Here is a 55,708-nt window from a genome sequence, read left to right as displayed (position 1 = left end):
GTCCCAGGACAAGATGGCCCGCCAGCGCCTCCAGGAGGCCGCGGAGCGCGCCAAGATCGAGCTGTCCTCGGCCTCCGAGACCTCCATCAACCTGCCCTACATCACCGCGTCGGCCGCCGGTCCGCTGCACCTCGACGAGAAGCTGACCCGCGCCGAGTTCCAGCGCATGACCCAGGACCTCCTGGACCGCTGCCGCGCACCGTTCAACAACGTGCTCAAGGACGCCAACACCACCGTCGACAAGATCGACCAGGTGCTGCTGGTCGGTGGCTCCACCCGGATGCCCGCCGTCGCCGAGCTGGTGCGTGAGCTGACCGGGGGCAAGGAGCCCAACAAGGGTGTCAACCCCGACGAGGTCGTGGCGCTGGGTGCCTCCCTCCAGGCCGGTGTCCTGAAGGGCGAGGTCAAGGACGTGCTGCTGCTCGACGTCACCCCGCTCAGCCTCGGCATCGAGACCAAGGGTGGCGTGATGACCAAGATCATCGAGCGCAACACCACCATCCCGACGAAGCGTTCCGAGGTGTTCACCACCGCCGAGGACAACCAGCCCGCCGTGATGATCCAGGTCTACCAGGGTGAGCGTGAGTTCGCCCGCGACAACAAGTCGCTCGGCAACTTCGAGCTGACCGGCCTGCTGCCCGCCCCGCGTTCGGTCCCGCAGATCGAGGTCACCTTCGACATCGACGCCAACGGCATCGTCCACGTCCACGCGAAGGACCTGGCGACCGGCAAGGAGCAGTCGATGACCGTCACCGGTGGCTCCGCGCTGGCCAAGGAGGACATCGACCGGATGGTCCGCGACGCCGAGGCCCACGCGGAGGAGGATCGCAAGCGCCGCGAGAGCGTCGAGCGCCGCAACGAGGGCGATGCCCTGGTCTTCCGCACGGAGAAGCTCCTGAACGAGAACTCCGAGTCCATCGACGAGGCCACCAGGACTCCCGTCGTGGAGGCCGTCGACAAGCTGAAGGAGGCCCTGAAGGGCGAGGACGACGACGCCATCAAGGCCGCCATCGACGACCTCAACACCAAGGCCGCCGCGATGGGTCAGGCGATGTACGCCGCAGCCCAGGCGAAGGCCCAGGAGGCGCAGGCCGCTGAGTCCGGCGGTGAGGGCGACGCCGGGGCCGAGGACGACGTCGTGGACGCCGAGATCGTCGAGGACGAGGACAACAAGTGAACGACGAACACACCCCTGACGAGGAGGTGGTGGCCGAGGCCGAGGCGGTTGTCGACGCAGCCGCTTCGGCCCTCGCCGAGGGCGAGCCCACCGAACCCACCGAATCCGACAAGGACTGGGAGGCGCTGGCCGCTGAGCGCACCGCTGACCTGCAGCGTCTCCAGGCCGAGTACGTCAACTACAAGAAGCGCGTCGACCGGGACCGGGCCCTGGCCCGGAGGGCCGGGATCGAGGCCGTGGTCGCCGACCTGATGCCGGTGCTCGACTCGATCACCCTGGCCAAGTCCCACGAGGACCTGGCGGGCGGCTTCAAGGCGGTGGCCGACGAACTGGAGAAGGTCGCGGCCAAGCATGGGCTCGTGGCCTTCGGGGCCGTCGGTGAGCCCTTCGACCCGAACCTCCACGAGGCCCTCATGCAGGTGCCGATGGAGGGGGTCACCGTCACCACGATCTCGCAGGTCATGCAGCAGGGCTACCAGCTGGGTGACCGCGTGATCCGCCCGGCGCGCGTCGCCGTCGCCAATCCGCAAGCCTGAGTTGTCGCATTCGAGGGGCCGACAACCGCGAGACGTCGGCCCCTCGGATGAAGACACGAAGAAAGGGCATGAGTGAGCACCAAGGACTGGATCGAGAAGGACTACTACAAGGTTCTCGGCGTGGACAAGAAGGCCACCGCCGACGAGATCAAGAAGGCCTTCCGCAAGATCGCGCGGGACAACCATCCCGACCAGAACCCGGGCGACAAGAAGGCCGAGGCCAGGTTCAAGGAGGCCTCGGAGGCCAACAGCGTGCTGTCGGATCCCGACAAGCGCAAGGAGTACGACGAGGCGCGCAGCCTCTTCGGGGCCGGTGCCAGGTTCGGGCGTCCCGGGCAGTCCGGTGGCGGTTTCGAGGACCTGTTCCGCAACGCGGGTGGCGACCAGGGCGGACTGGGTGACCTGTTCGGGAACCTGTTCAGCGGCGGTCAGCGTCGCTCCTCCACGCGTGGCCCGCGACGCGGTTCCGACATCGAGGGTGGGGTCAACCTGACCTTCGAGCAGGCCGTCGAGGGCACCACCGTCGCGATGCGCACCGTCTCCGACCAGGCCTGCACCGCGTGCCGGGGGACGGGGGCCAAGGCCGGAACCCTGCCGAAGGTGTGCGTCACCTGTGAGGGCACCGGCATGACCTCCTCGGCTGCCGGTGGGGTGTTCGCGATGAGCGAGCCCTGCCCGGACTGCCGGGGCCGAGGGCTCATCGTCGAGGACCCGTGCCCGGTCTGCGACGGGTCGGGGCGCGGGAAGTCGAGCAAGACGGTCAACGTCCGCATCCCCGCCGGGGTCACCGACGGGCAGCGGATCCGCATCAAGGGCAAGGGCGCACCCGGCCAGAACGGCGGGGCCGCCGGGGACCTGTACGTGGACGTCCACGTGGCTCCCCACAAGCTGTTCGGACAGCAGGGCACCAACCTCACGTTGAACGTCCCGGTCACCTTCGCCGAGGCCTCGCTGGGCGCGGAGATCAAGATCCCCACCCTGGCGGGTCCCAGCGTCAAGCTGAAGATCCCCGCCAACACCCCGAACGGCCGCACGCTCAGGGTGCGCGGCAAGGGGGTGCGCCGCAAGGACGGCACGATGGGTGATCTGCTGGTGACGGTGCAGGTGCAGGTACCGGAGCAGCTGAGCGACGCGGCGAAGGAAGCCCTCAAGGAGTACGCGGAGAAGTCCGGTCAGGAGGACCCGCGCGCCGCCCTGTTCGGAGCCTGAGATGTCGAATCTTCCCCAGAACTTCGACCCCACGGCACCGGTGTTCCCGGTGTCCGTGGCGGCACATCTCGCGGACATGCACCCGCAGACGCTGCGCGGCTACGACCGGCTGGGGCTGGTCGTGCCGCAGCGCACCCGCGGTCGGGGTCGTCGTTACTCACTGCGGGACATCGCGAAGCTCCGCCACATCCAGCACCTCAGCCAGAACGAGGGGATCAACCTGGAGGGCATCCGCCGCATCCTTGACCTGGAAGCCGAGATCGAGGGGCTGAACGCCCAGATCGAGCGGCTGGGTGAGGCGGTGCGTCGCCTCCAGGCGCAGGGCGACACCCGGCTGTTCACCGCCGACTCCAGCGGCGCGGTGCAGCGTGGCCGTGCCAGACGGAGCACGCTGCTGGCCCTGCCCTACCGCTGATCGGGAGCAGGCAGCTCCCACAGGGCCGAGGCCGGGAGTCCGATCAGGCGGTCGGAGATCTGGAATCCCTGTTGGAACATGCCGAGCACCACGCCGCAGCGGAATCGACTCCCCAGTCTGTCGCGCAGGAAGCGCAGTCCCTTGAAGTGCTCCGGTCGGTGGGAGCTGGATGTCTTGACCTCGATGCCGACCGCGGACCCGTCGGCGAGCTCGGCGACGAGGTCGACCTCGATCCCGGTGCGATCCCGGTAGTGGAACAGCTGGAACTGCTCTGTGCTCCAGGACTGCTGTTTCAGCAGCTCGGTGGCGAGAAAGGCCTTGAAGTGGCCTCCCAGGACATCGGCGGTGATCGGCTCGAGCTGCCCGGGAGCCAGCTGGGCCTCATCGATGGCCAAGGTGCCCTCACCGCCTTGGCGGAGGAAGGCCTCTGGGTCTTCCAGGGCAGCGGCCAGCTGCGCGGGAACGTCGAGGGTCACCTGGATGCCGGGGCGTACTTGCAGCAACTGCTGGGCAAGGGTGCTCCTGCCCACCTGTCTGGCCCCCTCGATGACCACGACGGGAAAGGTGTCCAAGTATTCGAGTCCCACCCCCAAGAGGTGGCGTTCAACCAGCTCCGTCACCACTGCAGGATGACTGAGCTCGTAGGTTCGCAACGAGATTTTCGTAGGTTCGCAGTGTCTCTGAGTGAGGTGAGTGGTCGTGAGACGTCGGAAAACCGACGCCTCACGACCACTCTGACGAGGAGGAGCTCAGTCGACGGGCTTGTGGACCCAGACGGCGGCATCGGTGGGCAGCTCACCGTCGAGCTCCGTACTGGCCAGCAGCACCTCACCCTCCGGGAGCGGCACCGGGTCACCGCCGATGTTGACCATCACGCGGATCTCACCGTTGTCGAAGCAGACGACGTGCTCCGGCGCGTCCTCCCAGGTGAGCCGACCCAGCCCCAGCCCGTACTGACGACGCAGCCGCAGCGCGTCGCGGTACATCGTCCAGGTCGACCCCGGCACCCCGACCTGCTGGTCGGCGGCCAGGGCGCGGTAGCTCTCCGGCTGTGGCAGCCAGGTGCGCTCCGACGGCCCGAAGCCCAGCCCCGGGGCGTCGGCCACCCACGGCATCGGGATGCGGCAGCCGTCACGACCCACCTTCTGGTGCTTCGTGCCCTCCCAGATCGGGTCCTGACGCACCCCGTCGGGAACCGTGGTGTGCTCCGGCAACCCCAGCTCCTCACCCTGGTACAGGTAGGCCGAGCCGGGCAGCGCCAGCATCATCAACGTCGCCGCCTTGGCGCGCCTGAGCCCCAGTTCGTTGTCAGGCTGCGGGTCGCGCTCCGAGATGCCCTCGGTGTTCGAGGTCTCGGCCCGACCCAGCCGGGAGGCGTGCCGCACCACGTCGTGATTGCTCATCACCCACGTGGTGGGTGCCCCGACGGCCTCGTTCGCGGCCATCGTCGTGGTGATCACCCTCCGGTAGCTGGAGGCATCCCACGCCGAGGACAGGAAGTCAAAGTTGAAGGCCTGGTGCATCTCGTCGGGACGCACGTAGCGGGCCAGTCGCTCCGGCTTCGGCACCCACGCCTCCGCGACCATCGCACGGTCCCCGTCGTAGCTGTCGAGCACCTTCCGCCAGCGCCGGTAGATGTCGTGGACGCCCTCCTGGTCCCACATCGGGCCCATGTCGCCCTCCATGAACTGGGACTGTTCCACCTCGTCCGGCAGTCCCGCCTCCTTGACCAACGAGTGGGCCACGTCGACGCGGAAGCCGTCGACGCCGAGGTCCAGCCAGTGCCGCAGGATGTCGTCGAATCCCTCGCGCACCAGCTCGGAGTCCCAGTCGAGATCCGGCTGGTGCACGTCGAACATGTGCAGGTACCACTGCTCCCAGGTGCCGTCGGGCCGCTGCAGCCTGGACCATCCAGGACCGCCGAACAACGATTTCCAGTTGTTGGGCGGCAGTTCGCCATCCTCCCCCTTGCCGTCGCGGATCAGGTAGCGTCCCCGCTCCGGTGCGCCCGGCTCGGCGGCGACGGCGGCCTGGAACCACTCGTGGGCATCCGATGTGTGGTTCGGCACCAGGTCGATGAGCACGCGGATGCCCAGCGCGTGGGCCTCGTCGATGAGCCGCTTGGCATCGGCGGTCTGACCGAACAGCGGATCCACCTCGCGGTAGTCGGCGACGTCGTAGCCGGCATCCGCCATGGGGGAGAGGTAGAACGGGCTCAGCCACACCGCATCCACCCCCAACTCCTTGAGGTACGGCAGTTTCGAGATCGCCCCGGGCAGGTCGCCGTAGCCGTCGCCGTTGCTGTCGGCGAAGGAGCGGGGGTAGATCTGGTAGATGACGGCGTCGCGCCACCACTGGGTCTGGGTCATGCCTGGGGTCCTGTCGATTGTCGGATGATGAGGTCGGGGTGGAACAGTAGCTCAGTCCCGTCGAGGGGTTCACCGTCGATGGCCCGCAGCAGTCCCGAGACCGCAGCGTCGCACATCGCCTGGACGGGTTGTCGCACCGTGGTCAGTGCAGGGTCGGTGAAGGCCATCAGCGAGGAGTCGTCGAAGCCGATGACCGAGAGATCGCCGGGCACGGTGAGCCCCTGGGAGCGGGCCTCGCGGATCACACCGAGCGCCATGATGTCGGAGCCGCACACGATGGCGGTGTGACCACTGTCGATGAGTCGACGGGCCGCCAGCTGTCCACCCTCGGCGGTGAAGATGGTGCGAGCCACCGAGTCCTCGGGGAAGCCGAGAGCCAGGAATGCTGCGATCTTGCGCTGCGACGGCACGAAGCGCCTCGGGCCGATGGCCAGGCCGATGCGTTCGTGTCCCAGGGTCTGCAGATGGGCCACCTGGGACCTGATGGCCTCCTCGTCGGAGCAGTTGATGAACCGGGTGCACCGGATGGGGGCGTGACCGTTGATGACCACCATCGGTGCCCCGGTGGCGAGGAACCGTTCATGGGGCTCGGTGCTGGCCTCGGTGTCGGCCGCACCGGAGACCGAGAGCACGCCGTCGACCTCCAGGTCACGGAGTGTGTCGAGGGCGGTCGCCTCACTGGTGCCGGCCGAACCGGCATGGGCGACGACGCATCGTCGGCCGTGCTGGAGCAGCAGGGCGCCGAGCTGCTCGGCGAAGAGCGCGAAGGCCGGATTGGTCAGGTCCGGGACGAAGATCCCGATCAGTCCGGAACGCTGCGGGGTGCGGGTGGGCACGTAGTCCAGCTCGGCGACCGCCCTGAGCACCGCCTCGCGGGTGTCGGCGCTGATGCCCGACTTCCCGCTGAGCACCCTGGAGACCGTCGCGACGGACACGCCGGCGTGGCTGGCCAGGTCCGACATCCGTGGTCGTCCGCTCATCGCCACCTCCGTTGGTCCGGTGTTCCTGAGAAAGTGATGTTATCAAAGAGTTGCAAAATTTTTTCTGCAAGTTGCTGCAAGGGTTGATACAATTTTTTCGCAACCGAAGACGTCGGCGTCGTCGCCGATCCGAACAGGAGTAGATATGCGTAGGAGCCTCCTCGCCCTGGTGGGTGCAGGTCTCAGCCTGGCCCTGGCCGCCTGCGGCTCGGGCACCCCATCCACCACCTCGTCCGGCCCCGCCAGCTCGGCGGCCATGGAGAACAGCGCGCCCGCCGATGCCGGCACGCTCACCGTCTGGGTCGACGAGACCCGCATCGAGGCCTTCAAGGAGGTCGGCGAGGCCTACAAGGCCGAGAGTGGGGTGAGCCTGGACATCGTCCAGAAGCCCTCCCAGGACATCAAGACCGACTTCATCGCCCAGGCCCCCTCCGGCCAGGGTCCTGACCTCATCGTCGGTGCGAACGACTGGATCGGTACTCTTGCCAGCAACGGCATCATCGCCCCGGTCGAGCTGGGCGACAAGGCCGGTGCCTTCTCTGAGCCTGCCGCCAAGGCCTTCACGCACGGTGGCCAGCTGATGGGTGTGCCCTACGCGGTGGAGAACATCGCCCTGGTGCGCAACAACAAGCTGGCCCAGGAGACCCCCGCCACCTTCGACGAGCTGGTCACCCAGGGCACCGAGCTCACCCCCGACTTCCCGGTCCTGATCCAGCAGGGGGACAAGGGAGATGCCTACCACCTGTACCCGATCCAGACCTCCTTCGGCGCCCCGCTGTTCAAGACCGATGACAAGGGCGACTACCTTCTCGAGCTGGGTATGAAGGGTGCCGAGGGTGAGGCCTTCGCGTCTTACGTCAAGAAGCTGGCCGACGCCAAGGTGCTCTCCGCCTCCGTCGGTGGCGACCAGGCCAAGCAGGCCTTCCTCGACGGCCGGTCCGCCTACATCGTGACCGGCCCGTGGTGGGGTAGCGAGTTCGCCAAGGGTGGCATGGACATCACCGTGCTGCCGATCCCCTCGGCCGGTGGCCAGGATGCAGCCCCGTTCGTCGGTGTCCAGGGCGTCTACCTGTCCGCCAAGAGCAACAATGCCCTGCTGGCCAACCAGTTCCTGACCTACCTCGCCGGTGAGGACGCCCAGAAGATGCTCTACGAGGCAGGCGGTCGCGTGCCCGCCGTCGCCTCCGTCGCCAACAACATCGACGACCCGGTCCTCAAGGGCTTCGGCGAGGCCGCCACCAAGGGACACCCGCTGCCCTCCTTCCCCGAGTTGGAAGGCATCTGGCCGCAGTGGGGCGGCGGCGAGCTCGCCATCATCGATGGCTCCGCCGAGCCCGTCGCCGGGTGGCAGCAGATGATCGGCAACATCGAGGAACAGATCACCAAGTGACCCAGTCCTCCTCCGTGGGGGCGGACAACGCCCCCACGGAGGACTGGCTCATTCCAGGGAAGCATCGTGACACGACAGTCTGCAGAGCCGCAGCTCTCCCATGCGCGCGATCTCTCGCGCCCGGGCTTCTACGTCAAGCTCGTCCTCATGGGGCTGGTCAACGCGTTCGGCCTTTACGGCATCATGGCCTCCGCTGCCGCCCAGCAGTGGTGGGTCCTCACCTTCCTCGCGGTCACGTTGCTCGTGGCCGACTACGTCTACTTCTCCAAGCGCGCCATCCCCGCCAAGTACCTGCTTCCGGGGCTGGTCTTCCTCATCGTCTACCAGCTGTACGCGATGGGCTCGACGGCCTTCGTCGCCTTCACCAACTACGGCGACGGCCACAACGACACCAAGCAGGTGGCCATCACCCAGATCGCCAAGACCTCCGACCGCCGCGTCGAGGGCACCGACACCTTCCCCGTCGCCGTGGTGAGGAAGGACGACGTGCTGGGGCTCGCGGTGGTGCGTGACGGCACGGTGCAGGTCGGCACCCAGGACGAGGCCCTGGCCGAGATTGACGGCAGGGCCGAGGGGGACAAGGTCACCGAGGTCTCCGGCTGGCAGGTGCTGTCCTTGGCCGAGGTCAACCAGTACTCCAAGGAGGTGCTGGAGCTGCGTGTCAGCCTCAGCGACGATCCCGACGACGGCTGGTTGCGCACCGACAACGCCACCTTCGCCTACGTGGCGAAGTCCGTGCTGGTCTACGACGAGGCCGCCGACACCTTCACCGACGCCGAGGGCAAGGTCTATGCCGCGGATCCGGAGAAGGGGGCCTTCGTCGCCGAGGACGGGGCCGAGTTGCAGCCCGGCTGGCGGGTGTTCGTCGGCACGAAGAACTTCACGGAGGTCTTCAACGACTCGCGGCTGACCGGGCCGTTCATCAAGATCACCCTGTGGACCTTCGCCTTCGCGATCCTCTCGGTGGCCACCACCTTCGCGCTCGGCCTGGTGCTGGCCGTGGTCTTCAACGACGCCCGCGTCAGAGGACGCACCTTCTACCGCGCCATCTTCCTGCTGCCCTACGCCTTCCCGGCGTTCCTGGCGGCCCTGGTGTGGCGGGGCATGCTGAACAAGGACTTCGGCTTCTTCAACCAGGTGCTGCTCGGTGGGGCAGGCATCGGTTGGCTCTCCGACCCGTGGCTGGCGAAGCTCTCGATCCTGATGGTCAACCTGTGGCTCGGTTTCCCCTACATGTTCCTGGTGTGCACCGGTGCGCTGCAGGCCATTCCGGCCGAGCTCAAGGAGGCCGGGATCATGGATGGTGCCGGGGCGATCAAGCGGTTCTTCCACATCACGCTGCCACTGCTGCTGGTCTCGGTGGCGCCGCTGCTCATCGCGTCGTTCGCGTTCAACTTCAACAACTTCGCGTTGATCTACATGCTGACCGGCGGTGGCCCGAACTTCGCGGGTGCTCCGGTGCTGATCGGGGAGACGGATCTGCTCATCTCGATGGTGTACTCCATCTCCTTCGAGTCCGGTAGCCGTCAGTTCGGCCTGGCCTCGGCGTTGTCGATCCTGATCTTCGTCGTGGTCGGACTCATCTCCTGGCTGGGCTTCCGACAGACCCGCAAACTGGAGGAGGTGCTGTGATGAACGAGAACACTCGGCTCAGAGGATTGCGATGGTGCCTGGAGGTGGGCTGGAAACACCTGTTCGCCGTGGTGATGATGATCTTCTGCATCTTCCCGCTGCTGTACGTGCTGTCGGCCTCCCTCAACCCGGGCGGCACCCTGACCGGCTCCAACCAGCTGTTCAACAACGTGTCCTTCCAGAACTACGTGGAGCTGTTCGGCAAGGACTTCCCGAAGTGGATGATGCGCTCCTTCTACGTCTCCAGCGTCTCGGCCATCGGGACCGTGCTGATGGCCGCCGCCGCGGCCTACGCGTTCAGCCGGTTCCGGTTCACGGGACGTCGATCCGGCCTGACCGCGCTGCTCATCATCCAGATGTTCCCGCAGATGCTGGCCTTCATCGCCATCTACCTGCTGCTGCTGACCCTGCAGGACATCTTCCCCGCCCTCGGGTTGGGCTCACCGCTGGGGCTCATCGCGGTGTACCTCGGTGGGGCGCTCGGGGCCAACACCTTCCTCATGTACGGCTTCTTCAACACCATCCCGAAGGAGCTGGACGAGGCCGCCCGCATCGACGGGGCCACGCACGCCCAGATCTTCTGGGGCGTGATCATGAGGCTGGTCACCCCGATCCTCGCGGTGGTGGGTCTGCTGTCCTTCGTCGGCACCTACGGCGACTTCATCCTCGCCAAGATCGTGCTGCAGCGCCCCGAGGACTACACGCTCGCCGTCGGCCTCTACGTGTGGGCCTCCGATGAGCGCAACGCCTTGTGGTCGCTGTTCGCGGCGGGCGCGGTGGTCGCGGCCATCCCGATCATCCTGCTGTTCATGTACCTGCAGAAGTACATCGTCTCCGGCCTGACCGCCGGGGCCGTCAAGGGCTGATCCGGACCCCTCACGATGGAGGTCACCCCAGGCGGGTGGCCTCCATCGTCGTTGAAATAGAGTTGCCCTCATGACCAACCTCGCCTGGCACGTGGAACGTGTGCTTCCCTCCGTCATCGCCGACCTCCACCAGCTCATCGCCATTCCCTCGGTCTCCTCGATGTGGGAGCACGACGAGGACGTGCTGGCCGCGAGGGATCTCGTGGTGGAGTGGATGCGTGGGCTGGGTGCGGCCGAGGTGAAGACCCTGGAGGCCGGGGGCAAACCGGCGGTGTGGGCGGACTTCCCCGGCCCGGAGGGGACCCCGACGGTGCTGCTCTACGCCCACTACGACGTGCAACCCATCGGGGAGCCGACGGCGTGGACCTCGCCCGCCTTCGACCCGACGGAGCGCGACGGGCGGCTGTTCGCCCGGGGATCGGCCGATGACAAGGGCGGGGCGGCGGTGCACCTCGCCGCACTGCGGGCCTTCGGTGGCAAACCCCCGGTGCATGTCAAGGTGTTCATCGAGGGCGAGGAGGAGATCGGTTCGCCGTCGATGCCCGCGCTGCTGGAGAAGTACCCGGACGAGCTGTCCGCGGACGTGTTCGTCATCGCGGACTCGGTGAACTGGGAGGTCGGGGTGCCGTCGTTCACCACGACGCTCAGGGGTGTGGTGGACTGCGAGGTCACCGTCTCCACGCTGACGCAGGGGCTTCACTCCGGCCAGTTCGGCGGGGTGGTGCCGGATGCGCTCACCGCGCTGTGCCGCCTGCTGGCGAGCCTCCACGACGAGGCGGGCAATGTCGCGATCGAGGGACTGGTCTCCTCGCCCGGCCCGGAGCTGGAGTACCCGGAGGACCGGTTGCAGGAGGAGACGGGGCTGCTGCCGGGGGTGCAGCAGATCGGCGACGGTTCCGTGGTCGAGCGGATGTGGTTCAGGCCGTCGGCCTCCGTCCTGGCCATCGACGCAACGCCGGTCGCGGAGGCCTCCAACACCCTGGTGCCCTCGGCCAGGGCGAAGGTGAGCGTGCGCATCCCGCCGGGCCAGGACCCCCAGGCCGCCGCGGCCGCACTGGAACAGCACCTGCTCGACAACGCCCCGTGGGGGGCGCGGGTGGAGGTCACCGGTGGGCAGTCGGGAGCTCCCGGCACCGTCGCCCTGGAGGATGCCCGCGCCGCCGCGGCGAGGGCGGCCTACGCGGAGGCCTTCGGCACCGAGGTCGTCGAGATGGGCTGTGGTGGGTCGATCCCCATCGTCGCGGAGTTCGCCGAGCGCAACCCGGACGCCCTGGTGCTGGTCACCGCCGTCACGGACCCGACCTCGAGGATGCACGGCATCGACGAGTCGTTGGACCTCGGCGACTTCGCCAAGGCGGCCCTGGCGGAGGCCCTGCTGCTGAGCAGGCTCGGCAGTTGACCGAGCCGTGTGAACGGCGATGATCCCGGTGCAGGGGCCCGGGAGGGCTTCCCTCGTGGGTGAACACCTGTCGGCGGTTCCGGCCTGTTCCCCGGCGACCCCCTGCACGAGGATCATCGTCTCCTCAGCGTACATGGGGACGACTGTTCGGAACAGGCGATAGGCTGAGCCAGTGCTGAGACCGGATGGACGACTCTCGCTGGACCTGGACCCCGTCGATCACGGCCCCAAGGACGCCTGCGGGGTCTTCGGGGTGTTCGCGCCCGCCGAGGACGTGGCCCAGCTCACCTACTACGGGCTCTTCGCGCTCCAGCACCGTGGGCAGGAGTCCGCCGGGATCGCCGTCTCGACGGGGAAGCGGATCACCGTGTTCAAGGACATGGGGCTGGTCAGCCAGGTCTTCGACGAGGCGACACTGAGCTCCCTCAAGGGTCGTCTCGGCATCGGACACACCCGCTACTCCACGACCGGGGCCTCGGTGTGGCACAACGCCCAACCCACCTTCCGCGCCACCCACCACGGCGGGTTCGCGCTGGCCCACAACGGCAACCTCACCAACACCCACGAGCTCCAGGAGTGGCTCCACCAGCTCGACCCGGCACTGCGGGTGCCGGAGAAGAGGACGATGGACTCCACCAATGACACCTCGCTGGTGACCGCCCTGATGTCCGCCTTCGGTGAGGAACCGGTCGAGCAGGTGGCGCTCAAGGTGCTGCCCCGCCTCAAGGGCGCGTTCTGCCTCACCTTCATGAACGAGACCACACTGTTCGCCGCCCGCGACCCGCAGGGGGTGCGCCCGCTCGTGCTCGGCAGGCTCGCCAGCGGCTGGGTGGTGGCCTCCGAGACCGCCGCCCTCGACATCGTCGGGGCCAGTGTCGTCCGAGAGGTCGAGCCCGGCGAGTTCATCGCCATCGACGAGGCCGGGCTGCGCAGCCGACGTTTCGCCGACGCCCAGCGCAAGGGCTGCCTGTTCGAGTACGTCTACCTCGCCCGCCCCGACACCACGATCTCGGGTCGTTCCGTCCACGCCACCCGCGTCGAGATCGGGAGGATGCTGGCCCGTGAGCACCCCGCCCGGGCCGATCTGGTCATCCCCACCCCTGACTCGGGAACCCCGTCGGCGGTCGGCTACGCCGAGGCCTCCGGCATCCCGTTCGGGCTCGGCCTGGTCAAGAACGCCTACGTGGGGCGCACCTTCATCCAACCCAGTCAGACCATCCGCCAGCTCGGTATCCGGTTGAAGCTGAACCCGCTCAAGGAGGTCATCGCGGGCCAACGGCTCGTGGTCGTCGACGACTCCATCGTGCGCGGCAACACCCAGCGCGCCCTGGTGCGGATGCTCCGCGAGGCCGGTGCCAAGGAGGTCCACGTCCGGATCTCCTCCCCACCCGTGGAGTGGCCGTGCTTCTACGGCATCGACTTCGCCACCCGGGCCGAACTCATCGCGCCCGGCCTCACCGTCGATGCGATCTGCCGCTCCATCGGGGCCGATTCGCTGGGCTTCATCTCCTTGGAGGCCCTCACCGAGGCCACCCGTCAACCAGCCGACCAGTTGTGCCGTGCCTGTTTCGACGGTCGGTACCCGATCGACGTGCCGCGCGGTCAGGAGCAGCTGCTCCGTGAGGCCGCGTGTGAAGGGGTCGACGACCTCGACGCCCTCGCCACCACATCCCACCAGGAGGAGAGATGAGCCAGTCCGCCTACGCCGCCGCCGGAGTCGACATCGAGGCGGGCGACCGCGCGGTGGAACTCATGAAGGCCTCCGTCGCCCGTACCCGCCGCCCCGAGGTGCTGGGTGGGCTCGGTGGTTTCGCCGGATTCTTCGACGCCACCACGCTCAAGGACTACCGGCACCCCGTGCTCGCGACCTCCACCGACGGTGTGGGCACCAAGGTGGCGATCGCCCAGGCCCTCGACATCCACGACACCATCGGTTTCGACCTGGTCGGGATGCTGGTCGACGACCTCGTGGTCTGCGGTGCCGAACCACTGTTCGTCACCGACTACATCGCCTGCGGAAAGGTGGTCCCCGAGAGGATCGCCGCCATCGTCTCCGGCATCGCCGAGGCCTGCATCGCGGCGGGCTGCTCCCTGGTCGGGGGTGAGACCGCCGAGCACCCGGGGCTGCTCCAACCGCACGAGTACGACGTCGCAGGCGCGACGACGGGTGTCGTGGAACGCGAGGCCATCCTCGGCCCCGAGCGGATCCGCACCGGCGACGTCGTGCTGGCGATGGCCTCCTCCGGGCTGCACTCCAACGGCTACTCGCTGGTGCGGCACGTGCTGCTCACCCGGGCGGGTTGGGCACTGGAGCGTCACGTCGACGAACTCGGCCGTACCCTCGGTGAGGAACTGCTGACCCCGACCAGGATCTACGCGCTCGACGTGCTGGCACTGATCCGTGAGGTGGAGTGCCACGCCTTCAGCCACATCACCGGCGGGGGGTTGGCGAACAACCTGGCCCGGGTCATCCCGGCCGGGAGGCGTGCCGTGCTGCGCCGTGACTCCTGGAGCCCACCGGCGATCTTCCAGCTGGTGCAACGGGTCGGGGAGGTCTCCCAGCGCGACATCGAGGCCACCTTGAACATGGGGGTCGGCATGGTGGCGGTGCTGCCGGAGCACGGTGTCGATGCGGCCCGTTCCCTGCTCGAGAACCGGGGCGTGACGTCCTGGGTGCTCGGGCACGTCGAGGACCACGACGGTGAGGGCTCAGCCGTCCTGGTCTGAGGCGGCGTGCCAGGCCAGCACCGTCTCCAGCAGCTCGGGGGCATGGGCGCTCTGCGCCCCGAACCGGGCGTTGACCTCGATCACCAGGGGCGTGCCGTCGTCACGACGGCGGATGTCCAGGTCGGCCGGCCCCACCAGCCCGAGCGCCCGGACGGCCGCCGTCGCCACCTCGGCGACATCGGGTGCCTCGACGCGACGGACCGCGTCCGCGTTGCCCACCAGACCTGAACGGAGCTGTGTCTTCTCCAGCACGACGCACACGTCGTTGCCGATGCCTTGAACCACCTGGACGCAGTACTCGGTGCCGGGCGCGAACTCGCTCAGCAGTATCCCCTCCTGACGGGGGACGTCGGTGATCGCGTCGTGGAGCACCACACCGCGGCCACCCCGGGAGACCCGCGGCTTGCTCAGCACCGGGAGCCCGAGCGGTGCGATGTCGGAGTCCAGGGCCTGTTCGGCACGGACGGTGGCCGGCACCGGGACCCCCGCGGCGGCGAGGTGCTGCCCCGTCAGCCACTTGTCGTGAGCGATCTCGATCCCTTCCAGGGGCGAGATCAGTGTGCCGGGTGGGGGACTCGCGGCGACGAGTGGAAGTTCCTCCTGGACGGTGGGGATCAGCAGGGTGACGTGGTGGGTCGCCATGAGCTCCACGAGCTCGGTCAGGTGATCGGGATCACGGGCGGGCAGGGCCCTGAGGACGGTGATCCCATCGGTCCTGGGGGACGGGTCCATGTCACAGCCGAGAGCCGGGAGGCCCCGCGTGGACAACTGGTCGAGCAGGGAACGGCCGGCCGGACCGCAGGCACCGGTGACGAGGATGCGGCTCACAGGATCCCCCCGAACAGTGGCAGCCGGATCACCTCGAAGCCCTCGGCGTCGTCCATCCGGGCCTGGCGGCCACGGAACGTCGCGACTCCCTGCAGCACCGAGGTGGTCATGTAGGGCTTCTCGGACTGGTCCCGGTGCAGCTCGACGGCCATCTGCTTGGTGTCCAGGTAGCCGGAGACGTCGACGTAGGCCTGGGGGCAGAACGCCGGGGTGGCCGAGGGTGACTCGTAGCAGATGATCGCCGGATGGTTGCGGGCGGCCCGTCGTGTCGCCCAGTGGACCGCGACGTGGTCCTGGTGCTGGTCGTTGGCGGAGTGCGTGAGGATGAGGTCCGGGTGGTGTCGGGCGATGGCCGTCTCGATGAGACCGATCATCACGTTGCTGCTCTCCGCCAGGTGGGTGTCGGGCAGGTCGTGGAGCTCGCAGGAGGTCAGCCCCAGGAACCGGGCGCCGTTCCTCGCCTCACCGGGGCGGATGCTCGCGTCGCCGCCGACGGCACCGTGGGTCATGACCAGGGCGTGGACCCGGTGACCGTTGTCGACGAGCCGGGCCAGGGTTCCGGAGCAGGCCAGTTCGAGATCGTCCGGATGGGCACCGATGGCCAGCACGATCCGGGACGGATCCTGGCGGCAGGAGGGGTGCCGGAAGTGCCAGGTCAGGGCGGCGATGGCCGCCAGGGAGGCGATGGAGAAGGACTGGATCAGTGTGTGGACGGCACCCGGCGGGGTGGACAGGCAGGCCAGGTTGGCGGGGATCATGACACCGGCCGAGACGATGACGAACCGGTACAGCAGGCGGTACTGGCTGATGCGACGGCTCAGGCTGACCTTCGCCAGGGCGTAGAGGAACACGGCCAGGGTGTGCAGGGAGATCAGCACGAGGGGGACGAAGGAGTCCGGCACGGTGTGCTCCTTTCAGGGGGCGAGCGGGAGAGTGGTTGGGGCAGCGAGGACTTCGGACCGTGGTGGGGGTTCGACGCCGACCTCGAAGTCGAGGGGGTCCTCCTTGGCGGTGCGGTTGCGGACCCCGGTGCGTTCGAGCTTGTTCCAGCTCGACGTCGTGCCCCTGAACTCCGCCCAGATGGCGCGTGCGGTGGCGGCCGAGAGGAACAGGCCGAGGGGGAGCCACAGCGGGAGCACGATGAGCAGGGGGATGTTGTGCCAGGCACGGTCCAGCACCAGAGCGATCACCGCTGCGGCGAGGGAGACCTCGAGGCCGAGCAGGAGGACCACCGCCCACCAGGACGTGATCTGGAGCTCGCCGGTGGCGATGACCGCGACGAGCAGCACGACGGCGATGAGCTGCAGCACCGGGGCCACCAGCATGGAGGCCAGGTTGAGCGGCAGGTACCAGTCGAAACGGCTGCGGGGCAGCCGCAGGGCCCGGTGCGCGTGGAACCGTGCGGTCTGGATGAGGCCGCGCTGCCACCGGACCCGTTGCTTCCACAGGCCTTTCAGGGTGGAGGGCACCTCGGCCAGGACGAGGGCACGTGGGGCGAACTCGACGTCGTACCCGGCGAACTGGACGCGCCACGTCAGTTCGAGGTCCTCCCCGAGGGTGTCGGTGCGGAAACCGCCCACCTCACGCACCACGTGGGCGAGGAAGGCCCCCGAGTTGCCGGAGACGATGGGCAGGATCCCGAGCAGGGCGAGGGCACGTCGGGTCAGCCCGGTGCCGACGTGGGTCATCAGGGCGAGCAGACGGGTCAGGGGACCGGTGACGTTGATCGGTTGGTCGTTGCCGCAGACCGCCCCGACGCCCCGGTGCCGGAAACCGGCCAGCAGGCGGGGAATGGTGGTGCGGGTGAACAGGCCGTCGGCGTCGACGAACAGGAACACCTCGCCGTCGGCGACCTCGATGCCGGCGTTGAGGGCGGATCCCTTGCCGCCGTTGGGTTTGTCGATGAGCACGACCCGGGGGTCCTGGGCGAAGGACTGCATGACCTCCCAGGTGTTGTCGGTGGAGCCGTCGTTGACGACGACCACCTGGAGGTTCGGGTATCCGGAATCGAGCACGGAGGCCACGGAGGCGTGGAGCACCACGCCTTCGTTGTAGGCGGGGATGATGACGCTGACCCTGACCCCTCGGTACAGCACGCCGGGGGAGTGCTGTCGGAACTCGAAGAGGACGGCGAACGGGTACCACACCCAGTGGATGAGGCCGAGCAGCAGCCCGGGCAGTGCCACGACGGCGAGTGCCGTCATGAGCGGGCTCATCGGAGTGCATCCATCGGGAGGGCCCGCATCGGCAGGCGGGGGCGGGTCCATCCCAGGGTCAGCAGCACCAGTTGCGCCACGATGCAGATGGCGCTGAGGACCGGGGCCCACCGGAGCAGTAGCTCCGGTGCCGCCGGGAGCAGGCAGGAGATGTTGGCCACCGCACCGAGGTGTGAGCTGGCGTAGCAGAACAGCTGCACCTTCCGGAAGCTGCGCAGGCGGTGGCGGAGGTGGAGCTCGGTCCGGGTGAGGGCGAACGCCGAGGCCACGAACATCACCGTGCACACAACGTGGTGCATCTGGTCACCCCCTCCGGGAATCCACTGCCGAACCGATTTCGACGAGGTGAATCTAGACAGCTTGGCAAGGGCTTGTTGCCGCCTCGGGGTCATCCATTTGGACGTTGCGGGCGTTTCAAGACGTATGCCCTTGTCGCGTCGATGGAAAGCGTGTCATCCAGATGGCGAGGGGCCGTCGTGCACCGGGTGGCCCGCACCAGATGCCAACGGTCGAGGCCCCTGGGACGTCCCAGGGGCCTCGACCGTTGGGGGTCTCCCGATCAGTCGGGAGGTGAGGGCTCAGAGCGCGTCGATCACCTGGTTGAAGGTGGGGCTCGGGCGCATCACCGCACTGGTCCTGGTTTCGTCGGGACGGTAGTAGCCGCCGATGTCGGCGGGCTTGCCCTGCACCCCGATCAGCTCGGCGAGGATGGCTTCCTCGCCGTCGACCAGTGCCTGCGCCACCGGTGCGAAGGCTGCGGCCAGCTCCTCGTCGTCGCCCTGGGCGGCCAGCTCCTCGGCCCAGTGACGGGCCAGCCAGTAGTGGGATCCCCGGTTGTCGATGCCGCCCAACCGCCTGGTGGGGGAGCGGTCCTCGGTCAGGAACCTGCCGTTCGCGCGGTCCAGCGTCGCGGCCAGCACCGCCGCCTTCTGGTTGCCCTCCGTCGTCGCCAGGTGCTCCAGCGACGCGGCCAGGGCCAGGAACTCCCCCAGGGAGTCCCAGCGCAGGTAGTTCTCGGCGACGAGCTGCTGCACGTGCTTGGGTGCCGAGCCGCCGGCACCGGTCTCGAACAGGCCACCGCCGGACATGAGCGGCACGATGGACAGCATCTTCGCCGAGGTGCCGAGCTCCAGGATCGGGAACAGGTCGGTCAGGTAGTCACGCAGCACGTTGCCGGTGACCGAGATGGTGTTCTCCCCCCGTCGGATCCGCTCCACGGAGAACCTGGTGGCCTCGACGGGGGAGAGGACGTGGATCTCCAGGCCGGTGGTGTCGTGATCGGCCAGGTACTGCTCCACCTTCGCCTTCAGGTTGCGGTCGTGGGCGCGTTCCTCGTCGAGCCAGAACACCGCGGGCCAGCCGGTGGCGCGGGCGCGCGTGACGGCCAGCCTCACCCAGTCCCGGATCGGGGCGTCCTTGGTCTGGCAGGCCCGCCAGATGTCCCCGGCGGCGACGTCGTGGCTGAGCAGCACCGTCCCTGCGGTGTCCACCACCTCGACGCGGCCGTCCTGCGTGATCTCGAAGGTCTTGTCGTGGGAGCCGTACTCCTCGGCCTTCTGGGCCATGAGACCGACGTTGGGAACGGTGCCCATCGTCGTCGGGTCGTAGGCGCCGTGGGCCTTGCAGTCGTCGATGACGGCCTGGTAGACCCCGGCGTAGGAGGAGTCGGGCAGCACGGCCAGGGTGTCGGCCTCCTGGCCGTCGGGCCCCCACATGTGGCCCGAGGCACGGATCATCGCGGGCATCGAGGCGTCGACGATGACGTCGGAGGGCACGTGCAGGCCGGTGATCCCCTTGTCGGAGTTCACCATGGCCAGGGCGGGTCCGTCGGCCAGGGCGGCATCGAAGGCGGCCCTGATCTCGGCCCCGTTGTCCAGGTCGTCGAGTCCGGCGAGGATGGCCCCCAGTCCGTCGTTGGCCGACAGTCCGGCCGCCTCCAGCTCGGCACCGTGACGCTCGAAGACGGGAGCGAAGAAGGCCTTGATGACGTGGCCGAAGATGATGGGATCGGAGACCTTCATCATGGTGGCCTTGAGGTGGACGGAGAACAGCACCCCCTCCTCCTTGGCGCGGCGCACCTGCTCGGTCAGGAACTCGTCGAGGGCCCTGGCGCGCATCACGGTGGCGTCGACGACCTCGCCGGCCAGCACCTGCAGTCCGGTCCTCAGGGGGGTCTCGGTGCCGTCGGTGGCGATGTGGCGGATGGTGAGGACGTCATCGGTCGGCATCACCACGGAGGTCTCGTTGTGGCGGAAGTCGTCCGAGGTCATCGTCGCCACGTCGGTGCGCGACTCGGGGGACCAGACCCCCATCCGGTGCGGATTGGTGCGCGCGTAGTTCTTCACCGACTCCGGTGCCCGTCGATCCGAGTTGCCCTCCCGCAGCACCGGGTTGACGGCGGACCCCTTGACCCGGTCGTAGCGGGCCCGGATGTCTCGTTCCTCGTCGCTCCGCGGGTCCTCCGGGTAGTCCGGCAGGGCGAATCCTCGGGCCTGCAGCTCGGCGATGGCGGCCTTGAGCTGCGGGACCGAGGCGGAGATGTTCGGCAGCTTGATGATGTTGGCCCCGGGGGTCCTCGCCAGTTCACCCAGCTCGGCCAGGGCGTCGGCCACCTGCTGCTCGGCGGGGAGCACGTCGGCGAACTGGGCGAGGAGGCGCCCGGCCAGGGAGATGTCACGGGTCTCCACATCCACCCCGGCCAGTTTCCCGTACGCCTGGATCACGGGCAGCAGGGAGTGGGTGGCCAGCAGGGGGGCCTCGTCGGTGAGGGTGTAGATGATCGTGCCCATCGGGTCTCCTAGTGGTTTCGACAGTCGGCGTGCTCAGCCTACCGGGGGTGAGGAGGGCGTGCTTTGAGCTACCCGGCTTGCTCCGGTATCCTCGTCGTCACGAGACAACTGACAGATTCCCGCGGTGAACCGCGATGATTGAGCGAGGGGGTCGACCCATATGGGGCGCGGCCGTGCAAAGGCGAAGCAGACGAAGGTGGCCCGCGATCTGAAGTATCGCTCCGTGGACACCGATTTTGCGTCACTGGAACGAGAACTTCGAGGAGAGAGCCACGACGACGGACGCTTGACCTCCGAGATCCCGGATGCATATGCCGACCTCGCGGAGCAGTACAACGACGACGCGGATGTCGAGTTCGAGGACGACGGCTCAGCCGACGACGACCGGCCCTGACCCGCGCTGGGTCCCGGACACCGAACTCGACGGGTTCCAGCAACTCACCCTCGTGCTCGACGGGGCTGCCCGGTATCCGGGCGAACCGGAGCACGAGGTGGTCGCCACGCTCGTCAGACGCACGGTTCCGTCGCGTGAGCGGGCCGTGTTGTATCTCCACGGGTGGAACGACTACTTCTTCCAGGCGCCGTTGGCGGAGCGACTCGAGGCGTTCGGTTATGACTTCTTCGCGCTGGATCTGCGTCGATACGGTCGCTCACTGCGGTCGGGCCAGCTGGCTGGCTACACGCCTGACCTGACGGAGTACTTCGAGGAGGTGGACCGCGCGGTCGGGATCGTCCAGGAGACCGCCCGTGAGATCGTGTTCATGGCCCATTCCACGGGCGGGCTGATCATCTCCTTGTACCTGGCCGAGCGGCCGGGGGTGGCGAAGGCCGTGGTGCTGAACTCACCGTGGCTGGAGCTGGGATCGAACGGCCTGTGGCGGCCTGCCCTGTCGGCGGCCCTGGGTGCGGTGGGTGCGGTCTCCCCGACCCGGACCGTGGCCGTTCCCGAGCCGGGGTTCTACCGTCGCTCCATCTCCGCCACCGAGGACGGTGAGTGGGACTACAACCTCAACCTCAAGGGCGATCCGGCCTTCCTGCCACGCGTCGGGTGGGGCAGGGCCATCATGCGGGGGCAGGCGAGGGTGGCCGCCGGGCTCGACATCGACGTCCCGATCCTCATGTGCATCAGCGCCCGGTCCGACTTCAGCCGCACCTGGAATGACGACATGATGGGGGCGGACCTGGTGCTGGACGTCGAGTCGTTGGCGGCCCGGGCGCCGATGCTGGGTCGGCATGTCACCCTGATCCGCATCGAGGGCGGCAAGCACGACCTCATGCTCTCGGCCGCCGGACCTCGTGCCCGTTATCTGGCCGAGATGGAACGCTGGCTCGCTGCTTACGCGCGTTGACGCGTTGTTCCTGCCACAGCTGCCTCAGCTCGGGGTCGTCCATGACGAGCCGGACCGTTTGACAGTTGTGTGGGCCGTCGGCACCCGGGACGCACAGGCTGCAGGGCGTCCCGGGGCGGAGCGGGCACATGGGGGTGGCCACGGCTCATCCCTGCGGGAGCTCGGTGCCCGGGGCCGGGTACGACGACTGGGCCCCCTCGAACTGGACGGTGTGTGCGGCGAACCGGACGGCGTACCGGGCGGCCTCCAGCAGGGGGTGGCCCTCGGCGAGCCGTGCTGCGAGTGCTCCGGTGAAGGCGTCCCCGGCGCCGACGGTGTCCACCGCGGTCACCCGGGGGCTCGGGACGTGGTGGGTGCCGTGCTCGTCAGCGACGATCGCTCCGGCGGCACCGAGGGTGAGCACGACGGAGGAGAGTCCTGCTGCGCGCAGCCCGGCCACGAGTGCCTCCGGGTCCCGGGTGGCCGCTCCACCCAGCTGGGTCAGGGTGGCCTCGGCCTCGTGCTCGTTGACCACCAGGGGGTCGGCGCGGCGGATGACCTCCGGGGCCAGCCGGACGACGGGGGCCAGGTTCAGCAGCCAGCGGCCACGGGTGTGCCGGGCGATGCGTTCGGTCGCGGACGAGGAGAGCTCCCCCTGGGAGACGACGATGGGGGCGGCCGCGAGGATCGTCTCCCAGCCGTCGACCGTCTCCGGGGTGATCTCGGCATTCGCGCCGGGCACCACGACGACGGTGTTCTCCCCGGCCGCGTCGACGGAGACCACGGCCAGCCCGGTCGGACCCGCCACCCGGGTGAGGTGGCTGAGATCGACCCCCGCGGAGCGCAGCAGGAGGAGTGCGGTCTGCGCGGCGTCGTCGTCGCCGACGGCACCGAGCAGGGCGACCTCGGCCCCGGCCAGGGCGGTCGCACAGGCCTGGTTGGCCCCCTTCCCGCCGGGGGAGAGGCCACCGCCTGAGGCCAGCAGGGTTTCCCCGGGGCGGGGGTGGCGCTCGAGATGCAGGTGCAGGTCCACGTTGATCGATCCGGCCACGACGACGGTCATCGGTCCTCCTCGAGATGTCTGGTCCCTCCCGACACTACTGGACGACCGAGCCAGACACCGCAGTGGCCGGTTCGCCTGCCTTGAGTCCGGTTCGCCTGCCCTGTGGCCGGTTTACCTGTCCAAAATCGAATTGCCTGTCCAATAAGGCAGGCAATTCGGAACAAGGCAGGCATTTGTGGCTCAGGACAGGCGAACCTGTTGCAAGGCAGGCGAACCGGTGTGGCTGGAGGCATGGCAGGAGGGCAGGGCCATCGATCTCCTCCTGAACCGCCCGAGCGACGTCGCTTCTTCGGGGTCAGGTCCCGTGCGTGGTGCTCATCCCCGATGCCGGAGCCGGAACTCGAGACCGGTCCGTACGTTCTCCCACTCGTGGTCGAGGATGGAGTAGACGCAGGTGTCGCGGACGGTGCCGTTCGGGAGGATGGTGTGACGGCGGAGGATCCCGTCCAGCGTCGCGCCGAGCTTCTCGATGGCTGCGCGCGAGTGGTGGTTCATCGAGTGGGTGCGCAGCTCGACCCGCCGGTACCCGAGGGTCTCGAAGGCATGCCGGAGCAGCAGCAGTTTCATCTCGGGGTTGACGTGGCCTCCCTGGTGACTGCGGCCCAGGAAGGTGTGGCCCACCTCCAGCACCTTGTTCGTCACGTCGATGTTGCAGTAGGTGGTCATGCCGGCGATCCGGTCCCCGGACCTCACGGTGAAGGGCAGCATCACACCACGGTCCTGCAGTTCGAGGCGTCGGGTGATCTCGTCCGCCATCGTCTCGGGGCTGGGCACCCGGGCGAACCACAGGTGCCACAGCTCACCGTCACGCACGACGTCGCACAGCTCGTCGTGATGGTCACGGTGGAGGGGGACGAGCTCGACGTGGTTTCCCGTCAGGGTCACAGGGGTGAGGGTCATGACCCATGATCCAAACACCTCACCGGGTGCCCGGTCCAGCGCGGATCCCACCGTGCGTCGTCGTGGCATGTAGTGTGGACCCACACGCGAGGTGTTGGGGCCTTGTGCTGTTCCACAGGAGCAACAGCGGATCGGAGAGTCCCATGTCGGTGAGTCGTAGGAATCTCGGGCGGGCCGTGGTCGGTGGTGCCGCCCTGGCCGGGGTGTGGGCAGTGTTTCCCGGTGCCCACCCTCGGGCGACGGCGCAGGGTGCGGCCGTCTTCAGGCGACGTCTGACCGGGGCCGACATGTACCCGGCCCACAACTGGCGGGTCGGCGGGACCGATCTGGGCATCCCGTACGTGCTGGAGAACGGTTCGATCGGCTATCTGATGGGGGACACCTTCGCGGGGCCGTGGCCGGAGAGCGGCGGGGACCACCGGTCTCCTGTGATGCTGCGTTCCGCCGTCGATCCCGGTGCTCCTGATGGCATCGTCTTCGACAGCGCGGCCAAGGTGGCGGGACATGGTCGGGCTCCCGAGCTGATGCACAACGCCCACGGCGGGTGGGTCGGTGGACGTCGGGAGCTGACGGTCATCCCCAACGACGGCATCTCATTCCCGGAGACCGGACGCCAGGTGGTGTCGTTCATGAGCATGGAGAGCTGGGACGGCCCGTTCTTCCGATCCGGCTTCGCCGGGCTCGCCTGGTCCGACAACGGCAACGACTTCCACCGCACCGAGCTGCGCTGGGACAACAACGGGGACAACACGGACCCCTTCCAGATGTGGACGATGCAGCGCGACGGCGACCACGTCTACGTCTTCTCGGTGCGTGCGGGGCGACAACACGGTCCGATGATGCTGCGACGCGTGAGGTGGGATCGCATGTTCTGGCCCGACGAGTACGAGGGCTGGGGGTGGAACGGAACCGACTGGGGCTGGGGTCGTCCCTGCACCGGCATCCTCCACGAACGATTCGGGGAGCCGTCGGTGCGACGACTCGGTGACGGCACCTGGGCGATGGCCTACATGGACTACGCCCGCAACCAGTTGGTGACCCGCACCGCATCACGCCCCGACGGGATCTGGAGTGAGCCCAAGGTGCAGATCGAGCACGTGATGAACTGGAACCTCTACGGTGGGTTCGTCCACCCGTGGTCGACGACACGACCCGGTGGGCTGCACCTGATCGTCTCCCGCTGGGCTCGTGACCAGCAGGGAAGGAGCATCGCCTACCACGTCGAGCAGTACCAGGGCACCCTCTGAGGAGGAGAGCGCCGTCGGTTTGCGGTGAGGCCGCATGCCCCTGCTATCCTTGTCGCGGCCGGTCCCCATCGTCTAGCGGCCTAGGACTCCGCCCTTTCACGGCGGCAGCACGGGTTCGAATCCCGTTGGGGATGCTCTGGTCGTCCGGGTTTCCGGCGAGGAACCCCCGATTTCACAAATCGGGAGAACACCGCTAGAGTTACCCGAGTTGGCGAAAGCCAGCAGGCCAAGAAATTGGCCCCGTGGCGCAGTTGGTTAGCGCGCCGCCCTGTCACGGCGGAGGTCGCGGGTTCGAGTCCCGTCGGGGTCGCTGGGTGTCCAGCCCTACTGGCCAGGTAGCTCAGCTGGTAGCAGCGTTCGCCTGAAAAGTGAAAGGTCGCCGGTTCGACCCCGGCCCTGGCCACATCACCCCCGCCGAGGCGGGGGTTGTCTGTTCGTCCACCAGATCCTCAGCGCCGTGGAGGCCGCAGATCCGCAACGGCGTGGCCCCCGTCGTGAACAGGAATCGTCGATGCAGAACGCTGGGACGTCGACGGGTGACATCCCAGCGGCGCCCCGGGCGAGTCGTGTCCGGTCAGGTCGCTGCGAGCCGGGGTCGGGTCAGGAGTTCAGTGCCACCTGGACGGCATCCGTCGGGTCCGAATGGGTGGCCTTGGCGCCGCGCAGCAGGTCGAGTTCCATCTTGACCACCGCCAGGTACTCACGCAGCTCGCCCTTGAGATGGACGTCCCGCCACTGCCTGGCCGTGACGTCCCCGACGGCGATGGCGTCCACCCCGAGCGCCTGACACGTCGCGACCGCACGCTGCACGTGGTACATCTGTGACACGAGCGTCACCTCCCGCACCCCGTAGACGTCACGGGCCCGGATGCAGGAGTCGTAGGTGTCGAAACCCGCAGGATCCTGCACGATCCGCTTCCTCGGGACTCCTCGGGAGATGAGGTAGTCCTCCATCACCTGGGTCTCGTGGTTGCTGGCCGGGGTGTTGGCCCCACTGACGATGATGGCGCGGCCCTTCCCGGCCTCGAACAGCTCCACCGCCAGGTCCAACCGGGCCTGGAGGAACCGCGACGGCTGCCCCGGATGCGCATGGGCACCCAGCACCAGCAGGACGTCCCGGGCAGGCACGTCGTCGTCCGCGCCGTAGATCCTGCCCTCGGAGGCCAGGGCGGCGTGTGTCATCCCGACGACGACGGGACCGAGCAGCACGGTGAGAGCCGTCGCGATCACGGCCTCCAGACGACGGCGACGTGGTCGCGACGGTTTCTCGGACATGCCTCAACGGTACCGCCTGGTCGGGAGACCGGGGTCAGCGACGCTGTTCCCGGTACCAGGTGACCAGGGCGCGGGTGGACGAGTCCTGACGCTCCAGGGCCGCGTCGTCCCCGAAAACGGCCGGGGCGATCTCCAGGGCCAGCTTCTTCCCGAGCTCCACACCCCACTGGTCGAAGCTGTCGATGCCCCACACGATCCCCTGGACGAACGTGATGTGCTCGTAGAGGGCGATGAGCTGCCCCACCACCGACGGTGTCAGCGCGGGGGCCATGATCGAGGTGGTCGGGCGGTTCCCGGAGAACACCCGAGCCGGGACGATCTCCTCAGGCGTGCCGTCGGCACGCACCTCGTCCTCGGTCTTGCCGAACGCCAGGGCGGCGGTCTGCGCGAAGAAGTTGGCCAGGAACATGCCGTGGACGTCCACGTCGCCGTCCTGGATGGGATGGGCCGGGTTCGCCACCGCGATGAAGTCCGCCGGGATCAGCTGAGTGCCCTGGTGGATGAGCTGGTAGAACGCGTGCTGACCGTTGGTCCCGGGCTCCCCCCAGAACACCTCACCGGTCTCGCAGGTCACGGGCGAGCCGTCCCATCGCACGGACTTGCCGTTGGACTCCATGGTGAGCTGCTGCAGGTACGCGGCGAACCGGTGCAGGTACTGGGCGTAGGGCAGCACCGCGTGTGAGGTGGCCCCGAGGAAGTTGACGTACCAGATGTTGAGCAGCCCCATCAGCAGCGGCACGTTCTGCGACGGCTCGGCGGTCAGGAAGTGCTGGTCCACCGCGTGGAAGCCGGCCAGGAAGTCACGGAACCCGTCCGGGCCGATCGCGATGACGATGGGCAGCCCCACCGCGGAGTCGACGGAGTACCGTCCCCCCACCCAGTTCCAGAACCCGAAGGCGTTCACCGGGTCGATGCCGAACTCCGCCACCTTGTCCAGCGCCGTGGAGACCGCGACGAAGTGCCGGGCGACGGCCTCGGCACGGGCCTCCTCGGTGTCGGCGATGGCTCCCTTCGCCACCAGGGCGTCCAGCAGCCAGGTACGGGCCATCCGGGCGTTGGTCAGGGTCTCCAGGGTGGTGAACGTCTTCGACGCGACGATGAACAGCGTGGTCTCCGGGTCCAGGTCGGCCGTGGAGACCGCGACATCCGTCGGATCGATGTTGGAGATGAAGCGGCACTCCAGGCCCGGCTGCCTGTACGGCAGCAGCGCCTCGTAGACCATCACCGGTCCGAGATCCGAGCCGCCGATGCCGATGTTGACCACCGTCTCGATGCGTTTGCCCGTCACCCCGACCCACTCGCCGGAACGCACCTTCTCCGCGAAGGCGTACATGGCGTCCAGGACCTCGTGGACATCGGCCACCACGTCCTGTCCGTCAACCACCAGCTCGGCGTCACGGGGCAGTCGCAGGGCGGTGTGGAGCACGGCACGGTCCTCGGTGACGTTGATGTGCTCGCCGGCGAACATCGCATCGCGACGACCGGCGACATCGGTCTGTTCCGCCAGACGCAGCAGCGCCGCCAGCACCTCGTCGTTGATGAGGTTCTTCGACAGATCCACGTACAGGTCCCCGACCCGGCGGGTGTACCTGGTGGCACGCTCAGGGTCCGCCGCGAAGGATTCCCGGAGGTCGAGCTCCGCATGGTCGGCGAGTTCGTCGAGCTGTTCCCAGGCAGGAGTGGTGATGGCATCAACCGGCTTGATCATGACCCCAAGCCTATGACCTGCCACGGACAAAATCCTCGAGGGGCGACAGAACCCCCGACGAGCCGGGGTCAGCGGTCACCCAACACTGATGTGCACGTGGTCGTAGTGGTTGGCGCTCACCGAGCCACGGTCCGACATCGAGCGCCAGCCCTCCGAGCCGCGCTGCGTGGTCCAGATCTTCTGCTGGTAGATGACCTCGATCACCCCGAGCTCCTTGGCGTTCTCACGCAACCACTTGGCGATCACCCAGCCGCGCTCGCCGGAGACCATCACGTCGATGGCACGACCCTGGCCGTGGTAGCCGCTGTCCCGACGGTAACCGCCGTAGGACTTCACGTCGGGGAAGGCCGCGCACACCGCACGCAGCACACTCACGGTCCTCGAGGTCAGGCCCGACTCGATGCTCTTGGCCGAGGAGGACTCACAGCTGGCACTCGAGCCGGGATCGGGCGCGCTGCTCTCGGCGGGCTTCTCGGCGGCCAGGAAGTCCGCCCTGACCCAACCGGCGGACTTCTTGTGGATGATCTGCTGCCAGCCGTCCTGGGTCACATCGGTGACGGTCACCTCGGCCGCGCCCTTCAGCGTGACTCGGACGTCGAAGTCCTTGCCCGGGCCGGTGCGGACATTGACGGACTTCGTGGTGTACATGGTGCCGGACTCCTTGCCCAGCTCAGGCACCGTCGGCTTGGGTGCGGAGCTCTTCGCGGGCTCCGGGGCATCGGCTTTCGGGCTCGCCTTCTCGGTCTCGCTGGGGCTCGCCGTCGGTTCCGGGGTCGCCTCGGCCGTCTCGCTGGGGCTCGGCTCAGGAGCCGGGGTGGTGGCCTCGCCGGTGGGGAGCGGGTCGACGGCCTCCGGGGCGCTCTCCTCGGGCGAGGACGATGCTGCGGGCTCGGGGATTTCCTCACGGGGAAGATTCCGGCTCACCCCGAGATCGACGCTGTGCTGCACCGGGTCGGCGACGGCGGAGGAGTTGTCGTCACGGTTGAGCGTGATGGCACCGGCTGCCACGATCCCCGTCAGCGCCAGCGGGGCGATGAAGCGGGTGATGATGCGCCCGCGTCCTCCGCCGGCGACTGCCTCATCGGTCTGCACAGCTCCACGCCGGGGGGTCGCTTCAACGGTTGCCGCCTCGAGGAGATCCTCCTCCAGGGCTGCCCTTCTTGCCTTGACCATGTCCCTCATTCGCAACTTGAGAATTAGCTGAACTTCTCTCAGGATAGGTGTGCTGGTGGCCAAACTCAAACCAGCATCGTCATCCGATCGGCCAACATCTGTCCCACAAGGGCTTTTGTTCGACCCTCGCGTGCAGGTCGTGCGTGCGACGCTCAGGAGATCTGGCCTTTCGGGTGACACGTTGGCGTGTGGTCGGTAGTCTATGTGGGTCCTCTTCTCTTAAGGAAACCGGATGAGCGAAAAGATCGTGCGAGTCGGCCGCTCCGTGGTCGGCCTGCTGCTGACCTTTCTCGTTGCCCTCATGTTCCCCGTAGTGGCTCGGGCCGACGACAGACCGACGAATCTGGAGACCCAGGTCTCGGCCTGGGTGGACGGCACCGTCGAGGTGTCCGGGCAACTGGTCGACGTCGGCGGGACCGCTGTGCCCGGCGCACCTGTCGTCGTCTCGGTGGGGGGAGAACGGGTCGGTACCGGCACCACCGACGGCAGTGGTTCCTTCCAGGTCTCCTTCACCATGCCCGCCCAGTTCCGCAACGGTTCCCCGCAGGTGGACGTCACCTATGCCGGTGACGGCACCTTCGCCGCGACCACCGACGCCCGGAAGGTCGAGTACGGGGGTCAGCAGCTCGGACTCACCGGGAATCCCGGGACCGAGGTCGCGAAGGTGGGGGAGGGCCTGCAGTCGGTCCTCACCGTGAACCTGTCCCAGGCGACCGCCCATCCGGGGGACACCGTCCACCTGAGTGGGACCCTCTCCACCGCCGACGGCAACGCCATCGCCAACGGCACCATCATGTTCACCCTGGACGGCCAGCAGCAGCCCGACAGCACCACCGTGACCAACGAGACGGGAACCTTCGAGTCCTTCATCGAGGTGCCGCGGGATCTCGCTCCCGGAGGCCACGGTGTCACCGCTTCCTTCTCCGGTAGTCAGCAGCTCCAGGCGGCATCCAGTGAGACCGCCCTCACCGTCGAGGAACCGGCCCCGGCCGCAGGGGAGACCGAGGCGGAGTCCGCCGGGCCCAAGGAGTCCGTCGAGACCCTTGCCCCCTCCAGCCCGGGAGCCGCGGCCTCCAGCGGCCAGGCCTCCGGAGCGCCCGCCGCGCAGGCCACGAAGCCTGACGTCGAGACCCCGGCGGTGATCACCTGGACCATCATCGGGGGCATCGTCCTGGCCAGTGGGACGGGTCTGGCGTTGATCGTGGTCGCCCTGCGGCCCCGTCGCCGCCCCGATCCCGAGGGCGACATGGGTCTCATCGGCGACCCGGAGGAGCGCGAGGGCGAGTTCCTGGGTGACGGTGGCGACTGGGAGACGCAGGACGCGGGAGTCGGCCACGGCCGGGCCGTGACCACCGAGGTGATCCCCCTCGACGAGTCCGCCTCCGCCTTCGCGCCACCCGTCACGGTTCGCGCCATGCCCAGACACGGCAACCGGGAGCCCGTCGCGGCCCGCGGCCTGGTCGAGGAGACCGTGACCGTGAGGCCGACGGATGACGACGGTGAGACCGTTGATGCCCGTGGCCCGGCCGTCCCGCGTCGCGCCGCTCCGTGAGACGGCCTCAGCGGAAGTTCCGGTAGCGCTCGCGGAGCGCTCCGAGGTCCCCGCCCGTCAGGGCGTCCCCCAGCAGGGGTGAGTCCAGGCACACCGCAGGTGCCCCCGCCTGCAGCCACTGTTTCGCGGCGTAGGCGGCGATCCCGCCGCGGGGGATGACGTGCTGGATCAACCCGACCTCACGGAGCCGCTCGGCCATGAGCGGCCCGGTGACATCGGCGGGATACAGCTGGACCCCGTCGACCGGCAGGTGCAGGGCGCTTCGCACCTCGGTCGGGGTCATCGCCATCGCGTAGCAGGCCACCCCTCGCTCCCGGGCGGCGACGGCGGCGGCCGGGTCCAACTCGTCCGGCAGCAGGAACTGTGCCCCGTGGTCCAGTCGTCGCAGCACCTCCGGCAGGGGTCCGTGGCAACCGATCCGGGTGCGTGCCGCGTACATCGCGGTGATCGTCCCGAAGTCATCGCAGGTGGCGGGCAGGCTGATCGAGGTGGTGCCCTCCTGCACCAGGACCTCCAACACCCCGACGAGGGAGTCGAGAGGGGCGGAATCCAGTAGGACCACGAGTCCGGTCAACGGGGCGTCAGACATGGTCCCAATCATGCCAGCCGCAGGTGCGGCCGGGACAGCTCCGGGGGTCGGCGAGGCCGTCCAATGGCCACTCGGAGTGGTGTGGATAACTTTCAGTCAGGGCCGTCATGGCGGCAAGACGTTTAACAAGGTTAACTCTTGGGCAGTTTCATTTTGCATCCGCGGAAAACTGGGCTACATTGGGAATGTCCACAACGCAGGAGGCAACCCAAATCCCCCCCAAGCTGGAGTTGCGCCGCGGAAGGACTCCCCCGGGTGACCGGGGAACCAGGAAGCCCGTCTTCGTCCGCACCCCCCCCATCGGACGAAGACGGGCTTTCTGATGTACGGCGGTATCTTGATGTCATGATGAAGTGGCTCCCCGAGACCCTGCGACGTATCGGTCGCGACCTCCTGCACTCCTTCCTCAAGGGGGCCGACGCCGGGGTCGCCAACCCGAGGACCCGCCGTCGCCGGTCCACGACCGGCAGCAGTGGCAGGACCACCAGCCATCCCTACCCCGGGGACTTCCGGGGCACCCCGAGGATCAGCTACCGACCGGCTGATGACGGCAATGCCGACCCCGGCGAGATCGTGTGGACCTGGGTGCCCTACGAGGAGGACCACACGAAGGGCAAGGATCGTCCCGTGCTCATCATCGGACGTGACGGGAAATGGCTGCTCGGGTTGCAGCTCACCTCCAAGGACCACGACCGTGACACCCGCCAGGAGGCCCGACAGGGGCGCCGCTGGATGGACATCGGGACCGGACCCTGGGACGAGCAGAACCGGCCCAGCGAGGTGAGGGTCAACCGCATCCTCCGCGTCGATCCCGACCGGGTGCGCCGGATCGGGGCGGTCCTGGACAAGGAACGTTTCACCAGGGTGGCCGCAGCCGTCCGGACGTCCTGACCTCGGGAATCCCGGGGGCCCCTTCGGCGTTGACACCGAAGAGTCCTGTCCCAGCGACCCCGGAGCACAATGATCACAGTCACCGACCTGAAGAAGGTCTACCAGCAGCCCGGGAGGGTGGTCCACGCCCTCGACGGCGTGAGTCTCAGCGTCCCGGCCGGGAGCATCCACGGCATCATCGGCCACTCCGGGGCCGGGAAGTCGACGCTGGTGCGATGCCTGGCGATGCTGGACCGCCCCTCCGGCGGAACCATCAGCATCCAGGACCGCGACCTGACCAGTGCCAGCAACACCGAGCTGCGCTCGATGCGGCGTCGACTCGGCCTGGTGTTCCAGCACGCCAACCTGTTCGACTCCCGCACCATCATCGACAACATCACCTACCCGCTGGAGATCCAGGGAGTGAGCAGGCGCATCGCCGCCGCGCGCGCCGTGGAGCTGCTGTCCCTGGTCGGGCTGGAGGACGCCGGACGGGCCCACCCGGCCCAGCTGTCCGGTGGGCAGCGGCAACGCGTCGGCATCGCCCGGGCACTCGCCACCGAACCCGACGTGCTGCTGTGCGACGAACCCACCTCCGCCCTGGACCCGAGGACCACCAATGAGATCCTCGACCTCATCGACGAGCTCCGCCGCAGCCTCGACCTGGCGGTCCTGGTCATCACCCACGAGATGCACGTGGTCAAACGCATCTGCGACTCGGTCTCCCTCCTGGAGGCCGGACGGATCGTCGAGTCCGGCCCCCTCACCGAGGTGATCCGCACGCTCGACGGACGTCTGTCGCAGGCCCTGCTCGGCATCCCACCCCACGACCCGGCCGACGAGGCAGGAGGTGTCCTGGTCGACGTGCTGGCCTCCGGCAGCAACGCCGACCAGCCGGTGGTGGCCCTCACCTCGCAGCACGTCGGAGCCACGCTGGCCATCGTCGCCGGCAGCGTCGAACACCTCGCCGGGGTCACGTTCAGCCACCTGCGGCTCCTGGTGCCCGCGGGGACCGATCCGGAGGCGGTCGTCTCCTTCCTGCGTGGCCTCGGTGCCGATGCGCGCATCACCCCCGACAGCGACCTGGCAGGAGGTGCGGCATGACCGCCCTGGAGATCACCACCGATGCCCTCCTCAAGGCCCTCGGCCCGGCCGTCACCGAGACCCTCGTCATGGTGGGCATCTCCGGTGTCGCGACGGTGCTGCTCGGCCTTCCACTCGGTGTGGTGCTGTTCACCACGCAACGCGGTGCGATGGCGGACAACCGCGTCGTCTCCCTGACGCTCAGCGCGCTGGTCAACATCACCCGTTCCGTGCCCTACGCCATCCTCATGCTCAGCCTCATCCCGTTCACGAAGTGGATCGTCGGGACCGCCGTCGGCCCCTATGCGGCCAGCGTGTCCCTGACCATCGCCGCGGTGCCGTTCTTCGCCCGCCTGGTGGAGTCCGCCCTGCGGGACGTCCACCCCGGCAAGCTCGACGCCGCCCACGCGATGGGCTCCACCCGGTTCCAGACCATCACCAAGGTGCTGCTGCCGGAGGCCGCCCCGGCCCTGGTCGCCGCGATCACCACCACCGTCGTCACGCTCATCGGGTACTCCGCGATGGCAGGGCTCATCGGGGGCGGCGGGCTGGGTCGGCTCGGCTACAACTACGGCTACCAACGCTTCGAACCACTGGTGATGCTCGTCACCGTGCTGCTGCTCATGGGAATGGTTCAGCTCATCCAGGCGTTGGGGGATACAGTGATCCGCCGCGTCGACCACCGCTGAGTGGCTCGTCGCCTCATCCGACAGAGGTCAACTTGTTGTTGACCGAGAAAGGCATCCCATGCGCAAGCACCTGTCCCTGCTGGCGGCCTCGTTGGCCGCTGCCATCGCCCTGACCGCCTGCGGTGGGGCCGGGAAATCCGACGACACCACCTCGTCCAACGGCGAGGAGAACACCAGGATCGTGGTGGGGGCCAGCCCGGTCCCGCACGCGAGGATCCTGGAGTACGTCCGCGACAACCTGGCGGCCAAGGCCGGGATCGAGGTCGAGATCCGGGAGTTCGACGACTACGTGCTGCCGAACTCCACCCTGGCCGACGGCACCCTGGACGCCAACTACTTCCAGCACCTGCCCTACCTGGAGGCCGAGATCGCCGACAAGGGCTACAGGTTCTCCCACGGCGAGGGGATCCACATCGAGCCCTACGCGCTGTTCTCGTCGAAGTTCGGCAGCGCCGCGGAGGTCACCGACGGAGCGACCGTCGCCATCACCAACGACGCCTCCAACCAGTACCGCGCACTGAAGCTGCTGGAGAAGGCCGGGCTGCTGACCGATGTCACCGAGGGCACCTCCGTGCTGACCCTCACCCCGGAGCAGAACCCGCGTGGTCTGACGTTCGAGGAGAACCAGCCGGAGATCATCATCCAGGTCAAGGACGACCCCGCCGTCGACCTGGCGATCATCAACGGCAACTTCATCCTCACCGCCGGGCTCAGCACCGAGGGTGCCCTGGAGGTCGAGGAGGTGGCGGGCAATCCCTACGCCAACTTCCTGACCTGGCGCACCGATGACGCCAAGCCCGCGGTGGCGAAGCTCGACGAGCTGCTCCACAGCGACGAGGTGAAGGAGTTCATCAGGTCGCAGTGGCCGAACGGCGACGTCACCCCCGCCTGATCCCTTCCTGAACGACGATCCCCGCACCCTGAGGTGTGCGGGGATCGTCGTGTGTCAGCGGAACCGGGGGAGTCTGCCGTAGAAGATCTGTTCGGGGCGTCGCCACCCGGTGACGGGCACATGTCGGTGCTCCGCGAAGTCGCGGAAGAACCGCGCGGTGACGGGCAGGAAGAGCAGCACCGTCGAGAGGGTCGCCAGGCCGACTGCCACGAGGGCGAGCGGACTGAACGTCGCCGCCGCCACGCCGGTGGCGACGATGGCCGAGAGTCCGGCCCAGCGGGAGAAGGCCCAGCCGTTCCATCCCTGGAACCCTGCCCAGCCGCAGGCGCCGGCGGCGAGGAAGGCGATGAGTGCCAGCACCCCCTCCAGGGTCAACGACAACCACTTTCCCGGGTCGGGGGCGATCCACTCCACCAGCAGGGCGGAGGTGGGGTACTCCGGGGGGTGGACCGCCAGCCACCAGTGACGGCCGTAGAACACGGCGATGACGGCCGCGGCCAGACACATCACCACCAACGCGACGGTGACCGTCCACGGTCGCGTCGGCTCCCCGGTGCGCTGGGAGAGCCTCAGGTGCCCGTTGGCCCGGGGCAGTGGCGGCAGGGTGGCGATCTCCTTGACGGGAACCGCAGGTGTGGGTGTGGTCATCGCGGACCAGACTACTCGGCGACCGGGGCAAGACGCCTGGCCGCCAGTTCGGCCAGCAGCGTCGCGCCGTCGGCGACCACTCGGTCGTCGAACCGGGCGTGGGCCGAGTGGTTCATCGGGGCCGAGGCCGGGTCCAGTTCCGGCGGACAGGCGCTCAACCCGATGAAACTGCCGGGTGCCGCCTGCAGGATCCGGGAGAAGTCCTCCGCCGCGGACAGGGGATGTTCCCAGCGCACGTGCCGCTGCTCACCGAAGAGCTCGGCCACCACCGCAGCGACCTCCCGGGTCGCCGCCTCGTCGTTGACGGTGACGGGGTACTGCTCCACCCGTTCGAAGGTCACGTCGACGCCGTGCGCCTCCGCGATGCCGGTGAACAGGGCAGGCAGCAACTCGGCCACCCGGTTGCGGGCCTCGTCGGAGAAGGCCCGGAAGGTGCCGTGGAACTCCGCGTACTCCGGGATGACGTTGTGCGCGGTGCCCGCCCGGACGTGCCCCACCGTGACCACCACGGGATCGAAGATGTCGAAGCGACGGGTGACCAGCTCATGGGTGGCGGTGATCATCTGGGCCATCGGGGCCACCGGGTCGGCGGCCCGGTGCGGGGCCGAGCCGTGCCCGCCACGCCCCAGCACCTTCACCCGGAACTCGTCCGAGGAGGCCATCACGGTGCCGAGCTTGGTGGAGAACACCCCGCACGGATCCATCGCGGACCACACGTGGATGGCCCAGGCCGCATCGGGGCGGCGCCCCGCCGCATCCAGCAGGCCCTCCTCCAGCATGTAGCGGCATCCGTCGACACCCTCCTCACCCGGCTGGAACTGGAAGATCACGTCCCCGGCCAACTGGTCGCGGTGGGCACACAGCGCGCGTACCGCTCCCACGAGCAGCGCCATGTGCAGGTCGTGCCCACAGGCGTGCATGTTCCCATTGGTCGAGGCGAACGGCTCCTGGGTGAGTTCCGCCACGGGCAGGGCGTCCATGTCGCCGCGCAGCAGCACGACGGGACGTTCCCCGTCACCGGGCGCGGTTCCCCGCAGCACCGCGACGATGCTGCTCACCTGACGTCCCAGGGTGATCTCCAACGGCAGCCCGGCCAGGGCCGCCAGGACCCGGGCCTGGGTGTCGGGCAGGTGGAGCCCCACCTCCGGGATCCGGTGGAGGTCACGGCGCAGGGTGACCAGCTCGTCCTCGATGCCTGCGATGTAGTCACGAATGCTCACGGACGAATTCTCTCATCGACCGGTCCGGATGTCGTCCCGTCAACACCGGGGCTTTCTTCTAGGATGGAGGCATGGAATCCGCCCCCGAGCCCTACGTCGTGCTCCGGCAGTCGGCCTTGATGTTGAAGTGCTCCGACCTGGAGCCGGTCCTGCGCGACATCCGGATGCAGCTCGACCCCTCGGCGGCCGACGGTGTTCCTGCCCATCTCAACCTGCTGTACCCCTTCACCACACGCCTGTCGGTGGAACAGGACGACCGGCTGGACCAGGTGCTGCGTGACTTCGGGCGATTCCAGCTCGAATTCGCCACCACGGCCTGGTTCGGCACCGACTCGGTGTACCTGCCACCGCGTGACCCGGTGGTGCTGAACAATCTCGTGACCCGCATCCGTGACGTGTTCCCGGACCACCCGGCCTTCGGGGCGGTTCCGGAGCGTGCCACCCCACACGTGACCATCGGCAAGCGTGCCCCGCTGGAGGCCCTCAAGGCCGCGGAGGTGAAGGTGCTGAAGCACCTGCCCGTCGTCCAGCGCTGCACGACGGTCGAGCTGTGGTCCGGGCCGCCGCCCGGCACCGGGGCATGGCGACGTCACCGTACCTACAGCCTCGGCTCCTGAGACCTGGACGGCGGTGCCCCGGGATCTTCCCGGGGCACCGCCGTCGTCGTGATCGGGGATCAGGCCTTCATGGAGCCGGTCTCCAGGAAACGGACATGCCAGCTGAGTGCCGTCGCCAGGTCGTGCGGGGTGTGCTGCCCGTTGGCCTTGGTCGCGGCCAGCTTGACGTACTCACGCAGCGGTTCCTTGAAGTCCGGGTGCGCGCAGTTCTCGATGATGACCTGGGCGCGCTGCCGCGGGGCCAGGCCGCGCAGGTCCGCCAGCCCCTGCTCGGTGATGATGACGTCGACGTCGTGCTCGGTGTGGTCGATGTGGCTGACCATCGGGACGATCGCCGAGATGGCCCCGCCCTTCGCCGTCGACGGGGTCACGAAGGCCGAGAAGTAGCCGTTGCGCGTGAAGTCACCGGAACCGCCGATGCCGTTCTGCATCCTCGAGCCCATGATGTGCGTGGAGTTCACGTTGCCGTAGATGTCGGCCTCGATCATGCCGTTGCAGGCGATGACCCCCATGCGGCGGATGGCCTCGGGGTGGTTGGAGACGTCCTGTGGGCGCAGGATGATCTTCTTGGCGTACTCCGAGGCGTTCTGGTTCATCTTCTCCGCGGCCTCGGGGGACAACGAGAAGGCGGTGGCGGAGGCGACCAGCAGCTTGCCGGAGTCCAGCAGGTCCACCATGCCGTCCTGGATCACCTCGGTGAAGGAGGTCAGGTTCTCGAACGGGCCCTCAAGCAGGCCGGCGAGCACCGCGTTGGCGATGTTGCCGACCCCGGACTGCAGCGGCAGCAGGTTCTCCGGCAGCCTGCCCTGCTTGACCTCGTTGCCGAGGAAGTCCAGCAGGTACCCGGCGATCGCCAGCGAGTCGTCGTCGAGTGGCTTGAACGGGGTGTTGCGGTCCGGCGCGTCGGTGACGATGATGCCGACGACCTTCTCCGGGTCCACCTTCATGGTGAGTCCACCGATGCGGTCACCGGCGTGCTGGATGGGCAGCGGGACCCGCTTCGGCGGCAGCTCACCGATGGGGTAGTAGATGTCGTGCATGCCGTGGAGGCCCTCGGACTGCCACTCGTTGACCTCGATGATGACCTTGTCGGCGTGGTCGACGTAGGTGCGGTTCATGCCCACCGACGACGACGGCACGATCTCGCCGTCCTCGGTGATGGCGGTGGCCTCGATCACGGCCAGGTGCAGCTTGCCGAGGAAGCCCTGGCTGACCTGTGGGCCGACATGGGACAGGTGGATGTCGGTGTAGTAGGAGACGCCCTTGTTGATGGCGCCTCGCATGTCCGGGTCGGACTGGTAGGGCTGCCGGTAGCCGACCCCGCCGGTGGCCGCGAGGGCGCCGTCGAGCTCAGGTGCGGTCGAGGCCCCGGTCCACACGCCGACCTTGAACTCCTCGCCCCGGTCGTGGGCGGCGGTGATGCGTTCGGCCAGGGCACCCGGGAAAGCCTTCGGGTAACCGGAACCGGTGAAACCTGAGAAACCGATGTTCCAGCCGTTCTCGACGATGGCGGCGGCGTCAGCTGCCGACATGACCTTGGAACGGAAACCCTCATTGCGAATCCGACCTGACATGTTCCCTCCTTGGAAAGTTTCACGTGGGCACAAGACTAGTGGTTCGACATCCGCCAGGCACGTCAGGGCAGGGTGAGGGCGGCAACCGCGTCGAGACGCGGGAACGAGATCACCGCGTCGGCCTGGGCGGCGGTCAGTGGTTTGGCGCAGTAGGCCACCCCGAGGCCGGCAGCCGCGAGCATGGCCAGGTCATTGGCACCGTCGCCAACCGCGACGGTGAGCTCGCGTGGCACACCGTGCCGGTCGGCGAAACGCGCGAGGTCGCGGGCCTTCTGGGCGCGGTCCACGACCACTCCCGTCACCTGGCCGGTCAGCACCCCGTCCCGGACCCCCAGCCCGTTGGCGTTCCAGAAGTCCAGCCCCAGGTCCTCGGCCAACGGTTGCACCAAGGGGCTGAAGCCGCCGGAGGTGACACCGATGACGACCCCCGCGTCGTGGAGGGCGGTGATGAGTTCCCTGGCCCCGGGGGCGAGGGTCATGCGGGGCAGCACCTCGGCCAGCACCGAGACGGGCAGCCCCTCCAGCGTGGCGACGCGCTGCCTGAGAGAGGTCTCGAAGTCCAGCTCACCACGCATGGCGCGTTCGGTGATGGCCGAGACCTCGGCCCCGGTGCCGGCGTGCTCGGCGATGAGGTCGACCGCCTCGGTGGTGGTCAGTGTCGAGTCGACGTCGCACAGCACCAGTCGGGCGGGTCGATCGGCCAACGGGCCGGTGATCACGGCGCCGGAGAGTCCTGCGTTGAAGAGGTCCAGCCGGAGCTGCTCCGGGTCCTCCAGGTCCAGGGTCGCGGTGGCCAGCACCCCGAACGGGGCCTCGCGCCACTCGGCGTCGAAGGGGAGCGGAGCGGGCTGCGGATGGAGGGCGACGACTCGGGCTCGCATGGTGCAACAGCGTAGCGAGCCCCTGGGTGCTGTCAGTCGGACTGCGCAGGTCTGGACACCGGTGTGGACACAGGAGGGCGTGGTGATGATAACGTTGCCATCATCAAGAACGCGGGGCGAGGATCACCCCGTCAGCGTCCATCACGGGCGCATCGGACGTCGGCACACCGGGGTGTCACGGACCCGAACTCCCAGGCCCGGATGAAGGCGAGGTGCCAGCCATGAACCACCACCGTTGTGACCAGCCTCACCGGGGAGGAGCATGATGATGCCGGGACCGACCCGGACGAGAAGCCTCCGGGAGCCCCTCGGCGACAGGGGTTTGCAGGTGGGGCTCGTCGTGGTCCTCGTCATCTTCGCCATCTCGATCATCTACCCGCTGGTCTACGTCGTCAGCGCGTCGTTCTCCGACTCCACGGCGGTACGTTCCGGTGAGGTGGTCTTCCTCCCCGTCGGTTTCGGCCTCGAGGCCTACCAGGCGCTGTTCGACTCCCCACTGCTGCTGCGCAGCTTCCTCAACTCGCTGGCCTACGCGGCCGCGGTGATCCTGCTCGGAACCGCCATGACGATGATGGCCGGCTACGCCCTGTCCCGGCAGGACCTGCCGTTCCGCAGGATCCTGACCTTCTTCTTCATGCTCACCATGCTGTTCAGCGGCGGCATGATCCCCACCTACCTGCTGGTGCGCAGCCTCAACCTGCTCGACACACCGTTTGCCATGGTCCTCCCGGCCGCCGTCAGCGTGTGGCAGCTCATCATCACCAAGGCGTTCTTCGAGACCACGATCCCGCACGAGCTGCTGGAGAGCTCCCGGATGGACGGTGCCAACGACCTGACGTTCTTCTTCCGGATCGCACTGCCGCTGTCAATCCCGATCCTGGCCGTCAACATGCTGCTCTACGGTGTGTCGACCTGGAACGCCTATTTCAACGGGCTCATCTATCTCACGGATGAGACGCTCTACCCGTTGCAGTTGGCGATGCGGAACATCCTCGTGCAGAACACCTTCGACGCGGCCAAACTGGCCGAGGCAGATCCACAGAAGATCGCCCAGATGCAGGAGGTCGCGGCGAAGCTGAAGTTCGCGCTGATCGTCGTCTCGAGCATTCCGCCGCTCATCGCCTACCCATTCGTCCAGAAACACTTCGTCAAGGGCATGATGCTCGGATCGGTCAAGGGGTGAGGACCATGGACCAGAACCTTGAACAGCTGACCACACGCAAGGTGCCACTCATGCGTCGGGTGCTGCGGGCCTGGCAGCTCTACCTGTTGCTGCTGCCCGCCGTGGTGTGGGCCATCGTGTTCCTCTACGTCCCCATGTACGGGGTCCAGATCGCCTTCCGCGACTTCAGCCCGTTGACCGGCATCTCGGGTGGCGAGTTCGTCGGGTTCAAGCACTTCGAGCGTTTCTTCGCGAGCAACAACTTCTGGCCGCTGCTGTGGAACACGATTTCACTCGCCCTCTACGAACTGATCGCCGGATTCCCCATCCCGATCATCCTGGCACTGGCCCTCAACGCGCTGCGACACAAGTACTTCAGCCGCTCGGTGCAGCTCATCACCTACGCGCCCAACTTCCTGTCGGTGGTGGTCGTGGTCGGCATCGTGATGATGTTGCTGGACCCCAGCACCGGCGTGGTGCCGAAACTGCTCGACTCGATGGGCATCGCCCACTCCAACTTCCTCACCGATCCCGACTGGTTCCGCCACATCTACGTGTGGTCAGGGGTCTGGCAGACCGCCGGGTTCTCCGCGATCATGTATCTCGCGGCCCTGACCAGCGTGCCACCCGAGTACCACGAGGCGGCCAAGGTCGACGGTGCGTCGCTGTTTCGTCGTATCATCCACATCGACCTGCCGGCGATCATGCCGATCGCGGTCATCCTGCTCATCCTCTCCACCGGGAACATCCTCTCCATCGGCTTCGAGAAGGTGTTGCTGCTGCAGAACCCCCTCAACCTGGGCGTCTCCCAGGTGATCGACACCTATGTCTACGAGGTGGGTCTGAAGTCCCCGATCCCCCAGTACAGCTACTCGACGGCGATCGGCCTGTTCAAGAGCGTCGTCGGGCTCGTGCTGCTGCTCACCGTCAACTGGTTCGCGAGGCGCACCACCAGGAGCGGTCTGTTCTGAGACTCCCCACAGAAACTGAAAGGGAAGAAGAAATGTCAATGTTGCAGAAGATGTCCAGGCGCACCCTCCTGGCCGGGGTCGGCGGTGTCGCCGCAGCGGCCGTCGCCGGGTGTGGTGGCGGTTCCGGTGGCAAGAACGGTGCGGCCGGCACCAGTTCCTACACCCCGGGCAGCGCGTCGTTGAAGGTCCAGCTCGGCAAGGAGATCGAGGGGGTCCTCTATCCCGAGGGCTACATCGGTCCGCGGGCGCGGGAGTTCAAGCCCTTCTCGGACGGATCCACCACCTTCCGCGTCGTCGGTCGCCAGTTCCCCGACTTCAACCTCGAGACCAACGCCTTCTCCAAGCACCTGGAGGAGGCCACCGGGATGAAGGTGGAGTACCAGACCATTCCACCGGGTGACGACGGTGCCCCCAAGCTCAACGCGATGATCACCTCCGGGGACCTGCCGGATGCCTTCATGACCGGCCCCAAGTGGATGGGTGGTTTCTCCCGCTCCCAGTTGTGGGCCTACGGCAAGCAGGGGCTGTTCATGGACCTCAACCAGCTCGTCGACGAGTACATGCCGGAGATGCTGGAGATGTTCAAGGCCAACCCGAAGCTCCGCGAGGTCATGACCACCCCGGACGGCACCCTCTACGCGCTGCCTGCGGTCAACCAGTGCTACCACTGCAAGTCAGCGCCCTCCCGCACCTGGATCCACACCCCCATCGCCGAGGAGTTCGGGGTGGCGACGAGCAACGGGGTCGAGACCATCGACGACTTCGAGAAGCTGCTGCGTGACATCAAGGCGGCACACCCGGATGTCGTGCCGCTCAGTGGCTGCCAGGAACTCCCGCCCATCGCACTGGTGTGCGCCGCCTTCTTCAACATGGGCTTCGAGAGGCTCCGCCGGGTGGACGGGAAGCCGTTCTTCACCCCGATGGACGAGAAGTTCCGTGAGGCGATGGCCTTCATGAACAAGCTGGTCAAGGACGGGCTCACCAATGAGGCCGCCTTCACCCAGACCAAGGAACAGCTGGTGCGGCTCGGCATGGATCCGGCGGGCAGCAAGGTCGCGGTGGTCGCCGGACAGTCCCAGAATGACTTCGCCACCGTCGAGCTGACCGATCCCAACTCCCGGCACCGTCAGTTCATCCCGTTCAAGCCGTTCACCGGACCCGATGGAACGGCCGTCGTCGGCTGGTCCTACGACCCGGGTGCCGTCGTCGGGCTCATCATCCCGACCAAGGCGCAGAAGCCGGAGGAGATCGCGCAGTGGGCCGACTACCAGCTCGGCCTGGTGTCCACCCTCAACATGCGCCTCGGTCCCGACGACAACTGGACCTGGGCCGCTGAGGGTGAGACCGGGATCGACGAGCGCCAGGCCATCTACAAGGTCACGACCCCGGCCCCGAAGAACGGTGTCTGGTGGGAGTGGTGCACCTACAACCTGGTGCTCGACGTGCGCCACGGCGAGGCGGTCGACGACGCCACCTCCATCGAGCCGGAGCTCTACCGGGCGGGCAAGATGTACGAGCCCTTCGCGATGAAGGAGGAGGAGTTCTTCATGGAGCCCTTCTTCGACGAGACCCAGGCGGCTGAGATCGGTGAGCTGCTGACCAACATCGACAACGCCTACAAGCAGGGGATGACCAACCTCGCCCTCGGCAGGCTCGACCCGGAGTCCGACGCGGACTGGGAGTCCTACAAGTCCTCCCTCGAGTCCGCCGGGGTACCCCGCTACCTCGAGATCCTGGAAGCAGCCGACAAGGCCTGACCCGAGATCCGGCTCCCCCTGCCGTGACCGCGGCAGGGGGAGCCAACCTGTCCGACAAGGAAGACCATGACTGACAACCACCCGATGCCGACCCCCCAGCAACTCGCCTGGCAGCGGATGCGGCTTGGAGTGTTCCTCCACTTCGGCATCAACACCTTCTTCGGAGCGGAATGGAGCGACGGCACCCTGCCCGCCGAGGCGTTCGACCCGAGTGCGCTCGATGCGGACCAGTGGGCGGAGACCGCTCAGGCCATCGGGGCGAGGTACGCGGTGCTGACCGCCAAGCACCACGACGGTTTCTGCCTGTGGCAGACCGACACCACGTCCTACTCCGTCGCCTCCTCACCGTGGCGCGACGGGAAGGGGGACGTGGTCGAGGAGTTCGTGACCGCATTCCGGCGTCGGGGCATCGCCGTCGGCCTGTACCTCTCGCCCTGGGACCGCAATGCCGGGTGCTACCCGGATGCGGCGGCCTACGACGAGTTCTACGTCAGGCAGTTGACTGAGCTGTGCACCCGGTACGGCGACCTCGTGGAGATCTGGTTCGACGGAGCGGGGTCGGAGGGCAGGCAGTACGACTGGGACAAGATCATGACCGTCATCCACGAGCACCAACCCGATGCGATGGTGTTCAACATGGGTGTCCCCACGATCCGTTGGGTGGGCAACGAGGACGGGATGGCCGCCGATCCCGTCGAGTACGCGACCACGGTCCTGGACCTCAACAACTACGGGGACGAGACGATCTCCCAGGAGGTCGAGCGCTACCTGCCACCTGAATGTGACGTCTCCATCCGGAGGGGCTGGTTCTGGGCGGAGGAGGACGAACCGAAATCGCTCGAGCACCTGATCGGCATCCACTACCGCTCCGTCGGGATGGGGGCAGGGCTGCTGCTCAACCTCCCGCCGGACCGTCGCGGTCTGATCCCCGAGGAGGACGTCGCGCGGCTGCTCGAGTGGCGGCAGGAACTGGACTCCCGGTTCGGTGCACCGGTCGAGGCGGAACTCACCAGGATCGACGGAGGCTGGCGGGCGGTGCTGCCGCCCGGGACCCGGTTCGACCACATCGCCCTGGAGGAGGACTACTCCCGGGGGCAGCGCATCACCGGGCACCGGGTGCTGCTCGACGGGCGGGAGCTGGCAGCCGGGTTGACGGTGGGGGAGCACCGGCTCCACGCGTTCACCCCGGCCGTGGCCGGTGAGCTCGTCGTCGAGGTGGAGGGCGATGAGCCGCGTCTGGCGCGACTGCTGGTCTTCGACACCGGGGGCAGGAAGGCCGGTGAGCTGGACTACATCGCTCCGACCGTGGAACCGGATGCGAAGGGGGCCTGAGGTCGCCACGACGGTGTTCCGGGGCGCTCCGGGAGAGGCAACGGCCCGTCCGGTGCGCCGGACCTGCTGACGAAGACGAACCGGTGCCGAGGCCCGCCCGGGGTGTCGACCGGATCAGGTCGCGGCCTTGCCGAGGGTGACCCGGATCTCCTCGGTGGTGCCGCCGCGGAGCACCGCCAATGTGACCTGCTGCCCCACCTCGTGGTTGCGGATCAGGGCGACGAGGGACTCCGTTCCGGTGACCGGGGTGGTGTCGACGGCGGTGACCAGGTCGCCCGGGGTGAGCCCGGCATCGGCGGCGGCCGATCCGGGGGAGACCTGGTCGATGCTCGCGCCCAGCTGGGTGCCCGCGGCACCGTCGCGGGCCGTGACCCCGAGATGGGCGTGCTCGGCGACGCCGTTCGCGATGAGCTGCTCGGCCACGTACCTCACCTGGGCGGCCGGGATCGCGAAACCGATCCCGATGTTGCCGGTCTGGCCCTGCGAGGACGGCAGTGAGGCGATGGAACTGGTGATGCCGATGAGAGCCCCGGAGGCATCCACCAGTGCGCCCCCGGAGTTGCCCGGGTTGATGGCGGCATTGGTCTGGATGGCGGCGGTGACCACGGAGTCGGTGGTGACCGGACGGTTCAGGGCCGAGATGATGCCGGTGGTCACGGTGTCGGACAGCCCGAGCGGGTTGCCGACCGCCATCACGGGCTGCCCCACCGTGAGGGACGCGGAGTCGCCCCACTGGATCACCGAGAAGGTCGCCGGAGGGTCGTCGAGCCGGATCACGGCGAGATCGGTGGACGGGTCGGTGCCGACGACGCTGGCCTGGTGGCTCCGGTCGCCGATGGTCACCGCGATGCGGGCCCCCTGACCGGCTCCGGAGACCACGTGGTCGTTGGTGACGATGTGGCCGCTCGCGTCGATGATGACCCCGGAGCCCTGACCGGAGCCAGAGCTGCCGTTGACCTGGATCGCGACCACCGCGTCCTGCACGGCAGCGGCCGTGGCGGCCCAGTCAGGGGTGGTGGCGGAGGCCTGGACCACGGAGGTGGCCACGGCCTGTGTGGCGGGGCTGGCGGGCGCGAGGTACTGCGTGGCCGCCAGGGAGGCACCGGCTCCGATCCCGGCGGAGAGCAGGGCCAGTGCCACGATCCCTGTCGCCCCGATCCCAGCCCGACGCGGTGCCGTGGGGATCGTCGGGACCGGTTGCTGGGGTCCGGGGAAGGAGAGGGGTGGCTGGGGGAACTGGTGTGGGTGCTGGTTCATGGATGCTCCTTGGATCGGCTGCATCCACTCAAGACCTGATTCCTGTGAGCTCCCTGTGAGTTGCCTCCGGCTCAGCTGTGGGTCTCGGTCATCATGCCCGGACAACCCCCATCCAGGCAGCGTCACCACCCAGGCGCCGCCATCTCGTGGAGACCCTCTCGTGGCCGCCATCTCGTGGCCACCCTCCGGTCAGCGCCACCAGAGCCGGGCACGAATCGCCGTGCTGCGTGTGTGGCAGCGTTGACATCGGCGTCTCGTGCAGGCAACCCGCCAGTTGGTGCTCGTCGGTGATCGGTCAGCGATCGGTCACGGTGAGTGTGTAGTGGCGGTTCTGGGCGACGACACGGGTGCGGCCCAGCCGGGAGTTCAGTTCGCGACGCCAGGGCAGGTGGGAGTTGAACACGCACCAGAACCGGCCACCCGGGCGGAGCACCCGCGCCGCGTCGTCGAACATCTGCAGTGTGGGCTCGGAGTCCTTCGCGACGCCCTGGTGGAACGGGGGGTTGGTGACGATGACGTCGAAACTGTGGTCCGGGTACTCGGTCAGCCCGTCGCCCCAGTGGATGTCGATCTCCAGGCCGTTCGCCTCGGCGGTGGCGTGGGTGGCGGCCGTCGCGGCCCAGGAGACGTCGACGGCGGTGGTGGTGAGACCCTGTCGCGCAAGGACCGCGGCGATGACGCCGTTGCCCGAGCCGAGGTCCAGGGCATCCCCGCCCTCGACCTCGAGGTGATCCAGCAGCAGCCGGGTGCCGTCGTCGATGCGGTTGCCGTTGAAGGTGGCCCCGTGGGCGGCCAGGGTGAGTCCGAGGTCGTCGTGGCGGCGCAGCTTCGGCCAGGGGTTCTCCAGCTGGTTCGGGCCCCACGCCCGCAGCACGCGGCTCTTCGCCCGTCCCAGGGAGGCGTTGACGGCGGTGAAATGGCGACCCAGCACCTGGTTCATGGAGTGGTTCATGTGCTTGACGCGGGCCCCGGTGAGGAACATCACGTCCGCTGCGCCCTGGAGCCAGCAGCAGTGCTCGTCGAGCGCCGCCAGTGACTTCGGCAGGTGCCCCCAGGCCAGATCGACGCCGCTCAGCTCGGCGGGATGATCCACCAGCAGGTCAGCGCGGATCGACTCGACGACCTGGGCCTCCCGCACGTCGTCGCAGAAGACCCGCACGTCGTCGGAGCGCTCCAGGGCGGCCGCCACCAGCCCGGGGGCGTCGATGACGGCCAGGGCGTCGGCGCGCTCCGGGGACTCGTCCAGGATGAGGGGATCGACGGGGTGAGACATGGGGAAATCCTCTCATGGTGACGGGAAGAGGAGGACGAACCGTGGGAGGTGGAGACGTCGGACGATTGACATCGTGCTGTCGTCGTTCAGAGGTCTGCAGGCCCCAGTTCCCTCAGGGAAGAGAAACCATCGGGTCAGGCATGAGCTCCGGCGACACAACACTCTTCGGTGTCGTGTCGCTGATCTTCCCGGCCGTCGCGCACTGGATGATGTTCGAGAAGGCCGGTGCGGCGGGGTGGAAGTGTTCCACCCCGTTCCGCAACGGCTGCACGGCCCTCAAGATCGCCCGGGGAAATGGTTGGTTGTCCCTGCTCAGCCCCATCGTCACGATGATCCTCGGCTTCGGGGACGCCCGTTACCGGGGGTCGCAGTGCTGAGCTGAACCCCGACCCCACGAACCCGCCCAGGCCTCAGGTCCGGGCGGGTTCGTGCATCCTGGGCAGTGGACGGAACCAACGATCCGCCCTTGCCGTGGCACTCACCAGCGCCCCGGTGAGGGAGTCGCGGACCAGCAGGTCACCCTCGGGGAGGAGATCGACGCAGACCCCGACGGGGTTCCCGGCGGGGTCCCACTGCAGCATTCCCCGCTCCGTCAGGGCGACGATCCGCTCCGGCTGCACCCAGTGGAGCACCGATGCCTCCCCGGACCAGCAGTGCTGGCGCCGGCCGTCGAGGTCGAGGACCACCAGACCGAGATCGCTGGCGGCCACGATGCGCTCCCCGTCGGGGCTCCAGGCGGCGCTGTGCGGGTGGGGGAGTGCGAGGTCACCCACCTCGAAGGAGTGGGCATCGAGGATGCGAAGCCCCATGAATTCTCCGACGGCGAGCAGCCGCGTCCCGTCGGGGCTCCAGATCAGGTCCGGGATGTCACCGAGCGGCTCGAAGCGGTGCAGGAGTTGCCCGCCCCGCCACAGGCTCACCAGCCCCTCACCCTCCAGGCAGCCACCGTGGTCGAGGCAGGCGAGCCACCGACCATCCGGGCCGAGGATCACCTCGTCGACGGGGCGACCATCCGGCGAGGTGGTGGGATGCGGGACACAGGACGTGTCTCCGGGTGCGCTGGGAGCGCCGGTGGTGAGATCCACCCGGAGCGGGGGAGATCCGATGACGAGGTGCTGCCCGGTCACCGCCAGCGGTCGCTCCTCGATGACGGCCCTGGCCAGTCGCACGGTGTGCCCCGTCGCCTCGGTCACCACGTGGAGTTCCCGCTGCTCCGGCACGAGACGACACGTCCCGTCCGGGCTGGTGAGATCGGGCGGGGCGGGCTCGGGTCGTCTCGCCAGGCCGAGCGGGGAGCCGTCGAGCCCCCAACGGGTGAGGTCGTCATCCGAGTCGGCGACCAGCACCTGATCGGACTCCCAGAACACCCGCCAGTGCTCCGGCCCGGCGTGGCGGCGGCGCGGTCCCTGTTCCCGACGGATGTGGAGCACCTGCTCGCCCGTGGCCGTGTCCCACACCGAGGCGTGGGCGATCCCGCCGACGGCGAGGTGACGGCCATCCGGTGACCAGGCCGGTGGGTGGGGGCGATCGGTCGAGGTCTCGAGCCGGTGCCGCACCGCACCGGTTCGGCCGTCGACCAGGGCGATGGGGCGACCGGGGGAGGCCAGGGCGATGAGGGTTCCGTCAAGGCTCCACTCAGCGGTGGTCCCGCGTGGATGGTGGAGGCGGAACAGCTCCCGCATCGTCGCGGTGTCCCACACCCCGTCGCCCGCCAGCACCCGCTCGTCGTCGTGGCTGAGGGGCCGGCCGTGAACGTGGAACCGGGCCTTCGGGAAGACCCGGAGCAGCGCCCCGGTGCAGGCGTCGTGGAGGAAGAGGTCCCGGTTCACCACCAGCACCCGATCACCGTCGGCGCTCCACCACAGGTACCACCCGTCGGTGCTCCACAGATCCTCCCAGCCCCCGAGACCGGCGAGGACGCGTGGCTGGGTGGTCATGGGGACAGGATAGAGGGCCTAGGCTGGGGCCATGGACAAACGCCTGACCGACATCAGCAGGACCCTGTCCCACGCTCTCAGGCACGACCCCGGCAGCTACGGGCTCACCCTCGACGCGGAGGGCTGGGTCAGCCTCGACGACATGGTCGCGGCGTTCCACCGGAGGAGCCGCAGGGTGAGCCGCGCCGACATCGAGCAGGCCGTCTCCTCGGCGAGCAAGCAGCGGCACGAGATCCGCGACGGCCGGATCCGCGCCGTCTACGGGCACTCCGTCGCCACCCGCATCGAGCACACCCCGGCCACACCCCCGCCGGTCCTGTACCACGGCACCGCCCCGGGCAACCTGACTTCGGTGCTCTCCAAGGGTCTGCTGCCCATGGAGCGGCAGCAGGTCCACATGGCCACCGACGTGGAGATGGCACGATCCGTCGGGTCCCGCCACGCGAGCCGCCCCGTCATCTTGCGCATCGACGCCGCGGCCGCCCACGAGGCGGGCATCCGGTTCCACCGAGGAAGTGACCGGGTCTGGATGGCAGGGACGATCCCCGCCCGTCACCTCTCGGAGCTGTGAGGGACCATGGACACGCGCGAGCTGCCCGCCAACTGGTTGCGCACCGACGCGACGATCACCGTCGCGCTGGTGGCGCTGGGCTGCGTCATGGCGTGGTTCACCCACCTGACGGAGCGTAGCTTCTTCGAGACCCCGGCCTGGCTGCAGGCCGTCGGCAGCATCGCCATGACGGTGCCGCTGCTGTGGCGTCGCCGTTTCCCGCTGATCTCCGGGGTTGTGGTGGCCGTCCTCTACGTGGTGTCGGCCTACCTGACGGGCATGGAGGTGCACATCTCGCAGGTGTCGCTGTTCGTCTCCTTCTACTCCATCGGCGCGTGGTCCATGCAGCGGGAACGCGCACTGCTCGTCCGTATCCTCATCTGCGCGGGGATGGCGCTGTGGCTCGGGGTGGCCTTCGCACTGCGCATCATCGAGGAGGTCGACGGCACCGTGATGGCCCCGATCCGGCCGCTGCTCGGAGTGTTCGCGATCCAGATCGCCGTCAACATCGCCTTCTTCGCCGGGGCCTGGGTCTTCGGCGACCGCTCCTTCGACCAGGCCGTCGAGCGTGAGCAACTCCGCCAGGCCCACGCCGACATCCAGCACCTCGAGTCCGAGCTGGTGCGCGCGGCCATCGAGCAGGAACGCCTGAGGATCGCCCGGGAACTGCACGACATCGTGGCCCACCACGTCACGACGATGTCGGTCCAGGCGGCTGCTGCCAGGCGAGTGATCGCGCGCGACCCGGAGGCGGCCACCGCCTCGCTGAAGCACATCGAGGGCAGTGCTCGCCACGCCGTCGAGGAGTTGCGCACCATGGTGCTGACACTGCGTGCCAGCGACGGCAGCGATGTCGTCCCACCGACGGTCGACGACCTGCCCGAACTCGTCGCCTCGGCCAGGGCGAGCGGACTGGATGCCAGCTACGAGGCGTTCGGGGAGATACCCGAGGTCAGCCCGGCGGTCGGGCTCACCCTCTACCGCGTCACCCAGGAGGGACTGACCAATGCCACCAAGCACGCCGGGCCGGGAGTGCACGTCGAGGTGAGGCTCCGGGGTCATCCCGACCGGGTGGAGCTGGAGGTCTCCGACGACGGGTACGGGGAACGCGTCGGCCTCACGGGCACCGGTACCGGACTCATCGGGATGCGGGAGCGGGTCGAGGCCATCGGCGGGGCGCTGAGTGCAGGCACCAAACCGCGTGGCGGGTTTCGGGTCCGTGCCGAGATCCCGACGGGGGTGACAGCATGACCCGGGTGCTGCTGGTGGACGACCAGGCGCTGATCCGCGTCGGTTTCAGGACCATCCTGGAGTCCGAGCCGGGGATCGAGGTGGTGGGGGAGGCCGCCAACGGTGAGGAGGGCGTTGTCATGGCCCAGGACCTCGACCCGGACGTGATCTGCATGGATGTGCAGATGCCGAGGTGCGATGGGATCGCCGCCACCCGGCAGCTCACGGACCGGGGGTGTCGGGCCGCGATCCTGATCCTCACCACCTTCGACCGGGACGACTTCCTCTTCGAGACCCTCCAGGCCGGGGCCTCGGGGTTCCTGCTGAAGACCGCGGAGGCCGAGAAACTGATCGAGGCCGTGCAGGTGCTGGGACGAGGCGACGCCCTGCTGGCCCCCGAGGTGACCAGGCGGGTCATCGGCAGGTTCGCCGCATCGTCGGTCCCCGTCGACGCGAGGGTCGACGTGCTCACCGAACGTGAACTCGACACCCTGCGCTGTCTTGCCCGGGGACTGAGCAACGCGGAGATCGCGGGAGAGCTCTACATCAGTGCGGAGACGGTCAAGACCCATGTCTCCAACATCCTGACCAAGCTGGGGTTGCGTGACCGGATCAACGCCGTGATCTGGGCCTTCGAGCACGGCCTGGTGCCGCGTCACTGAGCCGGGGTGGTCGTGAAGTGTCGGTTTCTCGACGTTTCGCGACCACTCTGCGCCAGTGGTCGTGAACAGACCCCGCTGAGTCAGTGGCCTGCGTCCCTGTCGCGTCTCCACCACTTGGGCATGAATCGCCGTTTTGGTTCCGCGAGACCTCGTGTGAAACGTTCCAAGGTCAAGCAACCCGCCAGTTCGGGTACGCTCCTGTTCGCGCACCCTCGTGGCGCCGTCGCCTCCCCCGTGCGGGGGATACGGGATTTCACCCGCACGCGGGATGTGCGGTGACGAGGGGGAACCGTAGCGTTGAGGTCATGATCAGCGTACGGAACATCCACCGGTTCTTCGGTGACAAGCATGTGCTCAAGGACGTCAGTTTCGACATCCATCCCGGCCTCATGACCGGCTTCGTCGGCGGCAACGGTGCAGGCAAGACCACCACGATGCGGATCATCCTGGGGGTGCTCGCCGCGCAGCAGGGGCAGGTGCTGGCCGACGGCGGGCCCATCACCCCCGAGCACCGCGCGGCCATCGGCTACATGCCGGAGGAGCGGGGGCTGTACCCGAAGATGAAGATCATCGACCAGCTGGTCTACCTGGCCCAGCTGCACGGTGTGGGAGCCACGGAGGCGAAGCGTCATGGGCTGGAGCTGCTGGAGCGGCTGCAGCTCAAGGGCAAGCCGACCGACACCCTGGAGTCCCTGTCACTCGGCAACCAGCAGCGGGTGCAGATCGCGGCCGCGCTCATCCACCGGCCCTCCGCGCTGATCCTCGACGAGCCGTTCTCCGGCCTCGACCCCGAGTCCGTCGAGATCACCGTCCAGGTGCTGCGCGAGTTCGCGGCCACCGGCGCACCCGTGCTGTTCTCGTCGCATCAGCTGGACGTGGTCGAGCGGCTGTGTGACCGCCTGGTCATCATCCGCGACGGCGAGATCCGCGCCGACGGCACCCGCGCTGAGCTGCAGGCCGCGAACTCCACCCACGAGTGGGAGCTGCAGGCCAGCACCGACACCGCGTGGGTGCGGGAGACCGGCGTCGAGGTCGTCGATGTCGACGGCCGCTACGTGTGCTTCCGCACCGCTGACGAGGCCGTGGCCAACCAGATCCTGGCCCAGGCGCTGCAACGCGGCACCGTCACCCGATTCCAGCCCGTGGTGCGCAACCTCCACGAGATCTACAAGGAGATGTCGAAGTGAACACCCATACCCGTCCCAGTTTCTGGTCCACCGTCAGCATCGTCGCCCAGCGCGAGATCAAGGTACGGTTCCTGTCCAAGGCGTTCATCATCGGCACGCTCGTCACGCTCGCAGTGATGCTGGCCGTTGTCGTGTTGGGACCCCGGCTGGGGGATTTCTTCAGCGGCGGTGCTCCCAGCATCGCGGCGACGGCGGAGCACGCCCAGATCGTCACCCAGATCCCGGACGCCGAGCTGGTCGAGGTGGCCGACGACGCGGCGGCCCGGCAGGCGGTCCTCGACGAGACGGCGAAGGCAGCTGTGGTCTCCGACCCCTCCAACCCGCTCGGCATCAAGGTGCTGAGCCTGCGTGACCTGCCGACCAGCCTGCTGCAGAGCCTGTCGGTCGCTCCACAGGTGGAACTGCTGGACCCGAACGCCCAGGACCCGGCGTTCCAGTACTTCCTGTCGGTCGCTTTCGGCGCGGTGTGGATGATGGCCGGCATCACGTTCGGCATGAGCATCGCCCAGTCGGTGGTGGAGGAGAAGCAGACCCGCATCGTCGAGATCCTGCTGGCCAGCGTCTCCTCGAAGGCCCTGCTCACCGGAAAGATCATCGGCAACAGCATCGCCGCACTGGTGCAGATCAGCCTCATCGCCGCCACCGTGCTGCTGGGGCTGGCGATCAACGGCGACTCCTTGCCGGTGGGTGACCTGCTCGCCCCGATCCTGGTCTTCGTACCACTGTTCCTCCTCGGATTCGTGATGATCGCCTCGATGTACGCGGCTGCTGCCGCCCTGGTGTCGCGGACCGAGGACCTCAACAGCGTGGTGCAGCCGATGGTGTGGACCGTGATGCTGCCGTACTTCGGGGTGATCGCCGGGAACAGCAACCAGGCGTTGATGACCGCGATGAGCTACATCCCGTTCAGTGCCCCGGTGGCGGTGCCGATCCAGCTGTTCCTGGGGCGGATGGAGTGGTGGCAGGTGGGGGTCTCCGCTGCCCTGCTCGTCGCAACCACCGTCGTGGTGATCCTCTTCGCCGCCCGGGTCTACGACCGCGGTCTGCTGCAGACGGGCAAGCCCATGAAGTGGAAGGAAGCCCTGGCCAAGGCCTCCTGAACCCCGGAAGCGCTGCAATCGTGCGGAGCGTTGTGACTGTTATCGTTGCCAGTCGCAACGCTCCGCACATGTGCAGCGGATGTCGTGGCTGGGCTCAGGCGTTGGCCTTCTCCCAGCTGGCGACGGGGCCGTCGATCACGTCGAACAGCGGGTGGGGGCGCACTCCGTCGGCGGGTGGGAAGTGTGCGGCCAGCTCGGGGGAGCGCTGCTTCAGCTTGCCCGCCAGGTGCTCGGTCTCCAGGTCCAGCTGACCTCGGGTGACGGTCATCCGCAGCGACGGCTCGGTGCGGATGATCTTCGTGGCGTCGAAGCGATAGCCGCGGGCGGTGGCCTCCGTGACGAGGGCCTCGAGGTAGGTGCCGATCCCGGCCACCGGGTCGTCGAGCTCCTGGAACCGGATCAACTGCGGGTGCCGGGTGTAGCCCTTGGTCTGACCGAGCAGCACCTTCTGGGCCAGGAGGGTCTCGCGCCAGCAGGCGATGAGGGCCTGCCGGTCGAGGTGGCTGGGGTGCAATGACCAGATCCGCATGGTTCAGGGTACGGGGAAGAGCTCAGGATTTCCCGGACATCCTCTGCTGGATGTCGAGGTATGCCTTCTCATTCCTCTGCTCCGTCTCGTCGAAGTCGGAGATCGCCTCCTCGGTGCCGGAGCCGAGGATGGCGCAGGCATCGGAGAACTCGTGGAGGGTGTGGCTGAGGTCGGAGCAGAAGTTGGTCAGGGCCGCCTGGAGAGCGTCGAAACCGAAGGCGAGCAGGAGGGAGCTGGGTTTCTCGACGGCCGCTTCGGGATTGAGGCGTCCTGCTGCGGCCCCGAGGATGCCGAAGTCCTCGGAATCAGCCCAATTTTTCTTGGCGGAGACGCCGACGGCGTCCCGATTGAAGTGGAGATGGTCGGTCATGGTTGTTCTCGTCCTCAGTCAGCTCTCGGTGGCGGTGGGGGAGGGTTCTGTCGTCTCCCAGTGGAAGGAGTCGAGCATCTGGTAAATCTCGGGTGGGATCGTCTCCTCCCAGTGGGCGGGTTGCAGGGTGAAGCGCCATACCCCGTCGTGGCGGACGACGTACCAGATCTCCTGGAACCAGTGGCGCCCCCGTGTCACGCCGAGGTGGGAGAGGCCGAAGGCCTTTTCGCCTCCGATGAGTCGTTCGGGGAGGACGGTGATGTCCACTGTCTCGCGGCTGAGGAGTCGTTGGTGTTCGTGGTGGAGCAGGTCCTGGGGTTCGATGGGGTAGCTGGGTGTGCGTCCCTTGTTCATTCTTTCGTAGACGGCGTACCCGTCGCGCCGCCGGATGAAGAGGCCGGCGTCCGTGACCGTCCCCTCCTCGCTCTTGGGAAGGCGCGTCACGGCGAGCTTCTGTGCGTTGCGGTGGACGACCTCCCAGCCGTCGAGGATGGTGATGTCCCAGGGGTCGGGTTGGCGGGTGGACATGTGGACGAGGGTGGGGCTGGT

Annotated in this window: 54 protein-coding genes and 3 tRNA genes (1 of these 57 cut by a window edge); 32 read left to right on the top strand and 25 right to left on the bottom strand. The window is 68.0% G+C overall.

The annotated features are described in order from the left end of the window. The 4 genes from dnaK to EII34_RS12970 form a co-directional block, all read left to right on the top strand. Window positions 1–1,177: the 3' portion of a molecular chaperone DnaK gene (gene dnaK / locus EII34_RS12985; protein WP_124845591.1), read on the top strand. The gene continues 671 nt to the left of window position 1, outside the view; the window shows 1,177 of its 1,848 coding nt (coding positions 672–1,848); the start codon falls outside the window, past its left edge; the stop codon is at window positions 1,175–1,177. Beyond that, complete coding sequence (locus tag EII34_RS12980) at window positions 1,174–1,713, top strand: nucleotide exchange factor GrpE (protein ID WP_124845590.1); 540 nt, start codon at window positions 1,174–1,176, stop codon at window positions 1,711–1,713. Before dnaK ends, EII34_RS12980 begins: the two co-directional genes overlap by 4 nt. 72 nt (window positions 1,714–1,785) lie before the next feature. Then, on the top strand, window positions 1,786–2,922 hold the full coding sequence (gene dnaJ / locus EII34_RS12975) for a molecular chaperone DnaJ (RefSeq protein WP_124845589.1): 1,137 nt from the start codon (window positions 1,786–1,788) through the stop codon (window positions 2,920–2,922). A gap of 1 nt (window position 2,923) precedes the next feature. After that, entirely contained in the window at window positions 2,924–3,337 is a 414-nt protein-coding gene (locus EII34_RS12970) for a heat shock protein transcriptional repressor HspR (protein ID WP_124845588.1), read from the top strand. On the opposite strand, the gene EII34_RS12965 is transcribed toward EII34_RS12970, so the two are convergent. The 3 genes from EII34_RS12965 to EII34_RS12955 form a co-directional block, all read right to left on the bottom strand. Continuing rightward, the gene (locus EII34_RS12965; protein WP_124845587.1) at window positions 3,328–3,957 is read right to left on the bottom strand and encodes a DUF4143 domain-containing protein; all 630 of its coding nucleotides are present in this window, start codon (window positions 3,955–3,957) and stop codon (window positions 3,328–3,330) included. The two genes, EII34_RS12970 and EII34_RS12965, sit on opposite strands and share 10 nt — an antisense overlap. 129 nt (window positions 3,958–4,086) lie before the next feature. Next, complete coding sequence (locus EII34_RS12960) at window positions 4,087–5,706, bottom strand: glycoside hydrolase family 13 protein (RefSeq protein WP_124845586.1); 1,620 nt, start codon at window positions 5,704–5,706, stop codon at window positions 4,087–4,089. Next, the gene (locus EII34_RS12955; protein ID WP_124845585.1) at window positions 5,703–6,686 is read right to left on the bottom strand and encodes a LacI family DNA-binding transcriptional regulator; all 984 of its coding nucleotides are present in this window, start codon (window positions 6,684–6,686) and stop codon (window positions 5,703–5,705) included. The genes EII34_RS12960 and EII34_RS12955 overlap by 4 nt, the downstream gene beginning before the upstream one ends. 145 nt (window positions 6,687–6,831) lie before the next feature. Between EII34_RS12955 and EII34_RS12950 the strand changes: the two genes are divergently transcribed. The 6 genes from EII34_RS12950 to purM all read left to right on the top strand — a co-directional run bounded on the left by EII34_RS12950 (window position 6,832) and on the right by purM (window position 14,700). After that, a complete protein-coding gene (locus EII34_RS12950; protein WP_124845584.1) occupies window positions 6,832–8,076 on the top strand; it encodes a sugar ABC transporter substrate-binding protein in 1,245 nt (414 codons plus the stop codon). Window positions 8,077–8,142: 66 nt separating this feature from the next. Beyond that, complete coding sequence (locus tag EII34_RS12945) at window positions 8,143–9,708, top strand: ABC transporter permease subunit (RefSeq protein ID WP_221620302.1); 1,566 nt, start codon at window positions 8,143–8,145, stop codon at window positions 9,706–9,708. Beyond that, entirely contained in the window at window positions 9,708–10,574 is an 867-nt protein-coding gene (locus EII34_RS12940; protein ID WP_124845583.1) for a sugar ABC transporter permease, read from the top strand. The genes EII34_RS12945 and EII34_RS12940 overlap by 1 nt, the downstream gene beginning before the upstream one ends. A gap of 70 nt (window positions 10,575–10,644) precedes the next feature. Beyond that, window positions 10,645–11,973 (top strand): dipeptidase, encoded by a 1,329-nt coding sequence (locus EII34_RS12935; protein WP_124845582.1) that lies wholly within the window; start codon window positions 10,645–10,647, stop codon window positions 11,971–11,973. A 172-nt stretch (window positions 11,974–12,145) separates the two neighbouring features. Continuing rightward, complete coding sequence (purF, locus tag EII34_RS12930; protein WP_124845581.1) at window positions 12,146–13,663, top strand: amidophosphoribosyltransferase; 1,518 nt, start codon at window positions 12,146–12,148, stop codon at window positions 13,661–13,663. Beyond that, window positions 13,660–14,700: a phosphoribosylformylglycinamidine cyclo-ligase gene (gene purM, locus EII34_RS12925; protein ID WP_124845580.1), complete on the top strand. Its 1,041-nt coding sequence runs from the start codon at window positions 13,660–13,662 to the stop codon at window positions 14,698–14,700. Before purF ends, purM begins: the two co-directional genes overlap by 4 nt. Here purM and EII34_RS12920 read toward each other — a convergent pair. From EII34_RS12920 to EII34_RS12900, 5 genes are all read right to left on the bottom strand, one after another. Next, entirely contained in the window at window positions 14,683–15,528 is an 846-nt protein-coding gene (locus EII34_RS12920; RefSeq protein WP_221620301.1) for an ATP-grasp domain-containing protein, read from the bottom strand. The genes purM and EII34_RS12920 overlap by 18 nt on opposite strands. After that, a complete protein-coding gene (locus EII34_RS12915; protein ID WP_124845579.1) occupies window positions 15,525–16,430 on the bottom strand; it encodes a PIG-L deacetylase family protein in 906 nt (301 codons plus the stop codon). Before EII34_RS12915 ends, EII34_RS12920 begins: the two co-directional genes overlap by 4 nt. A gap of 12 nt (window positions 16,431–16,442) precedes the next feature. After that, window positions 16,443–17,744: a glycosyltransferase family 2 protein gene (locus tag EII34_RS12910; protein ID WP_124845578.1), complete on the bottom strand. Its 1,302-nt coding sequence runs from the start codon at window positions 17,742–17,744 to the stop codon at window positions 16,443–16,445. Beyond that, a complete protein-coding gene (locus tag EII34_RS12905) occupies window positions 17,741–18,043 on the bottom strand; it encodes a hypothetical protein (protein ID WP_124845577.1) in 303 nt (100 codons plus the stop codon). Before EII34_RS12905 ends, EII34_RS12910 begins: the two co-directional genes overlap by 4 nt. Before the next feature lie 279 nt (window positions 18,044–18,322). After that, entirely contained in the window at window positions 18,323–20,533 is a 2,211-nt protein-coding gene (locus tag EII34_RS12900) for an NADP-dependent isocitrate dehydrogenase (RefSeq protein ID WP_124845576.1), read from the bottom strand. A gap of 160 nt (window positions 20,534–20,693) precedes the next feature. On the opposite strand from EII34_RS12900, the gene EII34_RS12895 reads away from it, so the two are divergent. Then, window positions 20,694–20,927, top strand: coding sequence for a DUF3073 domain-containing protein (locus EII34_RS12895; RefSeq protein ID WP_124845575.1), 234 nt, complete (start codon window positions 20,694–20,696; stop codon window positions 20,925–20,927). Continuing rightward, complete coding sequence (locus tag EII34_RS12890) at window positions 20,881–21,882, top strand: alpha/beta hydrolase (protein WP_124845574.1); 1,002 nt, start codon at window positions 20,881–20,883, stop codon at window positions 21,880–21,882. Before EII34_RS12895 ends, EII34_RS12890 begins: the two co-directional genes overlap by 47 nt. On the opposite strand, the gene EII34_RS16715 is transcribed toward EII34_RS12890, so the two are convergent. The 3 genes from EII34_RS16715 to EII34_RS12875 form a co-directional block, all read right to left on the bottom strand. Continuing rightward, window positions 21,806–22,012, bottom strand: coding sequence for a DUF6767 domain-containing protein (locus EII34_RS16715; protein WP_124845624.1), 207 nt, complete (start codon window positions 22,010–22,012; stop codon window positions 21,806–21,808). The two genes, EII34_RS12890 and EII34_RS16715, sit on opposite strands and share 77 nt — an antisense overlap. Before the next feature lie 15 nt (window positions 22,013–22,027). Continuing rightward, window positions 22,028–22,924: a ribokinase gene (locus EII34_RS12880; protein WP_124845573.1), complete on the bottom strand. Its 897-nt coding sequence runs from the start codon at window positions 22,922–22,924 to the stop codon at window positions 22,028–22,030. Window positions 22,925–23,239: 315 nt separating this feature from the next. Further along, window positions 23,240–23,824 carry a GNAT family N-acetyltransferase gene (locus EII34_RS12875; protein ID WP_124845572.1) on the bottom strand — a complete coding sequence of 195 codons (585 nt, stop codon included), beginning with the start codon at window positions 23,822–23,824 and terminating at the stop codon, window positions 23,240–23,242. A 143-nt stretch (window positions 23,825–23,967) separates the two neighbouring features. Between EII34_RS12875 and EII34_RS12870 the strand changes: the two genes are divergently transcribed. The 4 genes from EII34_RS12870 to EII34_RS12855 all read left to right on the top strand — a co-directional run bounded on the left by EII34_RS12870 (window position 23,968) and on the right by EII34_RS12855 (window position 25,474). Next, window positions 23,968–25,071: a DUF4185 domain-containing protein gene (locus EII34_RS12870; protein ID WP_124845571.1), complete on the top strand. Its 1,104-nt coding sequence runs from the start codon at window positions 23,968–23,970 to the stop codon at window positions 25,069–25,071. A 61-nt stretch (window positions 25,072–25,132) separates the two neighbouring features. Further along, window positions 25,133–25,205 (top strand) — tRNA-Glu (locus tag EII34_RS12865). Window positions 25,206–25,307: 102 nt separating this feature from the next. Further along, window positions 25,308–25,381, top strand: a tRNA-Asp gene (locus EII34_RS12860). Between the two features lie 19 nt (window positions 25,382–25,400). Beyond that, window positions 25,401–25,474: transfer RNA gene (locus tag EII34_RS12855), tRNA-Phe, on the top strand. A gap of 197 nt (window positions 25,475–25,671) precedes the next feature. Here the strand turns inward: EII34_RS12855 and EII34_RS12850 are convergent. From EII34_RS12850 to EII34_RS12840, 3 genes are all read right to left on the bottom strand, one after another. Then, window positions 25,672–26,346, bottom strand: coding sequence for a SanA/YdcF family protein (locus EII34_RS12850; protein ID WP_124845570.1), 675 nt, complete (start codon window positions 26,344–26,346; stop codon window positions 25,672–25,674). Window positions 26,347–26,380: 34 nt separating this feature from the next. Continuing rightward, a complete protein-coding gene (pgi, locus tag EII34_RS12845; RefSeq protein ID WP_124845569.1) occupies window positions 26,381–28,054 on the bottom strand; it encodes a glucose-6-phosphate isomerase in 1,674 nt (557 codons plus the stop codon). A gap of 75 nt (window positions 28,055–28,129) precedes the next feature. After that, entirely contained in the window at window positions 28,130–29,146 is a 1,017-nt protein-coding gene (locus EII34_RS12840; RefSeq protein ID WP_124845568.1) for an SH3 domain-containing protein, read from the bottom strand. 313 nt (window positions 29,147–29,459) lie between these two features. On the opposite strand from EII34_RS12840, the gene EII34_RS12835 reads away from it, so the two are divergent. Next, window positions 29,460–30,779, top strand: a complete 1,320-nt coding sequence (locus EII34_RS12835; protein ID WP_124845567.1) for an Ig-like domain repeat protein — start codon at window positions 29,460–29,462, stop codon at window positions 30,777–30,779. 7 nt (window positions 30,780–30,786) lie between these two features. Here EII34_RS12835 and EII34_RS12830 read toward each other — a convergent pair whose 3' ends face one another. Further along, window positions 30,787–31,368 carry a beta/alpha barrel domain-containing protein gene (locus EII34_RS12830; protein ID WP_185711336.1) on the bottom strand — a complete coding sequence of 194 codons (582 nt, stop codon included), beginning with the start codon at window positions 31,366–31,368 and terminating at the stop codon, window positions 30,787–30,789. Window positions 31,369–31,713: 345 nt separating this feature from the next. Here EII34_RS12830 and EII34_RS12825 point away from each other — a divergent pair, with 345 nt between their 5' ends. The 4 genes from EII34_RS12825 (at window position 31,714) to EII34_RS12810 (ending at window position 34,902) form a co-directional block, all read left to right on the top strand. Beyond that, window positions 31,714–32,259 (top strand): type II toxin-antitoxin system PemK/MazF family toxin, encoded by a 546-nt coding sequence (locus EII34_RS12825; RefSeq protein ID WP_124845565.1) that lies wholly within the window; start codon window positions 31,714–31,716, stop codon window positions 32,257–32,259. 69 nt (window positions 32,260–32,328) lie between these two features. Next, entirely contained in the window at window positions 32,329–33,342 is a 1,014-nt protein-coding gene (locus EII34_RS12820) for a methionine ABC transporter ATP-binding protein (RefSeq protein ID WP_124845564.1), read from the top strand. Next, window positions 33,339–34,010 carry a methionine ABC transporter permease gene (locus EII34_RS12815; protein ID WP_124845563.1) on the top strand — a complete coding sequence of 224 codons (672 nt, stop codon included), beginning with the start codon at window positions 33,339–33,341 and terminating at the stop codon, window positions 34,008–34,010. The genes EII34_RS12820 and EII34_RS12815 overlap by 4 nt, the downstream gene beginning before the upstream one ends. Window positions 34,011–34,068: 58 nt before the next feature. Continuing rightward, on the top strand, window positions 34,069–34,902 hold the full coding sequence (locus EII34_RS12810; protein ID WP_124845562.1) for a MetQ/NlpA family ABC transporter substrate-binding protein: 834 nt from the start codon (window positions 34,069–34,071) through the stop codon (window positions 34,900–34,902). 54 nt (window positions 34,903–34,956) lie between these two features. Here the strand turns inward: EII34_RS12810 and EII34_RS12805 are convergent, their stop codons facing one another. Next, window positions 34,957–35,550 (bottom strand): hypothetical protein, encoded by a 594-nt coding sequence (locus EII34_RS12805; RefSeq protein ID WP_124845561.1) that lies wholly within the window; start codon window positions 35,548–35,550, stop codon window positions 34,957–34,959. 11 nt (window positions 35,551–35,561) lie between these two features. Further along, the gene (locus EII34_RS12800; protein ID WP_124845560.1) at window positions 35,562–36,770 is read right to left on the bottom strand and encodes a M20 metallopeptidase family protein; all 1,209 of its coding nucleotides are present in this window, start codon (window positions 36,768–36,770) and stop codon (window positions 35,562–35,564) included. 71 nt (window positions 36,771–36,841) lie between these two features. On the opposite strand from EII34_RS12800, the gene EII34_RS12795 reads away from it, so the two are divergent. After that, window positions 36,842–37,387, top strand: coding sequence for a 2'-5' RNA ligase family protein (locus tag EII34_RS12795; RefSeq protein ID WP_124845559.1), 546 nt, complete (start codon window positions 36,842–36,844; stop codon window positions 37,385–37,387). A 59-nt stretch (window positions 37,388–37,446) separates the two neighbouring features. Here EII34_RS12795 and EII34_RS12790 read toward each other — a convergent pair whose 3' ends face one another. Further along, entirely contained in the window at window positions 37,447–38,961 is a 1,515-nt protein-coding gene (locus tag EII34_RS12790; protein ID WP_124845558.1) for an acetyl-CoA hydrolase/transferase family protein, read from the bottom strand. A 62-nt stretch (window positions 38,962–39,023) separates the two neighbouring features. Next, complete coding sequence (serB, locus tag EII34_RS12785) at window positions 39,024–39,842, bottom strand: phosphoserine phosphatase SerB (RefSeq protein ID WP_124845557.1); 819 nt, start codon at window positions 39,840–39,842, stop codon at window positions 39,024–39,026. Window positions 39,843–40,170: 328 nt separating this feature from the next. On the opposite strand from serB, the gene EII34_RS12780 reads away from it, so the two are divergent. The 4 genes from EII34_RS12780 to EII34_RS12765 all read left to right on the top strand — a co-directional run bounded on the left by EII34_RS12780 (window position 40,171) and on the right by EII34_RS12765 (window position 45,064). After that, window positions 40,171–41,025: a carbohydrate ABC transporter permease gene (locus EII34_RS12780; protein ID WP_260425153.1), complete on the top strand. Its 855-nt coding sequence runs from the start codon at window positions 40,171–40,173 to the stop codon at window positions 41,023–41,025. A gap of 5 nt (window positions 41,026–41,030) precedes the next feature. Beyond that, window positions 41,031–41,975, top strand: coding sequence for an ABC transporter permease (locus tag EII34_RS12775; protein WP_124845556.1), 945 nt, complete (start codon window positions 41,031–41,033; stop codon window positions 41,973–41,975). Window positions 41,976–42,025: 50 nt separating this feature from the next. Further along, complete coding sequence (locus tag EII34_RS12770; RefSeq protein WP_185711335.1) at window positions 42,026–43,732, top strand: extracellular solute-binding protein; 1,707 nt, start codon at window positions 42,026–42,028, stop codon at window positions 43,730–43,732. 66 nt (window positions 43,733–43,798) lie between these two features. Further along, window positions 43,799–45,064 (top strand): alpha-L-fucosidase, encoded by a 1,266-nt coding sequence (locus tag EII34_RS12765; protein ID WP_124845555.1) that lies wholly within the window; start codon window positions 43,799–43,801, stop codon window positions 45,062–45,064. Window positions 45,065–45,178: 114 nt separating this feature from the next. Here EII34_RS12765 and EII34_RS12760 read toward each other — a convergent pair whose 3' ends face one another. Both EII34_RS12760 and EII34_RS12755 read right to left on the bottom strand, forming a co-directional pair. Continuing rightward, the gene (locus EII34_RS12760; protein ID WP_221620300.1) at window positions 45,179–46,321 is read right to left on the bottom strand and encodes a S1C family serine protease; all 1,143 of its coding nucleotides are present in this window, start codon (window positions 46,319–46,321) and stop codon (window positions 45,179–45,181) included. A 295-nt stretch (window positions 46,322–46,616) separates the two neighbouring features. Then, window positions 46,617–47,594 (bottom strand): class I SAM-dependent methyltransferase, encoded by a 978-nt coding sequence (locus EII34_RS12755; RefSeq protein ID WP_124845554.1) that lies wholly within the window; start codon window positions 47,592–47,594, stop codon window positions 46,617–46,619. 140 nt (window positions 47,595–47,734) lie between these two features. Between EII34_RS12755 and EII34_RS12750 the strand changes: the two genes are divergently transcribed. After that, window positions 47,735–47,971: a hypothetical protein gene (locus EII34_RS12750; RefSeq protein WP_124845553.1), complete on the top strand. Its 237-nt coding sequence runs from the start codon at window positions 47,735–47,737 to the stop codon at window positions 47,969–47,971. A 33-nt stretch (window positions 47,972–48,004) separates the two neighbouring features. Here the strand turns inward: EII34_RS12750 and EII34_RS12745 are convergent, their stop codons facing one another. Next, window positions 48,005–49,531 carry a WD40 repeat domain-containing protein gene (locus EII34_RS12745; RefSeq protein WP_124845552.1) on the bottom strand — a complete coding sequence of 509 codons (1,527 nt, stop codon included), beginning with the start codon at window positions 49,529–49,531 and terminating at the stop codon, window positions 48,005–48,007. Between the two features lie 31 nt (window positions 49,532–49,562). Here EII34_RS12745 and EII34_RS12740 point away from each other — a divergent pair, with 31 nt between their 5' ends. The 5 genes from EII34_RS12740 to EII34_RS12720 all read left to right on the top strand — a co-directional run bounded on the left by EII34_RS12740 (window position 49,563) and on the right by EII34_RS12720 (window position 54,260). After that, window positions 49,563–50,102, top strand: a complete 540-nt coding sequence (locus tag EII34_RS12740) for an RNA 2'-phosphotransferase (RefSeq protein ID WP_221620299.1) — start codon at window positions 49,563–49,565, stop codon at window positions 50,100–50,102. A gap of 6 nt (window positions 50,103–50,108) precedes the next feature. Then, complete coding sequence (locus tag EII34_RS12735; protein ID WP_124845551.1) at window positions 50,109–51,332, top strand: sensor histidine kinase; 1,224 nt, start codon at window positions 50,109–50,111, stop codon at window positions 51,330–51,332. Beyond that, the gene (locus EII34_RS12730) at window positions 51,329–51,973 is read left to right on the top strand and encodes a response regulator (RefSeq protein WP_124845550.1); all 645 of its coding nucleotides are present in this window, start codon (window positions 51,329–51,331) and stop codon (window positions 51,971–51,973) included. The genes EII34_RS12735 and EII34_RS12730 overlap by 4 nt, the downstream gene beginning before the upstream one ends. Window positions 51,974–52,278: 305 nt before the next feature. Continuing rightward, window positions 52,279–53,160 (top strand): ABC transporter ATP-binding protein, encoded by an 882-nt coding sequence (locus tag EII34_RS12725; protein WP_124845549.1) that lies wholly within the window; start codon window positions 52,279–52,281, stop codon window positions 53,158–53,160. Continuing rightward, window positions 53,157–54,260: an ABC transporter permease gene (locus EII34_RS12720; protein WP_260425152.1), complete on the top strand. Its 1,104-nt coding sequence runs from the start codon at window positions 53,157–53,159 to the stop codon at window positions 54,258–54,260. Before EII34_RS12725 ends, EII34_RS12720 begins: the two co-directional genes overlap by 4 nt. Before the next feature lie 94 nt (window positions 54,261–54,354). Here EII34_RS12720 and EII34_RS12715 read toward each other — a convergent pair whose 3' ends face one another. The 3 genes from EII34_RS12715 to EII34_RS12705 all read right to left on the bottom strand — a co-directional run. Further along, window positions 54,355–54,789 carry a pyrimidine dimer DNA glycosylase/endonuclease V gene (locus EII34_RS12715; protein WP_124845547.1) on the bottom strand — a complete coding sequence of 145 codons (435 nt, stop codon included), beginning with the start codon at window positions 54,787–54,789 and terminating at the stop codon, window positions 54,355–54,357. Window positions 54,790–54,811: 22 nt separating this feature from the next. Then, complete coding sequence (locus EII34_RS12710) at window positions 54,812–55,159, bottom strand: hypothetical protein (protein WP_124845546.1); 348 nt, start codon at window positions 55,157–55,159, stop codon at window positions 54,812–54,814. 18 nt (window positions 55,160–55,177) lie between these two features. Continuing rightward, window positions 55,178–55,708, bottom strand: a 531-nt coding sequence (locus tag EII34_RS12705; protein WP_221620298.1) for a hypothetical protein, incomplete at its 5' end; no start/stop codon positions are given.

The sequence above is a fragment of the Arachnia propionica genome (assembly GCF_003859805.1).
Taxonomy (GTDB): domain Bacteria; phylum Actinomycetota; class Actinomycetes; order Propionibacteriales; family Propionibacteriaceae; genus Arachnia; species Arachnia propionica_C.
Note: the sequence above shows the minus strand (reverse complement) of the source record. Positions and strands in the feature narration are given on the sequence as shown.

What these genes read in the sequence shown, in the direction of transcription:
- EII34_RS12730 (WP_124845550.1), top strand. Translation starts at nt 51,329, where the DNA reads ATGACCCGGGTGCTGCTGGTGGACGACCAGGCGCTGATCCGCGTCGGT.
- pgi (WP_124845569.1), bottom strand. Translation starts at nt 28,054, where the DNA reads ATGATCAAGCCGGTTGATGCCATCACCACTCCTGCCTGGGAACAGCTC.
- EII34_RS12770 (WP_185711335.1), top strand. Translation starts at nt 42,026, where the DNA reads ATGTCCAGGCGCACCCTCCTGGCCGGGGTCGGCGGTGTCGCCGCAGCG.
- EII34_RS12790 (WP_124845558.1), bottom strand. Translation starts at nt 38,961, where the DNA reads ATGTCAGGTCGGATTCGCAATGAGGGTTTCCGTTCCAAGGTCATGTCG.
- EII34_RS12830 (WP_185711336.1), bottom strand. Translation starts at nt 31,368, where the DNA reads ATGTCTGACGCCCCGTTGACCGGACTCGTGGTCCTACTGGATTCCGCC.
- EII34_RS12825 (WP_124845565.1), top strand. Translation starts at nt 31,714, where the DNA reads ATGATGAAGTGGCTCCCCGAGACCCTGCGACGTATCGGTCGCGACCTC.
- EII34_RS12835 (WP_124845567.1), top strand. Translation starts at nt 29,460, where the DNA reads ATGAGCGAAAAGATCGTGCGAGTCGGCCGCTCCGTGGTCGGCCTGCTG.
- EII34_RS12710 (WP_124845546.1), bottom strand. Translation starts at nt 55,159, where the DNA reads ATGACCGACCATCTCCACTTCAATCGGGACGCCGTCGGCGTCTCCGCC.
- EII34_RS12850 (WP_124845570.1), bottom strand. Translation starts at nt 26,346, where the DNA reads ATGTCCGAGAAACCGTCGCGACCACGTCGCCGTCGTCTGGAGGCCGTG.
- EII34_RS12940 (WP_124845583.1), top strand. Translation starts at nt 9,708, where the DNA reads ATGAACGAGAACACTCGGCTCAGAGGATTGCGATGGTGCCTGGAGGTG.
- EII34_RS16715 (WP_124845624.1), bottom strand. Translation starts at nt 22,012, where the DNA reads ATGTGCCCGCTCCGCCCCGGGACGCCCTGCAGCCTGTGCGTCCCGGGT.
- EII34_RS12900 (WP_124845576.1), bottom strand. Translation starts at nt 20,533, where the DNA reads ATGGGCACGATCATCTACACCCTCACCGACGAGGCCCCCCTGCTGGCC.
- EII34_RS12870 (WP_124845571.1), top strand. Translation starts at nt 23,968, where the DNA reads ATGTCGGTGAGTCGTAGGAATCTCGGGCGGGCCGTGGTCGGTGGTGCC.
- EII34_RS12805 (WP_124845561.1), bottom strand. Translation starts at nt 35,550, where the DNA reads ATGACCACACCCACACCTGCGGTTCCCGTCAAGGAGATCGCCACCCTG.
- EII34_RS12745 (WP_124845552.1), bottom strand. Translation starts at nt 49,531, where the DNA reads ATGACCACCCAGCCACGCGTCCTCGCCGGTCTCGGGGGCTGGGAGGAT.
- EII34_RS12950 (WP_124845584.1), top strand. Translation starts at nt 6,832, where the DNA reads ATGCGTAGGAGCCTCCTCGCCCTGGTGGGTGCAGGTCTCAGCCTGGCC.
- serB (WP_124845557.1), bottom strand. Translation starts at nt 39,842, where the DNA reads ATGCGAGCCCGAGTCGTCGCCCTCCATCCGCAGCCCGCTCCGCTCCCC.
- EII34_RS12905 (WP_124845577.1), bottom strand. Translation starts at nt 18,043, where the DNA reads ATGCACCACGTTGTGTGCACGGTGATGTTCGTGGCCTCGGCGTTCGCC.
- EII34_RS12815 (WP_124845563.1), top strand. Translation starts at nt 33,339, where the DNA reads ATGACCGCCCTGGAGATCACCACCGATGCCCTCCTCAAGGCCCTCGGC.
- EII34_RS12715 (WP_124845547.1), bottom strand. Translation starts at nt 54,789, where the DNA reads ATGCGGATCTGGTCATTGCACCCCAGCCACCTCGACCGGCAGGCCCTC.
- EII34_RS12955 (WP_124845585.1), bottom strand. Translation starts at nt 6,686, where the DNA reads ATGAGCGGACGACCACGGATGTCGGACCTGGCCAGCCACGCCGGCGTG.
- EII34_RS12810 (WP_124845562.1), top strand. Translation starts at nt 34,069, where the DNA reads ATGCGCAAGCACCTGTCCCTGCTGGCGGCCTCGTTGGCCGCTGCCATC.
- EII34_RS12760 (WP_221620300.1), bottom strand. Translation starts at nt 46,321, where the DNA reads ATGAACCAGCACCCACACCAGTTCCCCCAGCCACCCCTCTCCTTCCCC.
- EII34_RS12875 (WP_124845572.1), bottom strand. Translation starts at nt 23,824, where the DNA reads ATGACCCTCACCCCTGTGACCCTGACGGGAAACCACGTCGAGCTCGTC.
- EII34_RS12775 (WP_124845556.1), top strand. Translation starts at nt 41,031, where the DNA reads ATGGACCAGAACCTTGAACAGCTGACCACACGCAAGGTGCCACTCATG.
- EII34_RS12935 (WP_124845582.1), top strand. Translation starts at nt 10,645, where the DNA reads ATGACCAACCTCGCCTGGCACGTGGAACGTGTGCTTCCCTCCGTCATC.
- EII34_RS12740 (WP_221620299.1), top strand. Translation starts at nt 49,563, where the DNA reads ATGGACAAACGCCTGACCGACATCAGCAGGACCCTGTCCCACGCTCTC.
- EII34_RS12765 (WP_124845555.1), top strand. Translation starts at nt 43,799, where the DNA reads ATGACTGACAACCACCCGATGCCGACCCCCCAGCAACTCGCCTGGCAG.
- EII34_RS12795 (WP_124845559.1), top strand. Translation starts at nt 36,842, where the DNA reads ATGGAATCCGCCCCCGAGCCCTACGTCGTGCTCCGGCAGTCGGCCTTG.
- EII34_RS12895 (WP_124845575.1), top strand. Translation starts at nt 20,694, where the DNA reads ATGGGGCGCGGCCGTGCAAAGGCGAAGCAGACGAAGGTGGCCCGCGAT.
- EII34_RS12890 (WP_124845574.1), top strand. Translation starts at nt 20,881, where the DNA reads ATGTCGAGTTCGAGGACGACGGCTCAGCCGACGACGACCGGCCCTGAC.
- EII34_RS12910 (WP_124845578.1), bottom strand. Translation starts at nt 17,744, where the DNA reads ATGAGCCCGCTCATGACGGCACTCGCCGTCGTGGCACTGCCCGGGCTG.
- EII34_RS12820 (WP_124845564.1), top strand. Translation starts at nt 32,329, where the DNA reads ATGATCACAGTCACCGACCTGAAGAAGGTCTACCAGCAGCCCGGGAGG.
- EII34_RS12960 (WP_124845586.1), bottom strand. Translation starts at nt 5,706, where the DNA reads ATGACCCAGACCCAGTGGTGGCGCGACGCCGTCATCTACCAGATCTAC.
- EII34_RS12970 (WP_124845588.1), top strand. Translation starts at nt 2,924, where the DNA reads ATGTCGAATCTTCCCCAGAACTTCGACCCCACGGCACCGGTGTTCCCG.
- EII34_RS12725 (WP_124845549.1), top strand. Translation starts at nt 52,279, where the DNA reads ATGATCAGCGTACGGAACATCCACCGGTTCTTCGGTGACAAGCATGTG.
- EII34_RS12735 (WP_124845551.1), top strand. Translation starts at nt 50,109, where the DNA reads ATGGACACGCGCGAGCTGCCCGCCAACTGGTTGCGCACCGACGCGACG.
- EII34_RS12755 (WP_124845554.1), bottom strand. Translation starts at nt 47,594, where the DNA reads ATGTCTCACCCCGTCGATCCCCTCATCCTGGACGAGTCCCCGGAGCGC.
- purM (WP_124845580.1), top strand. Translation starts at nt 13,660, where the DNA reads ATGAGCCAGTCCGCCTACGCCGCCGCCGGAGTCGACATCGAGGCGGGC.
- EII34_RS12750 (WP_124845553.1), top strand. Translation starts at nt 47,735, where the DNA reads ATGAGCTCCGGCGACACAACACTCTTCGGTGTCGTGTCGCTGATCTTC.
- EII34_RS12880 (WP_124845573.1), bottom strand. Translation starts at nt 22,924, where the DNA reads ATGACCGTCGTCGTGGCCGGATCGATCAACGTGGACCTGCACCTGCAT.